Genomic DNA, 45,785 nt, shown 5'->3' with positions numbered 1-45,785 from the left:
GGGACATTCCGATCCAGCTGCTCGACGCGAGCGACGACGACGCCGATCCGGGACCACGCCTCAACTGGGCCCGCCTTTTTCGTCCGCGCTGGGTCGGGCTCGCGGCGGCTGTCGTCGCCGTCGCCGCCGCCAGCGGCATCGGCGAAGTGCTGAGCCTGTGGCTGCGCCTGCCCAATCTGTCGATGATCTATCTGCTGGCGGTGCTGGCCTGCGCCGCGCGGTTCGGGCTGCAATCGGCCATCGCCGCCTCCTTCCTCTCGTTCGGCGCCTATAATTTCTTCTTCATCCCGCCGCTTTTCACTTTCACGGTCGCCGAGCCTCAGGAATGGCTGTCGCTATTGGCGTTTCTCGTCGTCGCGATCCTGACCGGCTCGCTCGCCGCCCGGGTTCGCGACCAGGCCGAGGCGGTGCGCCAGCGCGCCGACGCCGCCGAACTGCTTTACGATTTCTCGCGCAAAATCTCGGGCGCGGCCAAGCTCGACGACGCGCTGTGGGCGGCGGCGGCGCAATTGCAGAAGGCGCAGGGCGGCCATGTCGTCCTGCTGTTGCCAGAGGAAGGCGAATTGCGGCTGGCCTCGGTCTGGCCGCCGATGGAGGAGCTTTCCGCCGGCGAGATGAGCGCCGCGCGCTGGGCCTTTTCCAAGCGCGAGCCCGCGGGCTGGCGCACCGACACCCTGCCCAACCTGAGCTTCCAGTTCCGTCCGCTGACGACGCCGCGCGGCGTCGTCGGCGTCTGCGGTTTCCAGCCGAAGTCGGCGCTCGATCCGATCTCGTCGGAGGACGAGCGCGCCCTGACCGCGATGATCGAGCAGACCGCCATCGCCATCGACCGTTCGCTGCTGGTCGGCGAGGCGGTGCGCAGCGCCGCGCTCGAAGAGAACGAGAAGCTGCGCACCACGTTGCTTTCGTCGCTGTCGCATGACCTGCGCACGCCGCTGTCGTCGATTACCGGCGCCGTCACCACCCTGCGCCAGCTCGGCGACCGGATGCCGCCGGCCGCGCGCAACGATCTCCTCGCTTCGATCGAGGAGGAGGCGGGGCGGCTGTCGCGTTTCGTCGCCAATCTACTCGACATGTCGCGGCTGGAATCGGGAGCGGTCAAAGTGCGGCGCGACTTTCTCGATGTCGCCGAAGTCATCCGCACAGCGGTGGAGCGATGCAAAAAAGTCTTTCCCGACATGCGCATCGAGACCAGCCTCGCGCCCAAACTGCCTTTCATTCGAGGCGATTCCGGATTGCTCGAACAAGTCTTGTTCAACCTGCTCGACAACGCCCATAAATATGGCGGCGAAACCGGAGCCGTGGTTCATGCGCGACAACAGGGGCCGGACGTGATGATCTCGGTGACCGACGAGGGGCCGGGGATCAAGCCGGCCGATCTCCAAAGGATTTTCGAGAAATTCTATCGCGGCGGCCGCGCCGACGGGCGCAAGGCCGGCACCGGCCTCGGCCTGTCGATTTGCAAGGGGCTGGTCGAGGCGATGGGCGGAAAGATCGAGGCGCAGAGCCCGGCGGTGCGTCGGCGCGGCGCGCGGCTGTTGCTGCGTTTTCCGGCGGTGGAAGTGGAAAAGGAGCGCAACCCGTGAAGACCCGCGTGCTGGTCGTCGATGACGAGGCGCCGATCCAGCGCTTTCTGCGGCCCGCGCTGCTGGCCTCGGGCTATGACGTGCTCAGCGCCGAGACGGGGGCCGAGGCCCTGCGTCTGATCGCCACCGCCGCGCCCGACGTCATCGTGCTCGACCTCGGCCTGCCGGACATGGACGGCAAGGACGTGCTGCGCGAGGCGCGAAAATTCTGCGCCAGCCCGGTGATCGTGCTGTCGGCGCGCGACCGCGAGGCGGAAAAGATCGCCGCGCTCGACCTCGGCGCCGACGATTATGTCGAAAAGCCCTTCGCCATCGGCGAATTTCTCGCCCGGCTGCGCACCGCCCTGCGCCATGCCGCGCCGGACCGCGCCGCCGCGCCGCGCTACGAGGCCGAAGGGTTGCTGGTCGATCTGGAGCGCCGGCGCGTCGTCAAGGACGGCCAGACGCTCAAACTGACGCCGAAGGAATTCGATCTTCTGACGGTGCTCGTGCGCCATGCCGGACGGGTCGTCACCCATCGCCAGATCCTCGCCGCCGTCTGGGGCCCGGCCCATGCCGACGACACCCAATATTTGCGCGTTTTTGTCGGGCAACTGCGCGGAAAGATCGAAGCCAATCCTGAGACGCCGCGCCTGATTGTGACCGAACCCGGCATAGGCTATCGTCTGTGGACGCCAGATGACGGGGTTTGAGCAGGATGGGCAAGCAGAGCCTTTTCCGATCCGACAGCATCGGATCGGAGATCTAGTTTGCTGTTTTTAAGCGTTTTCTTCACGCGAACTGGTATTCGCTTCGCTGCAAAACGCTCTGGCGCACGACGTTTTATCGATTGTCCAGCTTGCCAATCCCTTGCGGCGTCCAGCATCATTGGAACGCGGCTTGACCTGGATCGTGGCGGGAACGATCCTGAGGCTCTATTCGAAAGCAAATCCGGCACGGCAACAGATGAGTCCGCAAATGGCGTCACTCGAATCGGCTCTCATTCCCATCCTGGCGAAATATCGCGGCGATCCGACCGCGCTGTTGCAGATTTTGCGCGAAGCCCAGGAGGCGCTCGACTGGATTTCGCCAGAGACAGAAATTCTCGTAGCCTCGGCGCTGCAAATCCCATTGACGCAGGTCAAGAGCGTGACCCAGTTCTACGCCCATCTCTACGACCATAACCGCGGCAAATACCGTATTCTGTTTTCCGACAATATCACCGACCGCATGGCCGGGAGCGTCGCCCTGTTCGAGCGGATGCAGGCCCATTTCGGCGTTGAGCCGGGCCAAACCTCCGCGGACGGCCTGGTGAGCATTGACCTCACGCCGTGCACGGGCCTTTGCGACCACGGCGCGGCCATGCTTGTCAATTCCATCGCCATCGGGCGGCTGGACGCCGAGCGGATCGACGAGATCGCGGCGCTCGTCAAGGCGCGCAAACCGCTCGCCAAATGGCCGGCGGAACTATTCGCCATCGACGACAACATCCACCGCGAGGTGACGCTGACTGGCATTCCCTATGTTCCGGGCAGCGGGCTCGACGCGGCGATCCGGCTTGGACGCGCCGGGATGTTCGACGAGATCAAGCGCGCGGCGCTGCGCGGGCGCGGCGGCGCGGGCTTTCCCACGGCGACCAAGATCGAGGGCGCGCGCAACGCGCCGGGCGTCCAGAAATATATCGTCTGCAACGCCGACGAGGGCGAACCGGGGACTTTCAAGGATCGCGTGCTGCTGACCAGTTTTTCGACGCGCGTCCTCGAGGGCATGGCGATCGCCGCCTATGCCGCGGGCGCGGCGAAAGGATTCATCTATCTGCGCAGCGAATATCAATATTTGCGGGCGAAGCTGCAGCGCGAAATCGAGGAAATGCGCGCGAGCGGCCGTCTGGGCGTGTCGATTCGCGGCGCGCCGGGCTTCGATTTCGACGTCGAAATCCATATGGGCGCCGGCGCCTATATCTGCGGCGAAGGCACGGCGCAGATCGAATCGCTGGAGGGCAAGCCCGGCCGCCCCCGGGTGAAGCCGCCATCCATGGTCATCAGAGGCTACAAGGGCATGCCGACCATCGTCGACAATGTCGAAACGCTCGCGCACCTGACCGAGATCGCGCTCGAAGGCGGCGCGAGTTTTGCGCGGCGCGGCACGCGAGCGTCGACGGGCACCAAATTGCTTTCTGTGTCGGGCGATTGCGAGCGCCCCGGCGTTTACGAATACGAATTCGGCGTGACGATAGGGCGTGTGCTCCATGATTGCGGCGCGGTCGCGCCAATCGCCGTGCAGGTGGGCGGCGCGTCCGGCGTCCTGATCACGCCCGACGAATTCAGCCGCAAGATCGCCTTCGAGGACGTTTCTACCGCCGGCGCCTTCATGATTTTCGGCCCGGATCGCGACATTTTCGAAGTGGCGCGCAACTTCGCCCATTTCTTCGCCCATGAGAGTTGCGGCTTCTGCACGCCCTGCCGGGTCGGAACTACGGTGCAGAAGAATTTGATGGACAAGATCGCCGAGGGCCGAGGCTCGCGTTATGAAGTCAACGATCTGATGCGGCTCACGGATTTCATGCGCCGCACGTCCCATTGCGGCCTGGGCGAATCGGCCGGCAATGCGGTGCGCGACACATGGCTGAAGTTCCGTCCGGCGTTCGAGCGGCGCCTCGTGCCTCACGACTTCGCCCCGCAAGTGGACCTCGACGCGGCGCTCGAACCCACCCGCCTCGCGACCCATCGCGACGACGCCGCCGCTCACATCCCCGCGGAGGGCTGACGTGACCGAGTTGCTTTTCAACATCGACGACTTGCCCGTGCCGTTCAAGCCCGGCCAGACCATCCTCGAAGCGGCGAAAGCGGCCGGCGTTTTCGTGCCGCACCTGTGCCACCATCCAAGGCTCAAGCCGCATGGCGGCTGCAAATTATGCACGGTCGTCGTCAACGGCCGCACCCAGAGCGCCTGCACCTACAAGGTCGCCGCTGGCCAGGAAGTCGACATCGACACGCCCGAACTCAACGCCATGCGGCGCTCGCTGGTGCAGCTCTTGTTCATCGAGGGCAACCACTTCTGTCCGACCTGCGAGAAGACGGGCGCGTGCGAATTGCAGGCGCTGGGCTACGAATACGAGATGCTGAGTCCGCATTTCGCGGAATTCTATCCCGCCGACCGCGAGGTCGACGCCTCCCATCCCGACGTCCTGATCGATCGCAATCGCTGCATCATGTGCGAACGCTGCGTCCGCGCGAGCCGGGACATCGACGGCAAGAACGTGTTCGGCATCGCCGGGCGCGGTGGCAAGGCGACGCTGGCGATCAATTCGCCGACCGGCAAACTCGCCGACAGCGATTTCGCCGTGACCGACAGCGCGGCCCATATCTGCCCCGTCGGCGCGATCCTCGTCAAACGGAACGGCTTCGCCACGCCGATCGGCGAGCGCGCCTACGACGCCCACCCGATCAGCGACTCGGTCAATGTCTGCGAGATCGCGGAGGAGGCGAAGTGAACGCAAACCCCAACGGCAAGCCGCCGCTCAAGGTCCGGCTCGCCACCACTTCGCTCGCCGGCTGTTTCGGATGCCATATGTCCTTGCTCGACATCGACGAACGGCTGTTCGAACTCGCGGGGCTGGCGGAATTCGACCGTTCGCCCTTCACCGACATCAAGCAATGCGGGCCGTGCGACATCGCCCTGATTGAGGGCGGCGTCTGCAATTCGGAAAATGTCCACGTGCTGCGGGAACTTCGCGCCAACGCCAAAATTCTGGTCGCCGTCGGCGCCTGCGCGATCAACGGCGGCGTGCCGGCCCTGCGCAACCGGCTCAAGATCGGCGACATTCTCGACAAGGTCTATCGCGACGATTCCGGCGAAGTTCATATTCCCGACGATCCCGAATTGCCGGCCAGCCTCGACAAGATCTATCCGATCAACGAGATCGTGCGCATCGACTATTTCCTTCCCGGCTGCCCGCCGTCGGGCGACGCGATCTGGAAATATCTGACCGACCTGATTCTGGGGCGCGTGCCGCGCCTCGATCATCAGCTCCTGCATTACGACTGAGGCCCTTCATGTTCGCACTGGAACAAGCCGAATCGCCGGAAAAACTGCGCCGCATCGCGATTGAACCGGTGACGCGCGTCGAAGGCCACGGCAAGGTCACGATCTTGCTCGATGAAGACAATAAAATTCATCAGGTCCGCCTGCATATTGTGGAATTTCGTGGTTTCGAGGCCTTTATCGAAGGCCGTCCCTATTGGGAAGTGCCGGTGACGGTGCAGCGCCTGTGCGGCATCTGCCCGGTGAGCCACCTGCTCGCCGCCACCAAGGCGATGGACCTGATCGCCGGTTACGGCGCGCTGACGCCGACGGCGGAAAAACTGCGGCGGCTGTTGCATTACGGTCAGATCGTGCAGTCGCATGCGCTGCATTTCTTCTACCTTTCCGCGCCCGATCTCCTGCTCGGCTTCGACAGCGAGGCCGGCAAGCGCAATATTGTCGGCATCGCCAGCGCCTTCCCCGACCTTGCGAGGCAGGGCGTTCTGACCCGCAAATTCGGACAGGAAATCATCCGCCATATATCGGGCAAGCGCATCCATGGCACGGGCGTGATTCCGGGAGGAATGAACAAGGCGCTGGTTTTGGGGGAACGCGATGCGCTGCGCGGCGACATCGACGCGGTGATCGAGTGGAGCCTTGAGGCGGTCGGCATGATCGGGCGATTGCACGAGACCGAGCCCGAGTTCTACGGCCGCTTCGGCGAGTCGCGCGCCAATATGATGGGCCTCGTCAACGAGGATGGCGATCTCGACTTTTATCACGGCGGCTTGCGCGCGCGCGACGCCGATGGCGCCGGGATTTTCGACCACGCCGACTATGCCGCCTATGGTTCGCTGCTGCAGGAAGACATCAAGCCCTGGAGCTATATGAAATTCCCGCACATCAGGACGCTCGGCGCCGAGCTTGGCTGGTATCGCGTCGGTCCGCTGGCGCGCATCCAGATCTGCGACCGGCTGACGACGCCGCTCGCGGAAGCGGAGCGGCAAAAATTCATCGCCTTCAATGGCGGCGCGCCAGCGCATGGCGCCCTGCTTTTTCACTGGGCGCGGATGATCGAAATGCTGCATGCCGCCGAACTCGCGCGGGCACTGCTCGAAGATCCCGACATTCTCGGGACGGACCTGATGGCGGACAAGGGTCCGCGCCGTGAAGAGGCGGTCGGCGTGATCGAGGCGCCGCGCGGCACTCTGTTCCATCATTACCGCGTCGGCGCCGACGATCTCGTCAGCTATTGCAATTTGATCGTCTCGACCACCAACAACAACCAGGCGATGAACGAGTCGATCCGCAAGGTGGCGACGCAATTTTTGACCGGCCATGAAATCACCGAGGGACTTTTGAACCATATCGAGGTCGCCATCCGCGCCTATGATCCCTGCCTGTCCTGCGCCACCCACGCCATCGGCCAGATGCCGCTGCAAGTGGAGTTGATCGACGCCGGCGGCGCGCTGGTGAGCCGGGGGCGCAAGGGGTTTTGATGGCTTGCCTTCTCCCCTTGCGGGAGAAGGTGGCTCGGCCGAAGGCCGAGACGGATGAGGGGGCTCAGCAGCCTCACACCATAGTAATCGCCCTGCGGCCAACCCCTCATCCGGCCCTTCGGGCCACCTTCTCCCGCAAGGGGAGAAGGGACAAGGCTTGTTCAGCCCGGATGGAATATTTTCGCCATGAAACTCGTCGTCTTCGGCTGGGGCAATATTTCGCGCGGCGACGATGGCGTCGGGCCGCTGTTGCTGGCGCGAATCGAACAGGCCGGCTGGGACGACGCCGTCCTGATCGAGGACTACCAGTTGCAACTCGAACATGCGCTCGATCTCGAAGGCGCCGACCTCGCCCTGTTCATCGACGCGGGGGCCGACACGCCGGCGCCCTTTACGTTCCGCGAGATTTTCGCCTGTGAGGGCATGACCCACACCAGCCATGCGCTGGCGCCGGAATCGGTGCTGGCGGTGTTCGTTCAGGTCACCGGCAAAGCCCCTCCGCCGGCCTTTCTGCTCGGCGTGCGCGGCGAGAATTTCGAACTTGGCGCGGGTCTGAGCCCGGAGGGCGCGGCGCGGCTCGAACTGGCGTGGAATTTCCTGCACCGCCTGCGGCAAGAGCCGAAGCCGGAAAGCTGGCGCGGCCTTGCCCAAGAAATCTGACCCTCAATGGTCCTTTTGACGCATTCACCGCAATCCGCCCGACCAAGGATACAAAAATTTAATATTCCTGTCATCCATTCGCTATCGACTCCTTATGCGGTTCGCGCGAAAACGCCGCTGCGGTCAGTTATACAAGCCGCTTCGCATCTGGTGTTACAATGGATATCGCCTTTCGTACCGTACAAGCGCCCGAAACCTTCGGCAAAACTTCTTCCTCCCATTTCATCGTCGGACAGGATGAGCGGGGAAATTGGGTGGCGATGGATTCCCGTGGCCGCGAAGGCGGTTTTTTCGCCAGCCGCGAAGCCGCGCTCAAATATGTCGCCGCCAAGACCGGCCGGCGGCGCGGTGCAGCGCGGTTTTCGGCGCATCCGCTCGCGTTGTGGAAATAGCCCGAGGTTTGCTCAACTCCTTGTTTGGCCAAGCGCCAGTGGATTGTGGCGGCCGGCGTAAAGCTTTCAGAATTCGACCGAGAACGTCAGCCGGCCCCGCTGGCGTGAAATATCGGACTGATTAACAAGCGCCAGCGCGGTCGCGGTATTGTCGGGCAGACGGTTGGCGATCTGCGCAGACCAGGCGATGGCGACAAAGGCTTTCGGCGTGACCTGCCAGTGCAGGGTCGGGCCGAGATAACTCGCGGAGCCGCTCCATTGGCGCCATCCCAAGGAATCGAAGGTCTCGTAGAGTTCGATTTCGCCGCCTAAAGCCAAAGCCGGCGTGACGCGATACGTCAGCGCGGCGGTCGCGCCGAACAGCGCGTATTGGCTGACGCCATCGCCGGCGACACTTTCGACCTCGGGCGAAAAGATCAGGTTGACGGCGCCATAAAGCTTGTTCTCGATCAGCTCCGCATCCAGATAGACCCGGCTTGCCAACACCAAATTATTCGCATTGGCGCCGATGACCGGATCGATGCGGTCATATTCGGGCTGAAGCGAAACCGCGAGGCCAATGGGCGCATCGACGCCCCGCGCCAGCAAAATCCATTTCGGAGTGACCGAAGCCCCGGAAAAGGTGGTCTGACTGAGGTTGTTCAGCCCCGGGACATTGCCGATCTGCTGCGACACGCCATGCAGGGTCGCCTCATAGCCGAACCGGCTCGACGGCGCGGCTTCATAGGTCGCCTCCTGCTCCAGAGCCCGATAACGGCCGCCGCCGCGCTTGCCGATATAGGCGGTGGTCGTGAACTCCAGTTCGCGGCCGCCCGCCGAGCCGACATCGGTTCCTTCGGTAAAGCCGAAAATATGCTTGGTTTCGAAGGCGTCGCCCGATTCCGCTCCGCCCGACTCCCTCCCGCCTTCTTGCGCCAAGGCCTGAGACAAGCCCGCGAACAGGCCCAAAGCCGCCAGCGCGGGGAGACTTTTAGTCGCGAGGCTTCGACGATTCTCATTCAAGAAAACAGATTCCTCGCCAGCCGCGAGGGGATTTCCGGCGACGGCCCGCACAGGATAACAGAAGCCTTCGCCTGCGCCAGACCTTCACCCTCCATGGCTTCGGCATGCTTCAAAACCGCTCCATCCGGAACGGCGCCGGATCGGCGAAAGGCGTCTCGCCGACGATCAGTTCCGCCAGCAGCCGGCCGGTGATCGCCGCCAGCGTCAGGCCGTGATGCTGATGGCCGAAATTGAACCACAGCCCTTTGTGGCGCGGCGCCGGCCCAACGATCGGCAGCATGTCCGGCAGGCAGGGGCGCCGGCCCATCCAGGGCGTTTCGTCGAGCCTTTGCGCCAACGGGAACAGTTTTCGCGCCAGAACTTCGCTGGTCTCGATCTGGCCATAGTCGGGGGCTGAATCGCGCAGCGCGAATTCGGCGCCGGTGGTCATGCGGATGCCCCGGTCCATCGGCGCCAGCAGAAAGCCATTGTCGGCGTCGAGCACCGGATGGTTGAGCACGGCGCCCGGAGCCGGCGCATAATGCATGTGATAGCCGCGCTTTACCGCCATCGGGAAGTCATAGCCGAGCGGTCCGGTGATGACATCCGCCCAGGGGCCGAGGCAGACCACCGCCTCGCGCGCCAGCAACGGGCCTTGTTGCGTCTCGACGCCGTAGCCCTCGGCGGCGGGCCGGAAGGTTTTGGCCTCGCCGCGCAGAAAAATCCCGCCGCGCTGCTCGAACAGGTCTTCATAAGCCTTGGTCAGGGCCCATGGGTCGGTGATCGAGGCCGGATCGAGATAATGCACGGCGCCAAAACCGCCTCGCAGCGACGGTTCGATCTGCGTGAGAGTCTTGCCGTCGTAAAAGGCGGCTTTCAGCCCGAACGGCTCGATTTTCAGGGCGGCCTCGCGCCCGTGGGCAAAGGTCTCCTCGCTGCGGAACAATTTGATCCAGCCGGCCTTGCGCAGCAGATGCTGCGCGCCGGCTTCGGCGATCAGCTTTTCATGTTCGCTCAGGCAATTCTCGATCAGCGGCAGCACGGCCAAGGCATGGGCCTTGGCGCGTTCCGGCGCGCTCTCCCACCAGTAGCGGGCGAGCCAGGGCGCGAAGGCGGGCAGATCGGCGGGCCGGTAATGGGCCTCATTGGCGCCATTGACCGCATAGACCGCCAGCGCGCGCAGATCGCGCGGAAACAGATAGGGAAAGATCGAGGCGCGCTCGATCAGTCCGGCATTGCCGAAACTGGTCTCTTCGCCCGGCCCGCGCCGGTCGAGCAAAACCACCTGCCGGCCTTTCGAGGCGATCTGCAAGGCCGTCGCGACGCCGACAATTCCGGCTCCAAGCACCAGCACATCCGCCTTGAGCATCACGCATTCCCTCCGGCCCGGTTGGCGGGCCGCGACCATTGGCAGCATTCCCGCACTGCAACATAGGCGCCACGCGCGGCGCGCGGTGGACGCGGGCGCGCCGATCCTGTAGGAGCTGTGCTCACTTTAGCCCATGGCAGGAATACGCGCATGCGCCCGCTGAAGATCGCCCCTTCCATCCTCGCCGCCGATTTCTCGAAACTTGGCGAGGAAATCCGCGCCATTGTCGCCGCGGGCGCCGACATCATCCATGTCGACGTGATGGACGGCCATTTCGTGCCCAACATCACCATCGGCCCGGACGTGGTCAAAGCCATTCGCGGCGCTACAGACAAGCCTTTCGACGTGCATCTGATGATCTCGCCCGCCGATCCCTATCTGGAGGCCTTCGCCAAAGCCGGCGCCGATTATATCGTCGTCCACGCCGAGGCCGGGCCGCATCTGCACCGCTCGTTGCAGGCTATCCGGGGGCTCGGCAAAAAGGCCGGCGTGTCGCTCAATCCGGCGACGCCGGAAAACGTGCTCGATTATGTGCTGGACGATCTCGACCTGATCCTCGCCATGACGGTCAATCCCGGTTTCGGCGGCCAGAAGTTCATCCGGTCCTGTCTGGAAAAACTGCGACGGATCAGGGCGATGGTCGAAGATCGTGAGATCGAGATTGAAGTCGATGGCGGAGTCACGGCGGACAATGCGCTGGACATAGTGGCTGCGGGCGCCAATTGGCTGGTCGCCGGTTCCGCAGTCTTCAAGGGCGGCCCAGAGCACTACAAGAAGAACATTGACGCGATACGCTTCGCCGCGCAGTTGGCGCGGGGGGAAGTCGTTTAAGGCGTGCGGAGCGTTGCAAGCAGAGCAGTAACGCCATCTGAGGGTGCCGATGTAAAGTTTCGGGTTCGGCGGTTTGCGAAACTTCACGAACGGCGCCGGCAAGGCAGGACCGCGCGACAACCGGCCGTTCGGCTTTGGCGGGATGAAACCGCGGTTTCGGCGAGACGTCGAAGCCTCGCTTTGATCTCGGAACAGGCGGTTCGAGCGCGAAGGAAAACCGGCGAAGGGTCGGGCCAATCGTTACCGAGGCGATTTTCCGGCGGAGTCCTCCTTTTTCAACCCCCGTCGCCTTTTCCCAGCCGGCGTTCAGACGAGCGCCGGGCCTTCCCTTCTTCTGGACGCCAGCAGACGGAGCCCCAGGAGGCCCATGGCCATCATCGCCCATGTCGCCGGTTCCGGAACAGCCGGATCAACGAAGGTCACTTCGCTTGAAAAGGTCCAGGGGCCGTTTCTGAGCAAGGACACGCGAACATATTGCGCGTCGATTGCAAGGCCCGACACCGCGAGGAATGGGGTTAGGCCTGTCGAAGCAGAATTATAGAAGGGATAGTTATTGGGATCGACGCTCAACGCGCCGGCCAGGCTCCAGTTCGAGCCGTCTTTGGATGAATAAATATCCAGCGAAGGCAGGACGACGTCGGCCAGATAGTCTTGCGTCGTGTAGAAATTGACGGCTGAGATATGCGCCGGAGCAGCGAAGGAAAAATCAATATTGATGACGGGATACCCCGACCAGCCAACCCACGCGGCGCCCTGGTTCGTTTCCCAGCCGCTATTGCCAAGGATACCGTCCGTCAGCTTGGTGAAATTGGGATCGTGATAGCAAAACTCGCCACAGCTTGTCGGTTCATCGAAGGTGTAACCGAGCGGCGAAACCAGAGCGGCGTTCGCGGGAGCCCCTGCCGCAATCAGGACCGCGGCGACTGCCAGCCACGTCTGCAGACATTTCATGTACGTTGCCCTTTTTTTTGATTTCTTGCATCGCTCCGCCGAAATTGGCAACCAGATCGGCATTTTTCCGCCCAGGCTGCCACCCTCCCATATATTGAAGCAAAATAGCCGAACTCAAGGACTCTGAAAAGTTGTTTTCCAATCGTTTGGACATCAGAATCACCTGTCACAGCCTTTTCCGTTTACGCGGAATCAGAAAAATTCCCTAAATCTTTATTTAATATAAGATTTTTTTCCTAAAGCTATGCAACTCCTAGGGGGAATGCTCCAGGGAAACGAGCGCCCGGCTTTTTGGGCGATACCGCCTCGCCCGGCCGATGCCTCATGGGAGCCGGGGGCAGTCATTTGCCCCGGACGGCAATGAGGGCTTTCCTTCGTCAGCGTCCCCGTTTAGGGGGTAGCGGAACGCCAAACCGTCGCCCAGGCCGAAAACCTGTCGAACATAAAGCTGCCGCCACTTCCCTTCTCCACGAAATTCGTGCCTTTGTCTTGAGAGAAACCCGATGATCCCGCGCTATTCCCGCCCCGAAATGGTCGCCATCTGGGAGCCGCAGACCCGCTTCAAAATCTGGTTCGAGATCGAGGCCCATGCCTGCGACGCGCTTGCCGAAATCGGCGTTATTCCGAAAGCAAGCGCCAAAAACATCTGGGACAAGGCCGGCAACGTCACCTTCGACGTCGCCCGCATCGACGAGATCGAGCGAGTCACCAAACATGACGTCATCGCCTTCCTGACCCATCTCGCCGAATTCATCGGGCCGGATTCGCGGTTTGTCCATCAGGGCATGACCTCGTCGGACGTGCTCGACACCTGCCTGTCGGTGCAGATGACCCGCGCCGCCGATATTCTGATCCAGGATGTCGATGACCTGCTCGCCGCGCTGAAGCGCCGCGCCTTCGAGCACAAGCTGACCCCGACCATCGGGCGCTCGCATGGCATTCACGCAGAGCCGGTGACCTTTGGGCTCAAGCTGGCCGAGGCTTACGCGGAATTTTCGCGCTGCCGCGCCCGGATCGTCGCCGCGCGCGCGGAAATCGCCACTTGCGCCATTTCCGGCGCGGTCGGCACTTTCGCCAATATCGATCCGCGCGTCGAAGAACATGTCGCCGCCAAGATGGGCCTGAAGCCCGAGCCGGTTTCGACCCAGGTCATCCCGCGCGACCGTCACGCCATGTTTTTCGCCACGCTCGGCGTGGTCGCCTCCTGCATCGAGCGCCTCGCCATCGAAATCCGCCATTTGCAGCGCACCGAAGTGCTGGAAGCTGAGGAATTCTTTTCCGAAGGCCAGAAGGGCTCCTCCGCCATGCCGCACAAGCGCAATCCGGTGCTGACCGAAAACCTCACCGGCCTCGCCCGTCTGGTGCGCGGCATGGTGACGCCAGCTTTGGAAAATGTGGCGCTGTGGCATGAGCGCGATATTTCCCATTCCTCGGTCGAGCGGATGATCGGCCCCGACGCCACGGTGACGCTGGATTTCGCGCTGGCCCGCCTGACCAATGTCATCGACAAGCTGCTGGTCTACCCCGCCAACATGCAGAAAAATCTCGATTTGCTCGGCGGCCTTGTCCATTCGCAGCGCGTGCTGCTGGCGCTGACCCAGAAGGGCGCCTCGCGCGAGGACGCCTATGCCTATGTCCAGCGCAACGCCATGCCGGTATGGCGCGGCGAAGGCGATTTTCTCGACCTGCTCAAGAAGGACGCGGACGTCAAGAAACTATTGAGCGACGCCGAACTGGAGGAGAAATTCGACCTCGGCTATCATCTGAAACACGTCGACACGATTTTTGGCCGGGTGTTCGGCCAGGCGGGCTGAACGAAATCACTTCGCCGGCAGGGGGATTTTCCTGCGCGTGGCCGTTTCGTCCCCTTTGTCGCTTTGCATCGCCGGGGCTGATGCTATCTTCCTCGCGCATTTGGAGCGCAGGAGGCCGATATGCGTTTGAGCCGTCGTGGTTTTATTGCTGGTTTCATCGCCTGCCGGGTTTGCGCGGGCCTCGCCCGCGCCGAGGAAGCCGCCCATTGGTCCTATGAAGGCAAGGACGGGATCGCCGACTGGGGCAGGATCGACCCGACCTACAAGGCCTGCTCGATCGGCGCCCAGCAATCGCCGATCGATCTGAAACAGCCGATGCCGGCGCAAGTCGGCGGCCTCCACATCGACTGGAAGCCCGAAGCCTATAAAATTCTCAACAACGGCCATACCATCGAAGCCGTCGTGAACAACCCCGACTCCGTCAAGCTTGGCGGCGAGGTATACCAACTCAAGCAGTTCCACTTCCATCACCCGAGCGAACATGCGGTCAAAGGCGAGCGCCACGCCATGGAGATCCATTTCGTCCACGCCCATCCGAACGGCGACCTCGCCGTCATCGGCGTCTTCATCAAGCCCGGCGCCCGAAATGCCGAATTCGCGGAAATCATGGCCCTGGCCCCGGCGACCGCAGGAGAAAAAAAGTTCGGAACGCCGATCGATCCCAATCGTCTCCTGCCCAAAAAACGCATCCGCTTCCGCTATGAGGGCTCGCTGACAACCCCGCCCTGTTCGGAAGTGGTCGACTGGAACGTGTTCGAACAGCCCATCGAAGTCGCCGAGGCCGACATCGCCAGGTTCAAGGCGATCTTCCCGATGAACGCGAGACCGATCCAGACAACGGGACGCCGCTTCTTGCTCAAGGGCATTTAGGCGAGGCTGCTCGGCCGAGGCGCGCGATCAGAGTCCCTTGGCGAGCCGGTCGAACTGGATCAGGCGCGCCAGCATCGGCTCCAGTTCATTGAGTGGCGCCATGTTCGGCCCATCGGAAAAGGCCTCGTCGGGACGGTCGTGGGTTTCGATGAACAGGCCGGCGACGCCGACCGCCACCGCCGCGCGCGCCAGCACCGGCACGAACTCGCGCTGGCCGCCGGAAGATGTTCCCTGTCCGCCCGGTTGCTGCACGCTATGGGTGGCGTCGAAAATCACCGGGGCGCCGATCTCGCGCGCCATAATTGGCAGGCCGCGAAAATCCGTCACCAGCGTATTATAGCCGAACGAAACGCCGCGTTCGGTCACCAGCACGTTGGGATTGCCCGCCTCGACGATTTTCGTCGCGACATTCTTCATGTCCCAGGGCGCGAGAAACTGGCCTTTCTTGACATTGACCGGCTTGCCCGTCGCCGCCGCCGCCAGCAACAGATCGGTCTGGCGGCAGAGAAAGGCCGGGATCTGCAACAGATCGACCACCCCGGCGACCAGAGCGCATTGTTCCTTCTCGTGAACGTCGGTGACGACCGGCAGACCGAATTGCGCCTTGATCTCGGCGAAAATCTTGAGCGCCGCCTCAAGGCCGATGCCGCGCCGGTTCGACGCCGACGTACGGTTGGCCTTGTCGAAGGAGGATTTGAACACGATGTCCAATCCGAGCCTCGCGCCGATTTCCGCGAGCTTTTCCGCCATGAACAGCGCGTGGTCGCGGCTTTCCAGCGCGCAGGGACCGGCTATCAGCGCAAAAGGCAGGTCATTGCCGAAATGCGCCGCGCGGGCGCCGGCGCCGACAGTCACGTGCGGCGAGGCTTTGCCGGAATGGGACATTCAATCTACTCCGGGACTCTTCAGTCCTGTTCAAAGGCCACGGCGACGCCGGCGCCCTCGCCCGGGCGGGCGATCAGCCGCCCGGCCTGAATTTTCGGCTCCACGCCCTTGCGTTCCAGAAATTTTTCGGTCGCAGAGAGATCGCCGACGCGGAACACCAGACCGGCGATGCGAAAAGCCCCGCTTTCGGGCGCGGCGAAGCCATAGCGAAAGGCGAAAGCCAGCGGCGACAGCACCGCCAGCGCCGTCCCGCCCTCGAGCGCGATTTCCAGCCCGGCGGAAGTCGCCAGCATTTCGTGCTGGCCGGTCAGATGGGTCAAAGCTTCGGCATGGTCGGCCGGACTTTCCGCCACCGCGACCAGCGTTTTGAGACCCGTGACGCCGTTGGGCTGGGCCGGCGCGGTTTTATGGCGCGGCGGGGCCAGAATGACGAAACAATCGGCTCCGCCGAATGGTTCGGGACGGGCGGCGCCGCATTCCTGCGGCGACCCTGCCAGCGTCAGCATCGCCGCGCCCGAAAGCCGCCCGGCGAAATACGCCAGAAAGGCCCGCGCCTGCAAGTCTCCGACGGCGGCCGCCGCCGCATCGTCGGCCGCAAAAAACGCCAGCGCGACGCCGTCGGAGAGCGCGATCGCCTCTCCCGAACGATCCGGCGCGAAGCCGAGCCGCGCCCAAGCGTTGGCCAACTCGCTCTTGCGGGCGCCGGCAAGCGTGAGCGCCACCAATTTTCTAGGCATTTTCTGGCCCCGAACAGCAAGACAGCCCGCTTTATCGGCCAAGGCGGGCGCCGCCGCAAGAGGCGCCGCCATCGCTTCGCCCTTCACGGCGGCGGCGGCGTCATTCCGAGCACGGCGGCGAACCAGAGCACGGCCAGACCCACCGCGAGTTCGAAAGCCACGCTAACGCTTAAATTGGCGACGGGCCGCTTGGAGCCTGGCGCGGCGGCGCGCAAATTCCGCATGGCGACGAAACGATTGAAAAAAGCCAGCGCGAGCATCGAGGCTACGGCGGCGGCTTTGACCGCCAGAACCTTCCCATATTCCAAATCCGCTAATCGGGCGAAGGCAAAGCCGACGCGAAACCCCGCATTGGCGGCGCCGCTGAGCACGATCAGGACCACAGCGACCAGCGCCATGGCGGAATAGCGCGACAGGATTTCCAGCGTCGCTTCGCGCGCCTCGACCTTGTCGAGGCGGCTCTGCGCGACAAGGACCAAAAGCAGCGGCACCAGGCCGCCGACCCAGACGCCGGCCGCGAGCGCATGGACGCTGTAGACGGCGATCATCAAGGCGCCGTAAATTCCCGCGCCGCCTTCCGCCGCATGGCCGAGCCAGGCCTGGTCGATCAGCAGCAAGGCGCCGATAGCCAGCATCGCCAAAAGGAAGGCGCCATTTCGCAGCGGCGACAGGGCGATCGCCACGGCGCTCGCCAGCAAGGCCAGGCGCGCTATCGCCACCGGACCGAACTGCGTTTTTGTGAAGAACAGCCGCAGCATTTCCGGATCGGCAACGCTGGCGAACCCATCGGTCATATTCGCCAGCATCCCGGCAAGCCAGAAAAGCCCCGAAATCGCCGCCGCCGGCGCGGCGGCGCGCAATAGCCCGATGGTGGCGCGGCGCGCCCCGGCCAACCCGTCGCCCTCGGAGAAACGTCTTCCCTGGCCTGCGTAAAACCAGAACAGGGCCGAGCCGAACAGAACAAACACCGCCGCGAAATGAATCCAGCGGGCGATGAGGATCGCCTGCCCGTCCGCCGGATTTGTCGCCTCCATGCCTGTCCTCGAAATTCCGGCGGCTTCAGGGCGCTACGGTGAATTTGTAGCTTCCCGAACTGCGGTGGGTGTCGACCGACACCACATGCCAGTTCACGATATAAACGCCGGACTTGAGCGCCTGTCCGAGCCGCAACCGCAGCGCGGCAGGGTTCCCCGCGCTGGCCGCAGCCTTGGCCGAGGGCACGGCGCCGCCCCCCGCCACCAAGATTTCCGCGCCGGAAAAAGCCGGGACGATATCTTGCGTGAACACCAGTTCGATTTCGCCGGGCGAACCCGAAACGGTTGCGCCGACGGCGGGGACGGCATGATCGAGGAAGGCATGGGCCGAAGCGGAAGCCGCCGCGAAAACGCAGGCCAGAGCCGCGAGGACGAGCGTTCGGAAGTATTTCATGCGATTGTCCTCAATAACGGCCGCTGCGCGGCTGGGGCGGCCCAAACAGCGGTTTGCCGATGGAATTGGGGGCGATGTCGTCGAGGAAGAAATCCACGATCGCCGCGATGCCAACATTCCTGCCGCTGGCCGAATTGACCGGAATCTGCGCCATGACGCCAACTTCGAAATAATTGCCGATATAATAGAGCGACGGGCCGAACACGCCGGTCGTCGTGTTCGGCGAGAACAGGCTCGGGTCCGGAGGGGGAATGTTCGAGACCGGCGTGGTGAAAACCGCTTCAAAAGCCGGGATCAGCCGCCGGAACAGGTCGGGAACCTCCTGAACATGGGAATTCATGTAAAGCAGGCTGTATTGCAGCGTCGCGCCATAGGCGACGGTCCGGGGATTGAGCCCGCCGTCGCTATTTGCCGTGGCGGTGGGGATGCTGTAGTCGAACTCGCCCGTGACCGCGAAAGGACGCAGCCAGTCGACGGAGGCGTCGCCGAACCCCTTGCCGATAAACAGTTTTCCGGTGATCGTGCTGAACGGATCGGGGGCCAGCGACGCGGACTGCGGGCTGCCGGTATGCGCCCATTCATAACTCGCGGCGCCAGCGAAAATGAATTCCTGCGCGGCGTTCTGGTAGAAAACCTTTTTCAACTGGGTCTCGATATTCGACCATCCTTGGGCGTCGGGTCTTTTCTGCCAGTTATAGCCTTGCGAGCCGATCGAGAAGCCGAGATCGGCGGTGATGGTTTTCCCGTAACCCCAGCCGAGATTATAGGAAATCGGTCCCGGCGAACCGTCCGGGTTGGCGGAGGTCATCGTGGCGAAAGTGGGCAGCGCCAGTTCGTCGTTGACGCCGGGGTCGTCGATGGTGACGGTCACCGGGAACAGGCGGTCGCCGACGATGGTATGCGCCAGCGCGGGAGACGCGCCGGCGAGCACGGCGGCGGCACAGGCGCCCGCCAGGCGAATGATGGGGTGAAGAGACATGGCTGAACCTTGAAATCTGCTCGAACGGCCGGGACGATCGTCGGATCGGGACAGGCGCGAAGGAACGGGAAATGGGGAAGGCGGGGCTGCGCGGACGCCTGCAAGGCGAGCCGGAGCTAACCGCAATTTGCGCGTCGGTTCAGACGATGGAAGGCGGGCCGCGCGGGCTTGAAGCGAAATGCGGCGGCGCGCGCGGCGCGGCTTCGCCGGGCGGAATCGCCGGCTCGGCGGATTCGCGCGGCGGCGGCGCCGAAGGTTCGCCGGATGCTGCGACGGCGGCAAGGCTGGCGCCGACGATCTGGCACATGGGGCAATCGCCCGGATCGTGGCGATGGACAGGTCTTTTGCCGGAAAAATCACCTTCGTCGCCATTGAGGCAGAGGATGGTTCCGGCCAATTCCGCGCCGGGCAGGCCGGAAAACGCGGCCAGCGCCGGCTCGGCCGGGGTTTTTGCGCGCGACGGGGGCGCAAACAAGCTCAGACCCTGCAAAATCAAGACGACGACGGCGAGGCCGGCGACGATCCGCCGCCAGCCGCCGCCATGCCCGGTCCGGGTCAGGTCCTGCGCCAAATTCGCTCCTTCGAGGCGGCGAAGCCGCTTCAAATCCCAAACAACGTCAATTTGAAACGAGGGTCAATCGGATGGTGCGTTTTATGCCCCGGCGTTGCAGGGGCGTCACAGGGAGCGACACGCGGCGCGACTTTTTGGAAGTCGGACGTCCAAGCCAAGGGCATGAGGCCTTCAGCCCGGCCCGGTCGGACAAAAACCTCGAGAATGTTGCGCCTTGATGACGGAAGGTTCGTTGCTGAAGCGTTTTCAAGCGAAGCGGACCCGGTTCGCGTGGAACGAAGGTCCGCGTTAGCGAATAAAACGCATAAAATCAAGCAACTAGAGGCACTGTTCCGGTCCTGTCGGATCGGAAAAGGCTTCTGGTCGCCGCGGAATTGGGCGCCGGCGCCTTCGGAATCCAGGTTGTTGCAAAAAAATTCATCTACATGGAAATCTTGTCAAAAGCATCGGCCTCTGCTAAACACTATTCTTAACACTTTTGTGTCAAACATGCTAAGTGTTTGTTCCGTAACTCTTATTTAGTTCGGGTCAAACAAATGGGGGAGCAACATGGATCCGTATCATCGGCAGCGAGTTCAAGCGGAAATGTCGAATTCGCTTATTTTGAAAGCGGATGCTCCCGCGCTGTTCGACGGCGCGCCTTACATAGATTATTCTTTCATATTCGAACCGCGCGAAGCCAGCATTGAGTTACCCTTGCACAGGCTGGTCCGCAAATATGCCGAATATGGCGAAATTTTCGCGATCCAAAACTAGCCAATTCTTGGCTATCAAGTCCCAAGGCAATCCGACGAAGCGCTTTCGGGGTAACTTGGGGCCGTGATGGTCAAAGCGAAGCAAGGCCGCCTTTTGGCGGCTTTTTTGCTGAGCTGACCGTCATCGCTGTGCAAGCGAACCAATCCGGCTTTGCCGTGAACCGCAGACAGATTGACCTGTAAAACTTTCGAAGCACGCTGGTTCGCGGGTGGGGAAGGTGGAATAGTGCCGCCAATCGAACTGTGGCTGGAAACTCATAATGTTTGCCAGAATTTTTATCTCGACCGTTTCCAGAGAGTTTTTGGCCTATCGCGAGAAATTGCGCCGCGACTTCACAGCGCCCAATGTCGAGGTGAAGGTGCAGGAAGATTTCAAGGGCCAGGGTAAAAGTACGCTCGCCCTGCTGAACGATTACATTACGTTATGCGATGCCGTAGTTCACCTCGTCGGAAATATGACCGGCGCCGCGCCCCCCAAACACGATGTGGATGCGCTGCTGGTCTACTATCCGCATCTGGTCGACGAACTGCCGCCGCTGGGCGAAGCTTTACGCCGGGGTGCGGTTGTTTCCTACACGCAATGGGAGGCGTGGCTCGCGCTATATCACCGCAGAGCGCTTTTCATCGCCAAGGCGGACGAAAACGCCGTGCGCGAAGAAACCTACGCCGACTCGGAATCCGAACGCGCCGCGCAGGCGGAGCATTTGAAGCGGCTAGCGGCGCGGGAGCGTTTTCCGGATATTCTGTTCACCAACCCGGACCAACTCGCCAGCCGCGCCTGGGCCTGGCTGCACGACAAATTGCCGCAACCCGAACCAAAACCAACGCACCGCCGGCCCAATAATCTGCCCTACGCTTCGCTCGGTTCGCTGTTCAAAGGCCGTGACGAAGTTTTGGGCGATTTGCACAAGGCGTTGACTGCCGGCACGGACGCGGGAGCGGCCATTTCGGTCCGCGCCCTTCACGGGCTTGGCGGCATTGGCAAGACGCGGCTGGCGGTCGAATATGCCCTGAAATATGCCGAAAACTATTCGGCCTTGCTGTTCCTGCGCGCCGACACGCCCGCGCTGCTTTTTACCAGTCTGGCGGCTTTGGCCGGGCCGGATATTCTCGACCTGCCCGATAAGGATGCGCGCGAGGATGCGGTCAAAATCTCCGCCGCGCTTGGGTGGCTTGAACATCATCCGGGCTGGCTGATCGTCCTCGACAATGTCGATGCGCCTGAAGCCGTCGCCGCCGTCGGCAAGCTGCTGGCGAAACTGCGCGGCGGCAAAATTCTCATCACTGGCCGCGCGGGCGGTTTCCCCGGTTCCGTGCGCAAAATCGAACTCGGCGTTCTCGATATTCCCGCTTCGGTCGAATTTTTACTGGAACGCACCGAAGACGACCGCATCCATGCAGCCGATGACGCCGGATTGGCCGAAGATTTGGCCAGCGAACTCGGCGGCCTCGCCCTCGGACTCGAACAGGCGGGCGCCTATATCGCCGCCGAACGAACCAGTTTTAAACTTTATCTCAAGCTTTGGCAGGAGAAGCGGGCGACCGTACTCGACTGGTTCGACAAGAACCTGATGAGCTATGACCACGACACCGGCCTCGCGGCGACCTGGGCGACCTCGGTCGCGCGCCTGACAGCGAACGGCAGGCGCTTGCTTGAACGCCTCGCCTTTCTCGCGCCAGAGTCTGTTCCCGACAGCCTGCTCGATGTCGCTGTCGACACCGACCCTGCGGACTTCGACGCGAAAACCGGCCGCGGCAATCTGTTCGCTTATTCGCTGATCGCTCGCGCGCAAGTCGAAACCGGCAAGGCGTCAGAGGACGGTTTCGCCGTGCATCGGCTGGTGCAGGACTTCACCCGGCGAGACATGACGGAGGAACGACGAGGCGCCGCGCTGCGCGAGGCGTTGGAATGGGTGGATGCCGCTTTCGTCGGCAACCCGGCGGACGTCAGAACCTGGCCGCTGCTCGATCCTCTCGCCTCGCACGCCTCGGCGGTCGCGGAGCGCGCCGACAGGCGAGGGATCGTGGCGCCGACAGCCCGCCTTTATGGGGAGCTCGGTCAATTGTTCGACGCCAAGGCGCGACATTCAGAAGCAGAACGCATGTCTCGGCGCGCCCTCGCCATTGACGAGGCCAGTTACGGTCCCGATCATCCCAACGTGGCGATCCGCCTCAACAATCTCGGTGGATTGCTCACAGCGACCAATCGCCTTGAAGAGGCGGAGCCGATGATGCGCCGCGCCCTGGCCATTGACGAAGCCAGTTACGGTCCCGATCATCCCACAGTGGCGATCCGTCTCAACAATCTCGCTCAATTGCTCACAGCCACCAATCGCCTTCAAGAGGCGGAGCCGATGATGCGCCGCGCCCTGGCCATTGACGAAGCCAGTTACGGTCCCGATCATCCCACAGTGGCGATCCGCCTCAACAATCTCGCGCAGTTGCTCCAAGCCACTAATCGCCTGGACGAGGCGGAGCCGATGATGCGCCGCGCCTTGGCGATGGACGAAGCCAGTTACGGTTCCGATCATCCCAACGTTGCGATCCGCCTCAACAATCTTGCTGCATTGCTCAAAGACACCAACCGACTTGATGAAGCTACGCCGATGATGCGCCGCGTCCTGGCAATTGGCGAAGCCAGTTACGGTCCCGATCATCCTATAGTGGCGATCAGCCTCAATAATTTTGCCCAATTGTTAAGAGCCACCAACCGACTTGACGAGGCGAATCCGATGATGCGCCGCGCCCTGGCCATTGACGAAGCCAGTTACGGTCCCGATCATCCCATCGTGGCTCTTCGCCTCAGCAATCTCGCCTTATTGCTCGTAGATACCAACCGACTTGATGAGGCGCAGCCGATGATGAGGCGCGCCTTGGCGTTGTTCGAGGCCAGCTATGGGCCGGATCATCCCAGCACGATCACGGTTCGAAACAACCTGAACGTGCTGCTTGAGCGGCGAAACTGAGCCCGTTCCAATCGGCGGCGCCCTCGCTTTTTTCGGCCCCCCTCACACCGGCCGGCTCCTCGCCTTGGCCCATTTCGCTTCGCGATCTTTCACCCCTGCCCCCTCATGGTGAGGAGCGGCGTGGAACGCCGCGTCTCGAACCATGGGCAAAGGGCGCAATCCGCGCGGCAGCGGCGGGAAGGCCGAGGCCAGCGATTCCCTCGCCCTTCGAGACGCGCCTAAAAGGCGCTCCTCAGGGTGAGGGGATTGTTGGGCTCCGGTTTGCGCTGTATGGGTGTTTGAAGGCCCTGACGAAAACACATGACGCGAGCGCACATCTTTATTTTGCAATGCGCGGATGGCTCCTTTTATACCGGGCTGACGCGACGCGATCCCGTTGAACGCGCCAGCGAGCATGAACAAGGGTTGGACCCGCATTGCTTTACTTACAGCCGCAGGCCGGTCACGCTCGTTTACACTGAGTCGTTCGAACGGGTGGATGAGGCCATAGCAACCGAGCGCCGCATCAAAGGCTGGACGCGCGCCAAGAAAAAGACGTTGATCGAGCGCGATTACGAAACACTGGTTCGTCTCGCCTCGCGCGCAAAGGAATAGTGGGCCCCCTCCAGCCCTCATGGTGAGGAGCGCCCGGAAGGGCGCGTCTCGAACCATGGGCAAAGGCGCAATCTGAGTCGCAGCGCTCATGACGCCCTCGCCCTTCGAGACGCGCCCCAAGGGCGCTCCTCAGGGTGAGGGGATTCGTGAAGCGGCGATCCATCAGGACTTCCTCCCTCACACCAGCCGGCTCTGCGCCTTGGCGGCCGCGATAAAACTCGCGAACAAGGGATGCGGCTCGAATGGGCGCGATTTCAACTCGGGGTGATATTGGACGCCGATGAACCAGGGATGGTCCGAAAATTCCACCGTTTCCGGCAGCAATCCGTCGGGCGAGGCGCCGGAAATCACCAGTCCGCACTGCTCCAGCCGCTCGCCGTAGTCGCGGTTGACCTCGTAGCGGTGGCGGTGGCGCTCGGAAATTTCGGTCGCGCCGTAGATTTCGGCGATTTTCGTGCCGGGTTTGAGCAGCGCCGGATAGGCGCCGAGCCGCATGGTGCCGCCGAGATTGCCGCTTTCCTCGCGCTGTTCCAGCTCGTTGCCGCGCAGCCATTCGGTCATCAGACCGACCACCGGCTCCGGGGTCGGGCCGAATTCGGTCGAGCCGGCCTGTTCGATCCCGGCCAATGAGCGCGCCGCCTCGATCACCGCCATCTGCATGCCGAAGCATATGCCGAAATAAGGCACTTTGCGCAGGCGGGCGAAACGCGCGGCGGCTATTTTTCCTTCCGAGCCGCGCGAACCGAAGCCGCCCGGCACCAGAATGCCATGGACATGTTCGAGATAGGGCGAGGGGTCCTGATGCTCGAAGATTTCCGCCTCGATCCAGTCGAGATGGACTTTGACATGGTTGGAGATGCCGCCGTGCGCCAAGGCCTCGATCAAGGATTTGTAGGCGTCCTTGAGGCCGGTATATTTGCCGACAATGGCGATGGTGACGTCGCCTTCGGGATTATGCACCGCCTGCATCACCGCATTCCAGCGGCTCATGTCGGGGCGCGGCGCCGGCTCGATGCCGAAGGCCGACAGCACTTCGTGATCGAGGCCGGCGGCGTGATAGGCGCGCGGCACCTCATAGATCGAGGCGACGTCGAGCGCCTCGATCACCGCCGATTCGCGCACATTGCAGAACAGGCTGAGTTTTCTGCGCTCTTCGGCCGGAATCTCGCGGTCGGCGCGGCACAGCAATATGTCCGGCTGGATGCCGATCGAGCGCAATTCCTTGACCGAATGCTGGGTCGGCTTGGTCTTCACCTCGCCGGCGGAGGGGATGTAGGGCAACAGCGTCAGGTGGATATAGACACAATGATGGGGCGGCAGGTCGTTGCCCAATTGCCTTATCGCTTCGAGGAAAGGCATCGCCTCGATGTCGCCGACCGTGCCGCCGATCTCGACCAGCACGAAATCATAGCCCTCGTTGCCGTCGAGGATGAATTCCTTGATGGCGTTGGTGACATGGGGGATGACCTGGACCGTGCCGCCGAGATAATCCCCGCGCCGCTCGCGGGCGATGATGTCGCGGTAGATGCGCCCGGTGGTGACATTATCCATGCGATTGGCCGAACGGCCGGTAAAGCGTTCGTAATGACCGAGGTCGAGATCGGTTTCGGCGCCGTCGTCGGTGACGAAACATTCGCCGTGCTGATAGGGCGACATGGTGCCCGGATCGACATTGAGGTAGGGGTCGAGCTTTCTCAGGCGCACCGTGTAGCCGCGCGCCTGCAACAGCGCGCCGAGCGCCGCCGAGGCCAACCCCTTGCCAAGCGAGGACACAACGCCGCCGGTTATGAAAATATAGCGCGCCATGCGGGGCCTCGTGTTCTGGCGGGACGCTGGAGCGCCGCCGCGCCCCTTTCGCCCGAGGCTCACGAACACGCGCCGGTCAAGCGCCGGAATTTCTGCGAAAGGGCCGGCGGACCGGCCCCAGCTTGTCGTCGAGGCGCCTTTGGGCTGGAACGAAATTACCGCGAACGCGGCGGCGCCTGATCCGGCCCGGTTCCAGGTCCCGGCGTCGGTTCCGGCGCTGGCGGCGCCTGTTCCGGCGCCGGCGGCGCTTTCTGCATGGCTTTAAGCTTGTCGAGCACGCTGCCCTGCCCCGGTTCGGCGGGCGCCGTCGAACCGGCGGGCGATTCGAAAATCGACTTCTGCGAGCGGGTGTAGGACGCCAGCACGGTCAGCGACAGGCTGGTGATGAAAAACAGCGTCGCGAGAATGGCCGTCGCCCGCGTCAGCGCATTGGCCTGGCCGCGTCCGGTGAAGAAACTGCCGGCGCCGCCGCCGCCGCCCATGCCGAGCGCGCCGCCTTCGGAGCGCTGCAACAGAACCGTGGCGATCAGGGCGATCACGACGAGGAGATGGATGACGATCAGCACCGTCTGCATAAAAAAATCCCAAAAATCGCGCAACCGGAAAACCGCCGCTCCGGGGAGGACGCGGCGGCGTTTGCGCGGGTCTTAACGCAAAACCCCGGCAATGGAAAGCCTATAGCCGCTGACAGGTTCGAGGTTCGATGGGCGGCCAGCCGGAGCCTACTTGTAGACCGAGGCGATGCCGAGAAAATCCTTGGCCGTGAGGCTCGCCCCGCCGACCAGCGCGCCATTGACATTGGCGACGCCCATCAATTCGTGGGCGTTGCCCGGCTTCACCGAGCCGCCATAAAGGATTCGCACGCCCGCGCCGACATTGGGCAGGAGATCGACGAGTTCGTGGCGGATGAAAGCGTGGACCTCGGCCACATCCTCCGCCGTCGGCGTCAGGCCAGTGCCGATCGCCCAGACCGGCTCATAGGCGACGACGAGATTTTCCGTCGTCGCGCCATGCGGCAACGAGCCCGATATTTGCCCGCCGACCACGGCCAGGGTCTGCCCGGCCTCGCGTTGCGCCTGCGTTTCGCCAACGCAGACAATCGCCGTCAGTCCGGCGCGCAAACCCGCTTCCGCCTTGAGCCGCACGGTTTCATCGCTCTCGCCATGGTCGGCGCGGCGCTCGGAATGGCCGACAATGACAAAGGTCGCGCCGGCGTCCCTGAGTTGCTCGGCCGAAATATCGCCGGTATGGGCGCCCGAAGCCTTGGCGTGGCAATCCTGCCCGCCGATCGCGATACGGCCGGCCGCGACTTCGACCGCCGCCGCGATCAACGTCGCCGGCGGGCAGATCAGCGTCTGCGCGCCGCCCGTCTCTCCCGCCGCCGCAGCGGCGGCGATGGCGGCGATTTCCGCCAGCGCGGCTTTGCTTCCGTTCATTTTCCAGTTGCCGGCGGCGAGCGGGCGGATCGAACTCATTGGCTTTTCCCCTTGATGGTGCGCACCGATAGCAGAGGAAAAATCCTTTGCACAAGGGGCGAAGTGAAGCAGGCCTCCGCGCCGGCCCCCGTGCTGGGCACATTTTTTGCTGCTGGGCGTACGGGAGTTTTCCCGGCGCGCGGATCGGACGCCATAATGGCGTCTCGCGCAGGCCGTTCAAGCCAATTATCGCGCAATCGCGCTTTGTCGCCGAACTTTCTTGTCGCCGGTCGTTGTTCGTCGCCGGCCTTTCGGTGTCGTCAACCCGCCATTGTCGCAACACGACCAAATCCCGACGCATGAAGCACGATACCGCATCGGTCGCGGCCCCGCGCCGTCCTTTCGCGCGCGTCCGACATGCCGCCCCACGAATTCAGCCCATCCAGCCGCTACGGTCTTGAATATCTCAAGAAGGAGCGGAAATTCGAAAGCCAGACCATGTCCTCCATCGAAACCACCGCCTTCCAGCGCCTTGAGTCCGAGGATCGCCTCGTCAAGCCGGCGCACAAGGGCCCAACCCATAGCGCCGGCCGTTTCGGCTTTCGCGGCGAGATCGCCCTCGCCCATGATCCGGAACTCCATCTGACCGCCGTGTTCGCCGCCGCCGACGAAGGCGATCAGGCGCTGTCCTTTCTCGCCGGCCAATTGGCGAGTTACAAGGAACTGCCCGCTCTGGTCGAAGTTCTCGGCGACACGATCAAGCCCGAAGGGAAATATTTCATCTATGTCGGCGATGTGAAACGCGGCGACCGCTATCAGGTCGGCTTCGGCGACAAGTCGCTCTACGTCCTGCCCTATGACGACGTGTCGGTCTATAACGAGTTGATCGATTTCTTTTATCTCGACAAGACCAAAATGAAGAAATTCGATACCGCGGCGAAAATCGACGCCATCGCCGACGGCGCCGCCAAATATGACGAGACTTTTCCGAAGGTCAGTTATGAGGAAGGGCTTGGCCGGCTCTGAATCCAAGCCGGGGCTCCGAACCCGGTTTAACTTTGATGCTCGGGAGCGTCATGGCCGTGCTTGTCACGGCCATCTCCACGCCAACGAGCCGGCGATGTTCCTCGAAGAACCCGCAGATTCGTGCATTTCCGTTGCCGATGAAGCTTTGACACGGCGTGGATGCCCGTGACAGGCACGGGCATGACGGCATTGTTAGTCTGAGTTCGTAGACCTGGAACGCTAGCCGGAAGGCTGGCCCTTTCCCCTCAGTTGAAGGGGGAAAGGGGCTGCCAGCTTGCCGAGCCGCTTCCGCTTCGCAAATCCTCGCCAAACCCTCATTCATTCTCTCGCATTCTCTCGCGGCAAGTGGATTGCGCGCGGGCTTTGGCGTTTCTATAGTCCGCCGCCAAAGCCCGTCGAAAAGACGGGCTTGTTTTTAAGGCCCGTCGCACGATCGGCGTCCAACTGTTCCCAGCGCGCCCCACGGCGCATACCAAGAGAAAATCCATGCTCGGTGGCCTGCGTGTCATGTCGAAGAACTTTGTTGGCCGGACGATCCTTGCGATCTTCGCCGGACTGATTGTGGTCGGCTTCGGCTTTTTCGGCATTCGCGACGTCTTCACCAATTTCCGCGCCCATCAGATCGCGACGATCGGCGCCGAGGAAATCGGCGTCCAGCAATTTCGCGGCGAATATCAGAACGAATTGCAGCGTCTCCAGCGTCAGGCGCGCCGACCCGTCACCAATGACGAGGCTCTGCGCATGGGCCTCGACCGCCAGGTGCTCGCCCGGCTTCTGACCGGCGCGGCGCTCGACCAGGAGGCGCAAAAGCTCGGGCTCGCCGCCTCCGACGCGGAAATCGCCAGGATCATCAAGGCCGACAAGACGTTTGCCGGATTAACCGGCGTCTTCGACCAGGCCCGGATGGACGAATTGCTGCGCGACAATGGCTATACGGAAGCCGGCTATGTGCGCGAACAGCGGCAGGCTTCGTTGCGCCGGCAGATCGCCGTCGCCGTCACCGGAGGGCTCCAACTGCCGGACGTCCTGCTCGCCGCGATCAATATTTTCGCCAACGAGACCCGCAAGGCGGATTATTTCGTCCTTCCCGCCGCCGACGCCAGCCTGACGGCGGCGCCCGACGAGGAGGCGATCAAGGCTTACTACGACCTGCGCCGCGACGCCTACCGCACGCCGCAATACCGCAAGGTCAATCTGCTGGTCGCCTCACCGGCCGAAATCGCCAAAACCCTGCCGATCGCGGATGAAGCCGCGCAGAAATTCTATGACCTCAACGCCGCCCAACGCTTTGCCGCGCCGGAAAAGCGCGCCATCGCGCAATTGACTTTTTCCTCGCGCGAGGCGGCGGAAAAATCCGCCTCGCGCATCGCCAAAGGCGAATCCTTCGAGGCGGTCGCCGCCGACAGGCAGGCCGGCGGCGTGCTCGCCGATCTCGCCGTGACGACCAAAGCCGACCTGTTCGACAAGGCCGTGGCCGAGGCCGCCTTCGCCCTGCCCCGTCCGGGCGTCACCGCCCCGGTGCAGGGCCAGTTCGGCTGGGTCCTGCTGGAAGTCAAGGGAATCGAGCCGGGCTTGACCAGAGGATTCGGTGAGGTCAAGGAGCAGATCAAGGCCGAACTCGCGCAGGGCGCGGCGAAGGGCGAGGCGCAGAAACTGCACGACAGGATCGAGGATCTTCGCTCCGCCGGCAAGACCCTTGAGCAGGCCGCCGAGGCGCTCGGCCTCAAAACCCAGACCTATGTCACCGACGCCGCCGGCGAGGGCCAGGCGGTATTGAGCAAGACCGCGCCCATTCCGGCGCTTGCCGGCGCTTCGGACCTGGTCAAGGCGATCTTCGCCTCCGATGTCGGCGTCGATAATGATTCGGTTTCGCGCAAGGACGGCGGATTCTCCTGGTTCGAGGTGGTCGCCATCGAGCCCTCGCGACAGCCGACGCTCGACGAGGTCAAGCCCGCCGTAATCCAGTCGCTGCGCGAAGCCAACGCCCAGCGCGATCTCGCCGCCCGGGCCAATGAACTGGCGCGCCAGATCGATTCCGGCGCCTCGCTCGCGGCGCTTGCCGCCGCCAATGGCGTCGAGCCGCGCACGGCGCAGGGCGTCAAGCGGACGGGCGCTCCCGGCCTGACCGAGGCCGTGGTGGCGCAAATCTTCGGCCTGCCGGTCGGCGCCGCCGGCGTGGCGCTGGGCGAAAAGGGTTCGCGCGTGGTGCTCAAGGTCACCGACGCCGTCACGCCGCCGCTCGACCGCGCCAACCCGCAACTCGTCGCGGTGGCGCCGCAGCTTGAGGCCTCCAACGCCGACGATCTGCTCGAACAATTTGTCGGGGGCCTGCAAATGCAATTGGGCGCCAAGGTCAATCAGGCCGCGCTGCGCGCCGCCATCGGCGCGCAACAGTGAGCGGCACGGCGATGTTCCTGCCCGAATTCGACGCTTTCGCCGCGCGGTACGAGGCGGGCGAACCCTCGCTGGTCAGCCTGACGCTGGTCGCAGATCTCGAAACCCCGGTCTCGGCGTTTCTAAAGCTGTCGAGCGGGCGCGAGGGCGATGTGTTCCTGCTCGAATCGGTCGAAGGTGGCGCGGCGCGCGGCCGCTATTCGATGATCGGTCTCGATCCGGACGTGATTTTCCGCGTGATCGACGGCAAGGCCGAGATCAACCGGGCCGTTCGGCTGGACCGCGACGCTTTCGTCCCCTGCACGGAAAAGCCGCTCGACGCGCTGCGCCTGCTGCTCGACGAATCGGCGATTCCCTCCGAAGGGAAAGGAACTTGCGACCTGCCGCCGATGGCCGCCGGGGTGTTTGGCTATCTTGGCTATGACATGGTGCGAGAGATGGAGCGGCTGGCGCCCGCGAAACCCGATCCGATCGGCACGCCGGACGCGCTGCTGGTGCGCCCGACCCTGATGGCGGTGTTCGATTCGGTGCGCGACGAGATTTCGCTGGTGACGCCCGTGCGCCCGCAACCGGGAGTCCACGCCAAAGCGGCCCATGAAAGCGCCATAGCGCGGCTCGAATCGCTGGTCGCCTTGCTGGAGGGGCCCCTTCGCACCGAGGCCCAGGCGCAGGACGCGCCGCTGCTGCAAAGCTGCCCCCCGGTCTCGAATACGACCGAGGCGCAATTTTTGGAAATGGTCGAACAGGCCAAGGCCTATATTCGCGCCGGCGATATTTTCCAGGTCGTGCTGTCGCAGCGCTTCACCTCCCCGTTCCAGCTTCCGGCCTTCGCGCTTTACCGGGCCTTGCGGCGGGTCAATCCCGCGCCCTATCTGTGCTATCTCGATTTCGGCGGTTTCCAGATCGTCTGCTCCAGCCCGGAAATCCTGGTGCGCGCGCGCGAGGGCAAGGTGACGATCCGGCCCATCGCCGGGACGCGCTGGCGTGGCGAAACCCGAGCGCAGGACGAGGCGCTGGAGCGCGAATTGCTCGCCGACGAGAAGGAGCGCGCCGAACATCTGATGCTGCTCGACCTTGGCCGCAACGATGTCGGGCGAGTGGCGGAAATCGGCACGGTGGAAGTGACCGAGCGTTTTACCGTCGAGCGCTACAGCCATGTCATGCATATCGTCTCCAATGTCGAAGGCCGGCTCGACCCCTCCCATGACGTCATCGACGCTCTGGCCGCCGGCTTTCCCGCCGGCACGGTTTCGGGCGCCCCAAAGGTGCGGGCGATGGAAATCATCGACGAACTGGAACGCGACAAGCGCGGCATTTACGGCGGCTGCATCGGCTATTTCGGCGCCTCGGGCGAAATGGACACCTGCATCGTGCTGCGCACTTCCGTGGTCAAGGACGGCAACATGCATGTGCAGGCCGGCGCCGGCATCGTCTATGATTCCGATCCGGCGAGCGAACAGCGCGAATGCGTCAACAAGGCGCGCGCGCTGTTTCGCGCCGCCGAGGAGGCTTTGCGCTTCGCCTCGACGGTGAAGCGCGGGCAATAATGCCGGCGATGGCGGCCCCAAAAAAAGGCTGTCACCACCAGCCATCGGGCGCGCTCAGGCGCCCGTCGAATGTAGCGCTTTTCGCGCTTCGCGCCTGGCTTCGGCGAAGCCAACGACCTGTCCGCGAGCCGCGCAATGGACCGCATCATGGCTTGCGCTGCGCGCTATGAGGGGCGATATATGCCCGTAAAACAAGAATATGAGCGTCGCGCCGCGTCGCTTGCAAAAACAGATCGGCCCCGCCTTGACCTTCGAAAAAGCCAGCCCGCCGCTGGCGCGCGCACTTCGCGAGCATGATTACCAACAACCCACCCCGGTCCAGACCGCCGTGCTGCGGCCCGAAGCGGAGGGGCGCGACATTCTGGTGTCCGCCCAGACCGGTTCCGGCAAGACCGTGGCTTTCGGCCTCGCCATGGGCGCGGAGCTGATCGGCTCCGGCGAGAAAGTCGTGGAGGCCAACGCGCCGCTCGGCCTGGTGATCGCCCCGACCCGCGAACTGGCGCTTCAGGTCGCGCGCGAGTTGCAATGGCTCTATCTCCATGCCGGCGCGCGCATCGTCTCTTGCGTCGGCGGCATGGACCAGCGCGCCGAGCGCCGCGCCCTGCAACAAGGCGCCCATATCGTCGTCGGCACGCCGGGGCGCTTGCGCGACCATATCGAGCGCAACGCATTCGACACGTCGCAGCTTGCCGCGGTGGTGCTCGACGAAGCCGATGAAATGCTCGACATGGGGTTTCGCGAGGATCTCGAATTCATCCTCGACTCGACGCCGGAAAGCCGACGCACGCTGATGTTTTCGGCGACCATGCCGAAAAGCATCGCCGCTCTGGCCAGGAAATACCAGCGCAACGCCTTGCGCATCGAAGCGGCGGGCGAGGCGGCCAGCCATGCCGACATCGAATATCGCGCGGTGCGCGTCGATCCGCGCGAGACCGAGAAGGCCGTGGTCAATCTGCTGCGCTACTATGAGTCGCCGACGGCCATCGTGTTCTGCAACACCCGCGATTCGGTGCGCCACTTGCAGGCGATTCTCCAGGAGCGCGGCTTTTCCGCCGCCTTGCTGTCAGGCGAATTGAGCCAGCACGAGCGCAACCTGTCGATGGCGGCGCTGCGCGACGGCAGGGCGCGGGTCTGCGTCGCCACCGATGTCGCGGCGCGCGGGCTCGACCTGCCGACCGTCGGACTCGTCATCCACGCCGACCTGCCGCATGACGCCGAAGCTCTGCAACATCGCTCGGGCCGCACCGGCCGCGCCGGGCGCAAGGGCGTCAGCGTGCTGCTGGTGCCGCCCAAGGCGCGACGCCGCGCCGAAAACCTCATTTCGGGCGCCCATGTGCAGGTCGAATGGGGGGCGCCGCCGACCGCCGAGGAGATCAGGCAGCTCGACCGCCGCCGGATTCTGCAGGACGCGGTTCTGGCCGAGGAAAGCAGCGAGGACGACAGCGAACTGGCAGACCTGCTGCTGAGCGAGTTGGGACCCGAAAAAATCGCCGCGACGCTGGCCCGCATGCTGCGCTCCCGCCTGCCGACGGCTGAGGAGGTCGCCGATCCCGGGTTCGAGTCTTCGCCGCGCCGGCCAACAGACTTTTCGCCGGGCAAGGGCGCCAAATCCCACAAGGAGCCGATGCCCGGCGCGATCTGGTTCCGGCTCGACATCGGCCGGGCCAAGAACGCCGATCCGAAATGGCTGTTGCCGATGCTGTGCCGCAAGGGCGGCGTGAACCGCGCCGACATCGGCGCGATCCGCATTTTCCCCAATGAGACCAATGTCGAGATTTCGGGCGAGGCAGCCAGCGCCTTTTTGAAGAACATGCGCCGCCCCGGCGGCGACAAGGTCGGCGTCGAGCGGCTCGATCGCGAGGCGCCCGCCCCCGCCAACACCGAGAAAAAGCCGAGGAAGCCGCGCTAATTTGCCGACGACCATCGTTATGGCCGGGCGCGTCCGCCATCCGCGCGGCGACGCTTGCGCTCAACCTTCGGATTTGAGCGTGGCGGCCTGGCGCACAGGGTGTCGAAAGACGCCCGTCTCCCGGCAGGCTATGGCCGGGCAGGACGAATTTTGGTTACGAAAAAATTGCTGCAAAATCACATGAGATCAGAAAGAGAACGTGTTTAAAAATATAGACTTAAAAGACATAATTAAAGCTTTTGATTAAGTTTTGCCTCACTCCTCGGACGTCTCTTCCGGCAGGTCGGCGGCGAAGGATTGCTCGAGCGGTTGGTCGCCCAGCGGCTCCTCGTCCTCGGTCAGGTCAGCGTCGTCGCGCGGTTGCGGCACGCCAAACCCCTTGGGCAGGCGGCCGTCGAACAGGCCGGCGCCCTTGAGCTCATCGAGGCCGGGCAGATCTGAAATCTGTTCGAGACCGAATTGCGCGAGAAAACTTTCCGTCGTGCCATAGGTGACGGGCCGTCCCGGCGCGCGGCGGCGTCCGCGCAGCCGCACCCAGCCGGTTTCCAGCAGGACGTCCATCGTCCCCTTGGACAAAGCCACGCCGCGAATATCCTCGATTTCCGCGCGCGTCGCCGGCTGGTGATAGGCCACGATGGCCAAAGTCTCCAGCGCGGCGCGCGAAAGCTTCTTCGCGTCCTTCTTTTCCCGCTGCAACACCCAGGCGAGATCGGGCGCGGTGCGGAACATCCACTTTTTCGCAACCCGGACGAGATGAACGCCGCGCGTAAAATAATCGGCCTTGAGATAGGCCAGAGCGGCGGAGAGATCCGCGCCGTCGGGAAGGCGCTTGACCATTTCCTCCTCGCTCAGCGGCTCGGTAGAGGCGAAAATCAGCGCCTCGCAAATACGCATATTCTCCCGCATCGCCTCATCGGGCCTGGCGCGCGCCAGAAGATCGACGGCGTCCTGCGCCGCCAGATCGAACAGCGCCTTCTGCTGCTTCTTCGCCATGATCATTCCGCCGCGATCGCCGGCGGCGGCTCCTGCTTTCGCCGCACCCAGAGCGGCGCGAAGGCGCGGTCCTGGCGCAGGTCGATCAGCCCTTCCCGCACCATTTCGAGCGAGGCCGAGAAAGTCGATGCGCGCATGGTGCGCGTCTGCGCCGGCGTCGCGCCCCAGGTCAGAAGATAATCGTCGAGCGCGCTCCATTCCACGCTCCGGCCAATCAGCCGCTCCAGCGCCTCGCGGGCTTCGGCCAGCGACCACACCTGCCGGGTCTTGAACGAGACGTGGGACAGGACCTGTTTCTGCCGCTGCCGCGCATAGGCGGAGAGGAGATCGAACAGGCTCGCCCGGTAGAGCGGCGCATTGACGATGTCGAGCCCTTCGGGGGCGCCGCGAAAAAACAACTCGCGGTCGAGTTGCGGGCGCTCCATCAGCAGCGCCGCCGCCGCGCGGATCGCCTGAAGGCGGCGCAGCCGCTGGGCGAGGCTCGCGGCGAGTTCTACGGGGTCGGGCTCCTCGCCCTTCGGCGGCGCCGGCAGCAGCAGGCGCGACTTGAGATAGGCCAGCCAGGCCGCCATCACCAGATAATCGGCGGCCAGCTCCAGCCGCACCCGTTGCGCCGCTTCGATGAATTCGAGATATTGCTCGGCCAGGGCGAGGATGGAAATGCGGCTCAAATCGACTTTCTGGCGGCGCGCCAATTCGAGCAGCAGGTCGAGCGGCCCTTCGTAGCCGTCGAGATCTACGCGAAAATCCGCGTCGCCGGACGCCCGATCCCGGGTATCGCCGCCCTGCGTCTCGAATTCCGTCAAAGAATCGACCTTCTGCCGCGCCATCGACCTTATTCCAAACGTCCCTTTTCCAAACGCGCCCCGCCGCCGCTCCAAAGCCTGCGCCGCGAATCGAACCGACAGACTGGGCGAATCAGGCCAAAGCCGCAAGAACCGATGTGAGTTCGGCCCGCGCTTTCGCAGGATCGAACGGCGAAGCCTCGGAATGACGCCGGGCCACGCTGGCGCGGGCGCGCGCAACGCGCTCCAGCGCCTTGCCGTTGAGCAGCGGCGCGGCCTGGGCCACCGACCCCGCCTCGTTCAGATCGCCATTGCAATGCAGGGCAAGGTCCAGACCGGCGGCGAAAGAGCGAGCCGAACGCTCGAAAAATCCGTCATCGAGCGCCTGCATCGACAGGTCGTCGCTGATCAGCAGGCCGTCGAAGCCGATCTCGCCACGAATGACGGTCTCGACCACCAGGCGCGAATGGGTGGCCGGAAACTGCGCATCGATGGATCGATAGACGACATGCGCGGTCATCGCCGCGGGAAGGTCGGCATTGGCGCGAAATGGCGCGAAATCGCGCTCAAGCTCTTCGCGCGAGGCCGCGACAATCGGCAATTCGAGATGGCTGTCGGCCAGCGCCCGGCCATGGCCGGGAATATGTTTCATCACCGGCATCACCCCGCCCGCCATCAGGCCAAGCGCGGCGGCGCGACCCAGGCGCGCCACGTCGGCGGGATTGTCGCCATAGGCGCGATCCCCGATGATTTCATGGGCGCCGGCCATGGGCGTGTCCAGCACCGGCAGGCAGTCGATGTCGATGCCGACGGCGCGCAGGTCGTGGGCGATGAGACGGGCGGAGGCGGTCGCGAGCTTTTCGTCGTCGGGCGTCGATTTGCGAGAAATCCGATTCGAAATCCGGCCGAACGCGGCGGCGGGCGGATAGGCGGGCCAATGCGGGCCGCTGAGGCGCTGCACCCTGCCGCCCTCCTGGTCGACCAGGACGGCGGCGCCATCGCCGACGATGTCGCGAAATGAAGCCGTCAACGCCCGCACCTGATCGGGGTGGTCGATATTGCGCCGGAACAAAATCAACCCCCAGGGCCGCGCTTCCGCAAAAAAAGCGCGCTCGTCGGCGCTGAGGGCAAGGCCGGCGCAGCCGGCGATAAAAGCGCGATGCCTCATGGTTGACTCATGGTTCTTTTTCTCCTCGATCGCGGCGCATCGCGATCGACGGCTCCCTCGCTTCAACCAGCTTGGGCGAGCCCGAACCCCGTCTTTCGACGGCCCTTCCGACACAGCCCCTCCCTACCGATCCCCTTTTAGCGCGGGACGGGCGAACAAGCGACTCCTTCAGTTCCGGGCGACGAAGCAACTGCCGCCCTGTCCCTTGATCGCCGAGCACACCGACTTTGCCGTCTCCTCGGGCAAGTGGCCGACGCGGACGCGATAGACCGTCTTGTCGCCTACCTTGGCCTGAACGAAGGTCGCGTGGCGGCCCTGCAGGGCGCTCGCATATTTGGCGCTCAGCGTGTTGGCGGCGGCCCGCGCTTCCGCTTCGTTCGGCGAACCGGCAAGCTGCACCGCGAAACCGCCGGTCTCGCCGGCATGCTCACCTTGAGCGGGCTTGCCGGGCTGAGGCCGGGCGGTCGGCGCCTTCAGGGCGGCTTCGGTGGTCGAGGTCGCCGCCCGCTCGGTCGATTTGGTCGTCGCCGGAGTCTTGACCGGCGCGGGCTTGGTCTGCGCTCCATTGGACTGCGCGCCGTTAGCGGGAGGCGCTACCGACGGCAAGCCGCCCGCCGCCATGCTCGGAATGCTGTTTCGCGCCAGTTGCGGTCGCGCGTCGGGACCTTCGATCACGCTGCCGTCGGCGCGAACCGAAACGGTCTTGACCTTTTTCGGCGTCGGGAAAACGGCTTCGCCCTGCGTCGCCTGTCCGGCGGCGGCCGGCGGCGGCGGCGTCGGCGGCGTCGGAACGCCGGCGGCGGCGCCGACGACCCGCGCCGATTTCACCGTCGCGCCAAGATCGGCGGGCTGTTCCTGTTTGGCCACGACCTTGGCGACATTGCCATTGTCCTTGCGGTCGAACAAGGTCTGCGCATTGGCTGGGGCGCTGTCGGCCTGTTCGGGCTTGATCCGCGCCGGATCGGCGTCGGCCTGGATGGTGACGACCTCCTGACCGCCGGACCTGGCGCGCATCGCCAGAGTGGCGCCAATGGCGGCGACGCCGGCCAGCAGAATAGCCGCCATGCCGTAAACCACCCGTCGCCTGCCGGCGGGCGGCGGAGCCTGCGCCGGAAATTCGTCGTATTGGCCATCCCAGCCGGCGGCGGCCTCCTGCGCATGCGGCCGCCATTCGGGTTCGGCCTCCTGATAATGCGCATGCTCGGCGGGATATTGGCTTGCCCGCACCAAATGGTCCGCTCGGGCCTGCGCCTCGGCGCGCTCGTCGAACTGCGGCGCATAAGGCGCGTGGGGCGCCGGCGAGGGCGACGGCGCGCCGCGAATTTCCTGGATCGCCGCCTGGGCGCGAAACAAGGCCTCGAAAGGATCTTCCTTTTTCGCGGCCCCCTCGCTGCCGAGCAGGCGGGCGAGTTCCGCCATTGGATCGGCGCGATTTTCCGCTTGCGGCGCCGGATGGGTCGCTGGCGCGGCGGCGCGCAGGCGACGTTCGAACTCGTCCAGATCGATTTCTGGACGAAATTTAGCGGCTGACTCACCCATGGCGCACCCTCGCATCACGCAAAAGCCCGAGACGAGAGCGCCCCTTTCAGGGGGCCTGCGCGAAAACTTCAGCGCATCTCTTCCGGAGCCTTGACACCTAAAACCGACAATCCCGACGCCAGCACATGTATCAACCCTGTCACGAGGGCCAATCTGGCGCAGGTCAAATCTCTGCTATCTTGATTAACAAAGCGTAATTGTGGCTGATCTTTGCCGCGATTCCAGTGAGAATGAAAAAAACTCGCCAGATCGTGCAGGTAAAAGGCCAGACGATGCGGTTCATGCGCCGCCGCCGCGCTTTCGATGACGCGGGGATATTGCGCCAGGTATTTGAGCAAGGACTGTTCGCTCTCGTCGCTCAGCAACGCGAGGTCCGCCGCCGCCAACCGCGTCGCCGAAAGGTCGAGATCGGCGAAAGCCGCCCGTCCCTGACGTAGCGCCGAATGGGCGCGCGCATGGGCGTATTGCACGTAAAACACGGGATTGTCGCGCGATTGTTCGATCACCCTGGCGAGGTCGAATTCCAGCGGCGCGTCGTTTTTTCGCGTCAGCATCATGAAGCGGACCGCATCGACGCCGACTTCATCGACGACCTCCCGCAAAGTCACGAAGTCGCCGGAGCGTTTCGACATCTTGACCGGTTCGCCGTCGCGCATCAGCTTGACCATCTGGCACAATTTGACGTCGAGCGTCGTCGCCCCGCCGGACAGGGCGAGGACGGCGGCATTCATCCGCTTGACATAGCCGCCATGGTCGGCGCCCCAGACATCGACCAGCACATCGTAGCCGGCCTCGATCTTTTTGCGGTGATAGGCGATGTCGGAGGCGAAATAAGTGAAAGCGCCGTCGGATTTTTTCAAAGGCCGGTCGATATCGTCGCCAAAATCGGTGGATTTGAACAGGGTCTGCTCGCGATCCTCCCAATCCTCGGGCAATTGGCCCTTCGGCGGCGGCAAACGGCCCTCATAGACCAGCTTTTTCGCGCGCAACTCATCGATGGCCGCCTCGACGTCGGAAACGCCATTGTGCCTAACGTGCAGCGATCGCTCGGAAAAGAACACTTCATGGGTGATGTTGAGCGCCGCGAGATCCTCGCGGATCATCGCCATCATCGCGTCAATCGCAAGGTCGCGCACCGGGGCGAGCCATTCCGCCTCGGGTTTTCCCCGCAGCCTGTCGCCATATTTTTCCGCCAGCGCAGCGCCGACCGGTTTCAGATAATCGCCGGGATAGAGGCCCTCGGGGATGGTCACTTTGTCGCCGAGCGCCTCCAGATAGCGCAGATAGGCCGAACTGGCGAGCACATCGACCTGGGCGCCGGCGTCGTTGATGTAATATTCGCGCGTCACCTGCGAGCCGGCGAATTCCACCAGCCCCGCGAGCGCGTCGCCGAACACCGCGCCGCGCCCATGGCCGATATGCATCGGCCCGGTCGGATTGGCCGAGACAAATTCGACATTGATCTTGGCGGCGGCGACGCGACCGGCGGCGCCGCGCCCGAAATCGACGCCCTCGACCAGGATTTCGCGCAAAATATCGGTGAAGACGCGCGGCTTGAGGCGGATGTTGATGAAACCAGGACCGGCCACTTCGGCCCTGTCGACCTCGGGCTCCTCGGTCAACTGGATCGCCAGATCGGCGGCCAGCTGGCGCGGATTGGCGTAAGTCGCCTTCGCCTCCTTGGCAAAAACCATGGCCGCATTGCTGGCGAGATCGCCGAGGCTCGCGTCGCGCGGCGGCTCGACGACGAAACGCGCCAGATCGAGATCTCGCGGCAGGCGTCCCTGCTTGGCGAACCTGTCGAGGATGGCGGCGATGCGGACATGGAACTCGGCATAAATATTCATCGGGCGGCCTCGAAACAGCGCGTGCCGAGCGGGGCTAGCCCAATTCGCCCCGTAGGTCAAAATTTCGCTGGGCGCGCCGGCGCGCTTTTGTTCCCGACTTTACGGAACCTTTGCGGGGGCGTTGGCATTTTTCCCCACTGCTTCCTTTCTTGCGGCGAATCGGCGAGATTGAGAGAATGGAAAGAAATTCTGCCGAAGGTTGGCGGTTTCCAGCGCTCATCCCGACCAAATGAACGGGCAGGGTCGCGATGGCGTCACGCCATTCAGGCTTCAACCGCCGGGGGGCGGATGTTTTAATCGGGGGCCGGGCGATGTTCGGTTTTAACTGGAACGCCTTCGAGAAATCCGGCGACTCCTTTTCCGGCGCGAGCGGCGGCGCGAGCCCGGAACGCAAGCGCCGTCCGCGCATCGGCCTGGCGCTCGGTTCCGGCGCGGCGCGCGGCTGGTCGCATATCGGCGTACTGAAAGAACTGGAAGAGCGCAAAGTTCCGGTGGACGTGATCGCCGGCGCCTCGATGGGCGCGGTGGTCGGGGGCTGCTATGCCGCCGGGCGGCTCGCGCAACTGGAGGAATTCGCCCGCTCGCTGACCAAAAGGCGGGTGTTCGCGCTGATGGACGTGTCCTTTTCCGGCGCCGGCATGCTGAGCGGCGGCAAATTACGCGACGAACTGGCGCGCGAATTGTCTGGCCGGCGGATCGAGAACCTGCCGCTGACCTTTGGCGCCGTCGCCACTGAAATCGGCTCCGGCCACGAAGTCTGGCTTCGCAGGGGCGATCTGGTCCAGGCAATCCGGGCCTCCTATGCCCTGCCCGGCATTTTTGAGCCGCTGCATATCGACCATCGCTGGCTGTTCGACGGCGCGCTGGTCAATCCGGTGCCGGTGACTTTGTGCCGCGCCATGGGCGCTGAACTGGTGATTGCCGTCAATCTGGTCGGCGATACCGCCTATCACGGCGCGCTGATCGCCGACGGCGTCCACCCGGTCCCCGCCGCCGACCGGGAGGGCGAGCAATTTCCGGGCGCCGGCGAGGCGCGCCAATTGCGCCGCCAGTTCGGGCGCGGAGCCGATGGCGCGCCGGGCATCGTCGCCGCCATGCTCGACGCCTTCAACATCACCCAGGACCGCATCGCCCGCTCGCGGCTCGCCGGCGATCCGCCCGACGTCTTGATCAACGCGCGCCTGTCGAAGATCGGCCTGTTCGATTTTCACCGCGCCGACGAGTTGATCGCCGTCGGCCGCGAGGCGGCGCGGCGCGCACTCAACGAAATCGCCGAAGTCGCCGCGATCGAGGGGCAATTGCACGGCCGCACGCCGGGGTGAAGGGCGGCGGGTGGAGGCGTTCGCGCCGTTCAACGCTATCGGGAGCGCGGTGACCCCAACGCCACAAGCCGCCCGCTTGGCGGCGGACGGGCGTCATCGCGCGCAATGCTCGCGTTCAGGCGGTGGCGATATAATCGCACAGGGCGCGATGTTCGGATTCGACCATTTCCAGCCGATGCTTGACAACGTCGCCGATGGAGACGACGCCATTGAGGTGGCCATTTTGGACCACCGGCAGATGGCGGAAACGTCCAACGGTCATCTGTTCCATCACATGGTCGATGGCGTCATCCATGCGCGCGGTGGCGACCTTGCTGGTCATATGTCTGGACACCGAGTCCTTCAGGGCGTCGGCGCCGTGGCGGCCGACCGCGCGAACAATGTCGCGCTCCGACAAAATACCCAGCACATCGCCATCGCCGCCGGTGACAATGACCGCGCCAATGCCTTTTTCGGCGAGCAACGCCGCGATTTCCTGCAAAGTCCGGTGGGGCTGCGCGGTCGTAACGTCATTCCCTTTGGCGGCGAGAATTTGTGCAACTGTCATTGGGTGTCCTCCGATTTAACGCAGGCTTTCAGCCCGTCTTGGCGTTCGAAGATGCGCCGGTTCGCGCTGGAGCGCAAGCTTGGCCCCGGCTTTCAAGCGTTACGTCTTTGGTCGAACAGGGGCGCCAGCAGCAGGCCCGCCATGAAGCCGCCGATATGGGCTTCCCAGGCGATAGGGCCGCTGGAAAGTCCAAAGCCCGGCCCGCCGAGGCCGATCAGCAGATTGGAGACAAACCAGAAGCCGACAAAGGCCAGCGTCTGGCGATTGGCCATCAGTTCCGGCAGCGAAGCCAGAGGGGGCTCCCCGGCGACCGAGATCGGACTGCGGAAAAACGCGCCCGGCTGGAAAACGAAGCGCGACGCCGCGCCCATATAGCCGGAAACGGCGGCCGAGGCGCCAATCATCGGCGCCAGTTCGGCGATATGAAAAGCCAGGAAGAAAAACGCTCCAATGACCGCGCCGAGCGCGCCGAGCAGCAGAAAGCGCGAAACGCCAAAGCGCCGCGCCACCGGGGAGCCAAAAGCCGCCAGCCAGACGCCGTTGAAGATCAGATGGGTCCAGTCGCCATGCAGGAACGCATAGCTCAGCGGCGTGAACCAGAGTTTGGACGGCGGCGCAAAGGTGAGGAAGAACTCGCCGAGCTGGCCCTCGAATTCGGAGGCATTGGCGATCTTTGTCAAGTGTTCGAGCACCGCGCGCTGGTCGAGCAGGAAGCCGAACCGCGCCGGCACGAAACCGAAAGTGGCGAGCAGGCGCAGGTCGGTTTCGGGCGAAGTCAGAAGCCGCCCGATGTGGATGAAGGTCATCGACGCCAGCAGAGCCAGGACGACGGCGGGAATGTTGAAGATCGGCTCGCGGCGGCTATCGCGCATGATTTTGGGGGCTTTCGACGGATGGATGTGCGAATCGCGGTTCGATCGGCTGCGGGAAACCGCGAACAGCGCGCCGGAGCAATCGCGCCGCTGGAACAACGATGGCGGATCGGCGGCGTGAACATTGGGTCGCGCCGGTCGTCTTGCCGACGAAGCTCGACGGGACGCAGGCGAGAGTGCCAAAAAGCTCAAGGATTTGCAACGTCAACCTCCCGCGCGCTTGATTGCCCTCGCCCCTTGGCCCGGAGTTCGCAGCGTCCCTCCGGTCGGCGGCGCGCGAGGGCCTTTCGATCCGCCATCGAACGCAATCGTCCCAAAAGCCGACCGGGGGAAGGAAAAATGAGACAGGCGACGACCCGCGAGCTTTACCGCTACTGGAATCACTTGCGCGGCGCGCGGCTGGCGCCCGAGCGCGCGGAAATCGACCCGGCGGCGATCCGGCATATACTTGCCGACACCATGATCTTGGAGGCGGACGACGAGCGGCGCTTTCCGGTGCGCATTTCCGGCACGAGACTCAACGCCCTGTTTCTCGATGAGCAGAAGGGTCATTCCTTCGTCGGCCTGTTCGCCCCGGAAGAAAGACCGGGCATCGGCGCCATGATCGTTTCGGTGCTGGACGAAACGCGACCGGTCGTCGCCGGGCTGACCGCCGCGCCCCAGGACGCCCGGCCGGCCCAGCTGGAACTGCTGCTGCTGCCTTTGCGTCATCAAGGCAAGACCCATGCGCGCGTGCTCGGCGCCCTGACGCCAACCGCCATTCCGGCCTGGCTCGGCTTGCGGCAGGCCGCCTGCCTGCGCATGGTCGCGATGCGCTACATCGACAAAGCCGAGCCCGGCCCGCTCCTCCCGCTGTCGCGGCAGGGCGACACGGAACCGCAACTTCCGGGGGAACTGGACCGACGGGTAAAGGCCCGGCGCCGCTCGTTTTGCATCGTTTCCGGCGGCCGGTCGATTTGATCGCGCTTCGAGCGCTCCTCTTCCCGCTCGCAGAAATTCCTCGCAAGGACCGGGAGAGCGCGAGGCATTCAGGCGCGGTCGCCTCGGGGCCGCGCCGGCGTAACAGCGAATTAACTCCAGCTTCGCTATGATCGATCGATTGAAGGGGAAAACCCGGCCAGCCCGATGCGCCACCATGCCAAACTCAAATTAATACCGCTGGAACGGCGGCGCTACGCACGTGTCAAGCTCGCGCTGCTCGGACGCTACATGCTGGAGGACCGGCGGGAGTTCCCCTGCCAGACGATCGACATTTCGGTCGGCGGCCTCGCCTTGACCGCGCCAGTTCGCGGCGTGGTCGGCGAGAGGATCATCGCCTATTTCGATGCGCTGGGACGGATCGAGGGCCATGTGGTCCGCCATTTCGAACATGGTTTCGCCATGACCGCCGCAATGCACGCGGCAAAAAGGGAAAAAATGGTCAACCAGCTTACCTGGCTGGCCAATCGCAACGCGCTCGACCTGCCGGAAGACCGCCGGCACGAGCGCATCGTTCCCAATCAGGTCGAGACCACGATCCGTCTGCCCGACGGCGGCGCCTTTACGGCGCGCATCGTCGATATTTCGGTTTCCGGCGCAGCCATCGCCTGCGAGAACAAGGCCCCTGTCGGCGCCCTGCTGCACATCGGCCGCCGCCCGGCGCGGGTGGTGCGCTGTCTCGACCATGGCATGGCGCTCGAATTCGCCCTGCCTTTGTCTTATGACGTGTTCGACGCCAATGTCGTGCTGTGACGAAGAAATCGTCAGCCGATCTTCTTCAGTCCGGCGAGGTAGCGGCGGCCATTTTCGGCGTAGTGGCGGGCGCTGGCGAGCAATTTGAGCGCCGCCGGCTCATCGAGCTGGCGGATGACCTTGGCCGGGGAGCCGACGATCAGCGAATAATCGGGAAATTCCTTGTTTTCCGTCACCAAAGCATTGGCGCCGACAATGCAGAATTTTCCGATTTTCGCGCCATTGAGCACCGTCGCGCCCATGCCGATCAGGCTGCCGTCGCCGATGATGCAGCCATGCAGGATCACGGCGTGGCCGACGGTGACGTCGGCGCCGATGGTCAGGGGCGCGCCCATGTCGGTATGCAGCACCGAACCGTCCTGGATATTGCTCCTCGCGCCGACATCGATCCATTCGTTGTCGCCGCGCAAGGTTGCGCCGAACCAGACATTGGCGTCCTCGCCGAGGCGGACTCGGCCGATGACATTGGCGTCGGGGGCGATAAAATACCGGCCCTCCGGGGGCAGTTCCGGCGCGACGCCGTCGAGCGAATAAAGAGTCATCGATTGCGCCTCCCCTGCAAAAACGCTTTCTTGCCGCTCACAAATCTTCGATATCGTAATCGAGGATCGCCATCTGCAAGGTGAAGGACTTGCCCTTGGGATCGTCGGCGGAAATCACGCCCAGGAAATCCTCGCCGCGATTGAGTTCGACCGAATCGGTCTTTTTCATCCGCGCCACGATCTTAAGTTCGTCATTGTCGAACAGGCGGCGCAGATAATCTTGCAGCACCGGGCGCTCGACCGGAATTTTCATGGCGAAAGAGAAGGAGCGGTCGCCGTCCTCGTCATCGACGGAGATCGTGCCGATGGCGCGCTCGCCGAAGCTCACCGCCGCCTGTTCCTCGTCCCTGGGATCGAGACCGACCTTGATGCCGGGCGCGCCGAAGGCGTTACGCAGGAATTCCTGCAATTTGCGCAATTCGCTCTTGTCCAAAACCCCACTCCATCCACTGTTCCGGTTGCGAGGCTTGCC

The 45,785-nt window shown here is 63.7% G+C and carries 41 protein-coding genes; 20 read left to right on the top strand and 21 right to left on the bottom strand.

What is annotated here, in order from left to right:
• The 8 genes from QZY01_RS22425 to QZY01_RS22390 form a co-directional block, all read left to right on the top strand.
• Window positions 1–1,586: DUF4118 domain-containing protein (locus tag QZY01_RS22425; RefSeq protein WP_294541713.1), on the top strand; the 1,586-nt coding region annotated here is incomplete at its 5' end.
• Window positions 1,583–2,278, top strand: a complete 696-nt coding sequence (locus QZY01_RS22420) for a response regulator (RefSeq protein WP_294541711.1) — start codon at window positions 1,583–1,585, stop codon at window positions 2,276–2,278. The genes QZY01_RS22425 and QZY01_RS22420, both read left to right, overlap by 4 nt.
• A gap of 187 nt (window positions 2,279–2,465) precedes the next feature.
• Complete coding sequence (locus QZY01_RS22415; protein WP_294541708.1) at window positions 2,466–4,331, top strand: NAD(P)H-dependent oxidoreductase subunit E; 1,866 nt, start codon at window positions 2,466–2,468, stop codon at window positions 4,329–4,331.
• Window position 4,332: 1 nt separating this feature from the next.
• Window positions 4,333–5,058: a 2Fe-2S iron-sulfur cluster-binding protein gene (locus QZY01_RS22410; RefSeq protein WP_294541706.1), complete on the top strand. Its 726-nt coding sequence runs from the start codon at window positions 4,333–4,335 to the stop codon at window positions 5,056–5,058.
• The gene (locus QZY01_RS22405; protein ID WP_294541704.1) at window positions 5,055–5,612 is read left to right on the top strand and encodes an NADP oxidoreductase; all 558 of its coding nucleotides are present in this window, start codon (window positions 5,055–5,057) and stop codon (window positions 5,610–5,612) included. Before QZY01_RS22410 ends, QZY01_RS22405 begins: the two co-directional genes overlap by 4 nt.
• An 8-nt stretch (window positions 5,613–5,620) precedes the next feature.
• Complete coding sequence (locus QZY01_RS22400; protein WP_294541701.1) at window positions 5,621–7,087, top strand: Ni/Fe hydrogenase subunit alpha; 1,467 nt, start codon at window positions 5,621–5,623, stop codon at window positions 7,085–7,087.
• Between the two features lie 186 nt (window positions 7,088–7,273).
• The gene (locus QZY01_RS22395) at window positions 7,274–7,747 is read left to right on the top strand and encodes a hydrogenase maturation protease (RefSeq protein WP_294541699.1); all 474 of its coding nucleotides are present in this window, start codon (window positions 7,274–7,276) and stop codon (window positions 7,745–7,747) included.
• 260 nt (window positions 7,748–8,007) lie between these two features.
• Window positions 8,008–8,139, top strand: coding sequence for a hypothetical protein (locus QZY01_RS22390; protein WP_294541696.1), 132 nt, complete (start codon window positions 8,008–8,010; stop codon window positions 8,137–8,139).
• A 66-nt stretch (window positions 8,140–8,205) separates the two neighbouring features.
• Here QZY01_RS22390 and QZY01_RS22385 read toward each other — a convergent pair whose 3' ends face one another.
• A complete protein-coding gene (locus QZY01_RS22385) occupies window positions 8,206–9,141 on the bottom strand; it encodes a hypothetical protein (RefSeq protein WP_294541694.1) in 936 nt (311 codons plus the stop codon).
• A 109-nt stretch (window positions 9,142–9,250) separates the two neighbouring features.
• On the bottom strand, window positions 9,251–10,489 hold the full coding sequence (locus tag QZY01_RS22380) for an FAD-dependent oxidoreductase (RefSeq protein ID WP_294541691.1): 1,239 nt from the start codon (window positions 10,487–10,489) through the stop codon (window positions 9,251–9,253).
• Between the two features lie 150 nt (window positions 10,490–10,639).
• Here QZY01_RS22380 and rpe point away from each other — a divergent pair, with 150 nt between their 5' ends.
• Window positions 10,640–11,320 (top strand): ribulose-phosphate 3-epimerase, encoded by a 681-nt coding sequence (rpe, locus tag QZY01_RS22375; protein WP_294541688.1) that lies wholly within the window; start codon window positions 10,640–10,642, stop codon window positions 11,318–11,320.
• Between the two features lie 306 nt (window positions 11,321–11,626).
• Here the strand turns inward: rpe and QZY01_RS22370 are convergent, their stop codons facing one another.
• Window positions 11,627–12,334: a PEP-CTERM sorting domain-containing protein gene (locus tag QZY01_RS22370; protein WP_294541686.1), complete on the bottom strand. Its 708-nt coding sequence runs from the start codon at window positions 12,332–12,334 to the stop codon at window positions 11,627–11,629.
• Between the two features lie 440 nt (window positions 12,335–12,774).
• Here QZY01_RS22370 and purB point away from each other — a divergent pair, with 440 nt between their 5' ends.
• The gene (gene purB / locus QZY01_RS22365; RefSeq protein ID WP_294541684.1) at window positions 12,775–14,085 is read left to right on the top strand and encodes an adenylosuccinate lyase; all 1,311 of its coding nucleotides are present in this window, start codon (window positions 12,775–12,777) and stop codon (window positions 14,083–14,085) included.
• Window positions 14,086–14,205: 120 nt separating this feature from the next.
• Window positions 14,206–14,955 (top strand): carbonic anhydrase family protein, encoded by a 750-nt coding sequence (locus QZY01_RS22360; protein ID WP_294541681.1) that lies wholly within the window; start codon window positions 14,206–14,208, stop codon window positions 14,953–14,955.
• A gap of 27 nt (window positions 14,956–14,982) precedes the next feature.
• Here the strand turns inward: QZY01_RS22360 and kdsA are convergent, their stop codons facing one another.
• The 6 genes from kdsA to QZY01_RS22330 form a co-directional block, all read right to left on the bottom strand.
• Window positions 14,983–15,840 carry a 3-deoxy-8-phosphooctulonate synthase gene (kdsA, locus tag QZY01_RS22355; protein WP_294541679.1) on the bottom strand — a complete coding sequence of 286 codons (858 nt, stop codon included), beginning with the start codon at window positions 15,838–15,840 and terminating at the stop codon, window positions 14,983–14,985.
• 20 nt (window positions 15,841–15,860) lie between these two features.
• A complete protein-coding gene (locus QZY01_RS22350; RefSeq protein WP_294541677.1) occupies window positions 15,861–16,577 on the bottom strand; it encodes a hypothetical protein in 717 nt (238 codons plus the stop codon).
• Window positions 16,578–16,660: 83 nt separating this feature from the next.
• Window positions 16,661–17,611 carry a CopD family protein gene (locus QZY01_RS22345; protein ID WP_294541675.1) on the bottom strand — a complete coding sequence of 317 codons (951 nt, stop codon included), beginning with the start codon at window positions 17,609–17,611 and terminating at the stop codon, window positions 16,661–16,663.
• A 25-nt stretch (window positions 17,612–17,636) separates the two neighbouring features.
• Window positions 17,637–18,005, bottom strand: coding sequence for a copper homeostasis periplasmic binding protein CopC (gene copC, locus QZY01_RS22340; protein WP_294541672.1), 369 nt, complete (start codon window positions 18,003–18,005; stop codon window positions 17,637–17,639).
• A gap of 10 nt (window positions 18,006–18,015) precedes the next feature.
• Entirely contained in the window at window positions 18,016–18,984 is a 969-nt protein-coding gene (locus tag QZY01_RS22335) for a hypothetical protein (protein ID WP_294541670.1), read from the bottom strand.
• Window positions 18,985–19,123: 139 nt separating this feature from the next.
• Window positions 19,124–19,555: a DUF2946 family protein gene (locus QZY01_RS22330; protein WP_294541668.1), complete on the bottom strand. Its 432-nt coding sequence runs from the start codon at window positions 19,553–19,555 to the stop codon at window positions 19,124–19,126.
• A gap of 1,015 nt (window positions 19,556–20,570) precedes the next feature.
• Between QZY01_RS22330 and QZY01_RS22325 the strand changes: the two genes are divergently transcribed.
• Together QZY01_RS22325 and QZY01_RS22320 are read left to right on the top strand one after the other, a co-directional pair.
• Entirely contained in the window at window positions 20,571–23,276 is a 2,706-nt protein-coding gene (locus tag QZY01_RS22325) for a tetratricopeptide repeat protein (protein ID WP_294541666.1), read from the top strand.
• A gap of 300 nt (window positions 23,277–23,576) precedes the next feature.
• Window positions 23,577–23,870 (top strand): GIY-YIG nuclease family protein, encoded by a 294-nt coding sequence (locus QZY01_RS22320; RefSeq protein ID WP_294541665.1) that lies wholly within the window; start codon window positions 23,577–23,579, stop codon window positions 23,868–23,870.
• Window positions 23,871–24,047: 177 nt separating this feature from the next.
• On the opposite strand, the gene QZY01_RS22315 is transcribed toward QZY01_RS22320, so the two are convergent.
• The 3 genes from QZY01_RS22315 to tpiA form a co-directional block, all read right to left on the bottom strand.
• Window positions 24,048–25,676, bottom strand: coding sequence for a CTP synthase (locus tag QZY01_RS22315; protein WP_294541664.1), 1,629 nt, complete (start codon window positions 25,674–25,676; stop codon window positions 24,048–24,050).
• 155 nt (window positions 25,677–25,831) lie between these two features.
• The gene (secG, locus tag QZY01_RS22310) at window positions 25,832–26,251 is read right to left on the bottom strand and encodes a preprotein translocase subunit SecG (RefSeq protein WP_294541662.1); all 420 of its coding nucleotides are present in this window, start codon (window positions 26,249–26,251) and stop codon (window positions 25,832–25,834) included.
• Between the two features lie 147 nt (window positions 26,252–26,398).
• Window positions 26,399–27,151: a triose-phosphate isomerase gene (gene tpiA / locus QZY01_RS22305; protein WP_294541660.1), complete on the bottom strand. Its 753-nt coding sequence runs from the start codon at window positions 27,149–27,151 to the stop codon at window positions 26,399–26,401.
• 357 nt (window positions 27,152–27,508) lie between these two features.
• Between tpiA and QZY01_RS22300 the strand changes: the two genes are divergently transcribed.
• The 4 genes from QZY01_RS22300 (at window position 27,509) to QZY01_RS22285 (ending at window position 33,967) form a co-directional block, all read left to right on the top strand.
• Window positions 27,509–28,117: a hypothetical protein gene (locus tag QZY01_RS22300; protein WP_294541658.1), complete on the top strand. Its 609-nt coding sequence runs from the start codon at window positions 27,509–27,511 to the stop codon at window positions 28,115–28,117.
• Between the two features lie 486 nt (window positions 28,118–28,603).
• Window positions 28,604–30,514 (top strand): peptidylprolyl isomerase, encoded by a 1,911-nt coding sequence (locus QZY01_RS22295; RefSeq protein ID WP_294541657.1) that lies wholly within the window; start codon window positions 28,604–28,606, stop codon window positions 30,512–30,514.
• A gap of 11 nt (window positions 30,515–30,525) precedes the next feature.
• The gene (trpE, locus tag QZY01_RS22290; RefSeq protein WP_294541722.1) at window positions 30,526–32,058 is read left to right on the top strand and encodes an anthranilate synthase component I; all 1,533 of its coding nucleotides are present in this window, start codon (window positions 30,526–30,528) and stop codon (window positions 32,056–32,058) included.
• A gap of 244 nt (window positions 32,059–32,302) precedes the next feature.
• Window positions 32,303–33,967: a DEAD/DEAH box helicase gene (locus tag QZY01_RS22285; protein ID WP_294541719.1), complete on the top strand. Its 1,665-nt coding sequence runs from the start codon at window positions 32,303–32,305 to the stop codon at window positions 33,965–33,967.
• A 255-nt stretch (window positions 33,968–34,222) separates the two neighbouring features.
• On the opposite strand, the gene scpB is transcribed toward QZY01_RS22285, so the two are convergent.
• From scpB to argS, 5 genes are all read right to left on the bottom strand, one after another.
• Window positions 34,223–34,960, bottom strand: a complete 738-nt coding sequence (gene scpB / locus QZY01_RS22280; RefSeq protein ID WP_294541656.1) for an SMC-Scp complex subunit ScpB — start codon at window positions 34,958–34,960, stop codon at window positions 34,223–34,225.
• Window positions 34,961–34,962: 2 nt separating this feature from the next.
• Window positions 34,963–35,790, bottom strand: coding sequence for a ScpA family protein (locus tag QZY01_RS22275; RefSeq protein ID WP_294541653.1), 828 nt, complete (start codon window positions 35,788–35,790; stop codon window positions 34,963–34,965).
• A gap of 88 nt (window positions 35,791–35,878) precedes the next feature.
• On the bottom strand, window positions 35,879–36,913 hold the full coding sequence (gene nagZ / locus QZY01_RS22270; RefSeq protein ID WP_294541651.1) for a beta-N-acetylhexosaminidase: 1,035 nt from the start codon (window positions 36,911–36,913) through the stop codon (window positions 35,879–35,881).
• A 168-nt stretch (window positions 36,914–37,081) separates the two neighbouring features.
• Window positions 37,082–38,452 (bottom strand): SPOR domain-containing protein, encoded by a 1,371-nt coding sequence (locus QZY01_RS22265; protein WP_294541649.1) that lies wholly within the window; start codon window positions 38,450–38,452, stop codon window positions 37,082–37,084.
• A 68-nt stretch (window positions 38,453–38,520) separates the two neighbouring features.
• The gene (argS, locus tag QZY01_RS22260) at window positions 38,521–40,299 is read right to left on the bottom strand and encodes an arginine--tRNA ligase (RefSeq protein ID WP_294541646.1); all 1,779 of its coding nucleotides are present in this window, start codon (window positions 40,297–40,299) and stop codon (window positions 38,521–38,523) included.
• A 311-nt stretch (window positions 40,300–40,610) separates the two neighbouring features.
• Here argS and QZY01_RS22255 point away from each other — a divergent pair, with 311 nt between their 5' ends.
• The gene (locus QZY01_RS22255) at window positions 40,611–41,621 is read left to right on the top strand and encodes a patatin-like phospholipase family protein (protein ID WP_294541643.1); all 1,011 of its coding nucleotides are present in this window, start codon (window positions 40,611–40,613) and stop codon (window positions 41,619–41,621) included.
• A gap of 115 nt (window positions 41,622–41,736) precedes the next feature.
• On the opposite strand, the gene QZY01_RS22250 is transcribed toward QZY01_RS22255, so the two are convergent.
• Together QZY01_RS22250 and QZY01_RS22245 are read right to left on the bottom strand one after the other, a co-directional pair.
• Window positions 41,737–42,168 carry a CBS domain-containing protein gene (locus tag QZY01_RS22250; protein ID WP_294541641.1) on the bottom strand — a complete coding sequence of 144 codons (432 nt, stop codon included), beginning with the start codon at window positions 42,166–42,168 and terminating at the stop codon, window positions 41,737–41,739.
• 92 nt (window positions 42,169–42,260) lie between these two features.
• Window positions 42,261–43,040: a rhomboid family intramembrane serine protease gene (locus tag QZY01_RS22245; RefSeq protein WP_294541639.1), complete on the bottom strand. Its 780-nt coding sequence runs from the start codon at window positions 43,038–43,040 to the stop codon at window positions 42,261–42,263.
• A 339-nt stretch (window positions 43,041–43,379) separates the two neighbouring features.
• On the opposite strand from QZY01_RS22245, the gene QZY01_RS22240 reads away from it, so the two are divergent.
• Together QZY01_RS22240 and QZY01_RS22235 are read left to right on the top strand one after the other, a co-directional pair.
• Complete coding sequence (locus QZY01_RS22240) at window positions 43,380–44,000, top strand: PAS domain-containing protein (protein WP_294541636.1); 621 nt, start codon at window positions 43,380–43,382, stop codon at window positions 43,998–44,000.
• Between the two features lie 165 nt (window positions 44,001–44,165).
• Window positions 44,166–44,771 carry a PilZ domain-containing protein gene (locus QZY01_RS22235; protein WP_294541634.1) on the top strand — a complete coding sequence of 202 codons (606 nt, stop codon included), beginning with the start codon at window positions 44,166–44,168 and terminating at the stop codon, window positions 44,769–44,771.
• Window positions 44,772–44,782: 11 nt separating this feature from the next.
• Here QZY01_RS22235 and QZY01_RS22230 read toward each other — a convergent pair whose 3' ends face one another.
• Window positions 44,783–45,313 (bottom strand): gamma carbonic anhydrase family protein, encoded by a 531-nt coding sequence (locus tag QZY01_RS22230; RefSeq protein ID WP_294541630.1) that lies wholly within the window; start codon window positions 45,311–45,313, stop codon window positions 44,783–44,785.
• Between the two features lie 37 nt (window positions 45,314–45,350).
• Window positions 45,351–45,785 (bottom strand): DUF3126 family protein (locus QZY01_RS22225; RefSeq protein ID WP_342394923.1); only part of this gene is annotated, 435 nt, incomplete at its 5' end.

Origin of the sequence: uncultured Rhodoblastus sp., assembly GCF_903903185.1 — a bacterium.
Taxonomy (GTDB): domain Bacteria; phylum Pseudomonadota; class Alphaproteobacteria; order Rhizobiales; family Beijerinckiaceae; genus Rhodoblastus.
Note: the sequence above shows the minus strand (reverse complement) of the source record. Positions and strands in the feature narration are given on the sequence as shown.

What these genes read in the sequence shown, in the direction of transcription:
- QZY01_RS22400 (WP_294541701.1), top strand. Translation starts at nt 5,621, where the DNA reads ATGTTCGCACTGGAACAAGCCGAATCGCCGGAAAAACTGCGCCGCATC.
- QZY01_RS22395 (WP_294541699.1), top strand. Translation starts at nt 7,274, where the DNA reads ATGAAACTCGTCGTCTTCGGCTGGGGCAATATTTCGCGCGGCGACGAT.
- QZY01_RS22390 (WP_294541696.1), top strand. Translation starts at nt 8,008, where the DNA reads ATGGATTCCCGTGGCCGCGAAGGCGGTTTTTTCGCCAGCCGCGAAGCC.
- QZY01_RS22380 (WP_294541691.1), bottom strand. Translation starts at nt 10,489, where the DNA reads ATGCTCAAGGCGGATGTGCTGGTGCTTGGAGCCGGAATTGTCGGCGTC.
- rpe (WP_294541688.1), top strand. Translation starts at nt 10,640, where the DNA reads ATGCGCCCGCTGAAGATCGCCCCTTCCATCCTCGCCGCCGATTTCTCG.
- QZY01_RS22370 (WP_294541686.1), bottom strand. Translation starts at nt 12,334, where the DNA reads ATGCCGATCTGGTTGCCAATTTCGGCGGAGCGATGCAAGAAATCAAAA.
- purB (WP_294541684.1), top strand. Translation starts at nt 12,775, where the DNA reads ATGATCCCGCGCTATTCCCGCCCCGAAATGGTCGCCATCTGGGAGCCG.
- QZY01_RS22360 (WP_294541681.1), top strand. Translation starts at nt 14,206, where the DNA reads ATGCGTTTGAGCCGTCGTGGTTTTATTGCTGGTTTCATCGCCTGCCGG.
- kdsA (WP_294541679.1), bottom strand. Translation starts at nt 15,840, where the DNA reads ATGTCCCATTCCGGCAAAGCCTCGCCGCACGTGACTGTCGGCGCCGGC.
- QZY01_RS22350 (WP_294541677.1), bottom strand. Translation starts at nt 16,577, where the DNA reads ATGCCTAGAAAATTGGTGGCGCTCACGCTTGCCGGCGCCCGCAAGAGC.
- QZY01_RS22345 (WP_294541675.1), bottom strand. Translation starts at nt 17,611, where the DNA reads ATGGAGGCGACAAATCCGGCGGACGGGCAGGCGATCCTCATCGCCCGC.
- copC (WP_294541672.1), bottom strand. Translation starts at nt 18,005, where the DNA reads ATGAAATACTTCCGAACGCTCGTCCTCGCGGCTCTGGCCTGCGTTTTC.
- QZY01_RS22335 (WP_294541670.1), bottom strand. Translation starts at nt 18,984, where the DNA reads ATGTCTCTTCACCCCATCATTCGCCTGGCGGGCGCCTGTGCCGCCGCC.
- QZY01_RS22325 (WP_294541666.1), top strand. Translation starts at nt 20,571, where the DNA reads ATGTTTGCCAGAATTTTTATCTCGACCGTTTCCAGAGAGTTTTTGGCC.
- QZY01_RS22320 (WP_294541665.1), top strand. Translation starts at nt 23,577, where the DNA reads ATGACGCGAGCGCACATCTTTATTTTGCAATGCGCGGATGGCTCCTTT.
- QZY01_RS22315 (WP_294541664.1), bottom strand. Translation starts at nt 25,676, where the DNA reads ATGGCGCGCTATATTTTCATAACCGGCGGCGTTGTGTCCTCGCTTGGC.
- secG (WP_294541662.1), bottom strand. Translation starts at nt 26,251, where the DNA reads ATGCAGACGGTGCTGATCGTCATCCATCTCCTCGTCGTGATCGCCCTG.
- tpiA (WP_294541660.1), bottom strand. Translation starts at nt 27,151, where the DNA reads ATGAGTTCGATCCGCCCGCTCGCCGCCGGCAACTGGAAAATGAACGGA.
- QZY01_RS22300 (WP_294541658.1), top strand. Translation starts at nt 27,509, where the DNA reads ATGCCGCCCCACGAATTCAGCCCATCCAGCCGCTACGGTCTTGAATAT.
- QZY01_RS22295 (WP_294541657.1), top strand. Translation starts at nt 28,604, where the DNA reads ATGCTCGGTGGCCTGCGTGTCATGTCGAAGAACTTTGTTGGCCGGACG.
- trpE (WP_294541722.1), top strand. Translation starts at nt 30,526, where the DNA reads ATGTTCCTGCCCGAATTCGACGCTTTCGCCGCGCGGTACGAGGCGGGC.
- scpB (WP_294541656.1), bottom strand. Translation starts at nt 34,960, where the DNA reads ATGGCGAAGAAGCAGCAGAAGGCGCTGTTCGATCTGGCGGCGCAGGAC.
- QZY01_RS22275 (WP_294541653.1), bottom strand. Translation starts at nt 35,790, where the DNA reads ATGGCGCGGCAGAAGGTCGATTCTTTGACGGAATTCGAGACGCAGGGC.
- nagZ (WP_294541651.1), bottom strand. Translation starts at nt 36,913, where the DNA reads ATGAGGCATCGCGCTTTTATCGCCGGCTGCGCCGGCCTTGCCCTCAGC.
- QZY01_RS22265 (WP_294541649.1), bottom strand. Translation starts at nt 38,452, where the DNA reads ATGGGTGAGTCAGCCGCTAAATTTCGTCCAGAAATCGATCTGGACGAG.
- argS (WP_294541646.1), bottom strand. Translation starts at nt 40,299, where the DNA reads ATGAATATTTATGCCGAGTTCCATGTCCGCATCGCCGCCATCCTCGAC.
- QZY01_RS22255 (WP_294541643.1), top strand. Translation starts at nt 40,611, where the DNA reads ATGTTCGGTTTTAACTGGAACGCCTTCGAGAAATCCGGCGACTCCTTT.
- QZY01_RS22250 (WP_294541641.1), bottom strand. Translation starts at nt 42,168, where the DNA reads ATGACAGTTGCACAAATTCTCGCCGCCAAAGGGAATGACGTTACGACC.
- QZY01_RS22245 (WP_294541639.1), bottom strand. Translation starts at nt 43,040, where the DNA reads ATGCGCGATAGCCGCCGCGAGCCGATCTTCAACATTCCCGCCGTCGTC.
- QZY01_RS22240 (WP_294541636.1), top strand. Translation starts at nt 43,380, where the DNA reads ATGAGACAGGCGACGACCCGCGAGCTTTACCGCTACTGGAATCACTTG.
- QZY01_RS22235 (WP_294541634.1), top strand. Translation starts at nt 44,166, where the DNA reads ATGCGCCACCATGCCAAACTCAAATTAATACCGCTGGAACGGCGGCGC.
- QZY01_RS22230 (WP_294541630.1), bottom strand. Translation starts at nt 45,313, where the DNA reads ATGACTCTTTATTCGCTCGACGGCGTCGCGCCGGAACTGCCCCCGGAG.